This window comes from Cupriavidus taiwanensis (assembly GCF_900249755.1).
Classification (GTDB): domain Bacteria; phylum Pseudomonadota; class Gammaproteobacteria; order Burkholderiales; family Burkholderiaceae; genus Cupriavidus; species Cupriavidus taiwanensis_D.
Window position 1 is genome coordinate 1,814,750 of record NZ_LT976853.1, and the last position, 56,274, is coordinate 1,871,023.

At 70.5% G+C, this 56,274-nt stretch carries 50 protein-coding genes (2 of these 50 only partly in view); 32 read left to right on the forward strand and 18 right to left on the reverse strand.

The window, feature by feature from the left end:
- Together ltnD and CBM2594_RS08320 are read right to left on the reverse strand one after the other, a co-directional pair.
- Positions 1-130: the 5' end (the start) of an L-threonate dehydrogenase gene (gene ltnD / locus CBM2594_RS08315; protein ID WP_116356417.1), read on the reverse strand. It extends 791 nt beyond the left edge of the window; only the first 130 of its 921 coding nucleotides appear in the window; its start codon is at positions 128-130; its stop codon lies beyond the left edge, outside the window.
- 49 nt (positions 131-179) lie between these two features.
- Entirely contained in the window at positions 180-932 is a 753-nt protein-coding gene (locus tag CBM2594_RS08320) for a FadR/GntR family transcriptional regulator (protein ID WP_116356418.1), read from the reverse strand.
- 196 nt (positions 933-1,128) lie between these two features.
- On the opposite strand from CBM2594_RS08320, the gene CBM2594_RS08325 reads away from it, so the two are divergent.
- Positions 1,129-1,554 carry a GNAT family N-acetyltransferase gene (locus CBM2594_RS08325; protein ID WP_116356419.1) on the forward strand — a complete coding sequence of 142 codons (426 nt, stop codon included), beginning with the start codon at positions 1,129-1,131 and terminating at the stop codon, positions 1,552-1,554.
- Positions 1,555-1,567: 13 nt separating this feature from the next.
- Here the strand turns inward: CBM2594_RS08325 and CBM2594_RS08330 are convergent, their stop codons facing one another.
- The 3 genes from CBM2594_RS08330 to ygfZ are packed head-to-tail and all read right to left on the reverse strand — an operon-like array spanning position 1,568 to position 3,790.
- On the reverse strand, positions 1,568-2,395 hold the full coding sequence (locus tag CBM2594_RS08330) for an NRDE family protein (RefSeq protein ID WP_116356420.1): 828 nt from the start codon (positions 2,393-2,395) through the stop codon (positions 1,568-1,570).
- A gap of 60 nt (positions 2,396-2,455) precedes the next feature.
- Positions 2,456-2,746, reverse strand: coding sequence for a DUF4936 family protein (locus CBM2594_RS08335; protein ID WP_042885246.1), 291 nt, complete (start codon positions 2,744-2,746; stop codon positions 2,456-2,458).
- A 27-nt stretch (positions 2,747-2,773) separates the two neighbouring features.
- The gene (ygfZ, locus tag CBM2594_RS08340) at positions 2,774-3,790 is read right to left on the reverse strand and encodes a CAF17-like 4Fe-4S cluster assembly/insertion protein YgfZ (protein WP_116356421.1); all 1,017 of its coding nucleotides are present in this window, start codon (positions 3,788-3,790) and stop codon (positions 2,774-2,776) included.
- 222 nt (positions 3,791-4,012) lie between these two features.
- Here ygfZ and mltG point away from each other — a divergent pair, with 222 nt between their 5' ends.
- From mltG to CBM2594_RS08380, 8 genes are all read left to right on the forward strand, one after another.
- Positions 4,013-5,008 (forward strand): endolytic transglycosylase MltG, encoded by a 996-nt coding sequence (gene mltG, locus CBM2594_RS08345; RefSeq protein WP_116356422.1) that lies wholly within the window; start codon positions 4,013-4,015, stop codon positions 5,006-5,008.
- Positions 5,009-5,015: 7 nt separating this feature from the next.
- On the forward strand, positions 5,016-5,627 hold the full coding sequence (tmk, locus tag CBM2594_RS08350; RefSeq protein ID WP_116356423.1) for a dTMP kinase: 612 nt from the start codon (positions 5,016-5,018) through the stop codon (positions 5,625-5,627).
- 76 nt (positions 5,628-5,703) lie between these two features.
- Positions 5,704-6,711 carry a DNA polymerase III subunit delta' gene (locus tag CBM2594_RS08355; RefSeq protein WP_116356424.1) on the forward strand — a complete coding sequence of 336 codons (1,008 nt, stop codon included), beginning with the start codon at positions 5,704-5,706 and terminating at the stop codon, positions 6,709-6,711.
- Between the two features lie 63 nt (positions 6,712-6,774).
- The gene (locus tag CBM2594_RS08360) at positions 6,775-7,221 is read left to right on the forward strand and encodes a PilZ domain-containing protein (RefSeq protein ID WP_116356425.1); all 447 of its coding nucleotides are present in this window, start codon (positions 6,775-6,777) and stop codon (positions 7,219-7,221) included.
- A 37-nt stretch (positions 7,222-7,258) separates the two neighbouring features.
- Complete coding sequence (locus CBM2594_RS08365; protein WP_116356426.1) at positions 7,259-7,765, forward strand: GNAT family N-acetyltransferase; 507 nt, start codon at positions 7,259-7,261, stop codon at positions 7,763-7,765.
- A 29-nt stretch (positions 7,766-7,794) separates the two neighbouring features.
- Positions 7,795-8,589 (forward strand): TatD family hydrolase, encoded by a 795-nt coding sequence (locus CBM2594_RS08370; protein WP_116356427.1) that lies wholly within the window; start codon positions 7,795-7,797, stop codon positions 8,587-8,589.
- A complete protein-coding gene (locus CBM2594_RS08375; RefSeq protein ID WP_116356428.1) occupies positions 8,582-9,328 on the forward strand; it encodes an ankyrin repeat domain-containing protein in 747 nt (248 codons plus the stop codon). Before CBM2594_RS08370 ends, CBM2594_RS08375 begins: the two co-directional genes overlap by 8 nt.
- Before the next feature lie 15 nt (positions 9,329-9,343).
- Positions 9,344-9,745: a YkvA family protein gene (locus CBM2594_RS08380; RefSeq protein WP_116356429.1), complete on the forward strand. Its 402-nt coding sequence runs from the start codon at positions 9,344-9,346 to the stop codon at positions 9,743-9,745.
- Here CBM2594_RS08380 and egtB read toward each other — a convergent pair.
- Positions 9,742-11,031: an ergothioneine biosynthesis protein EgtB gene (gene egtB / locus CBM2594_RS08385; RefSeq protein WP_116356430.1), complete on the reverse strand. Its 1,290-nt coding sequence runs from the start codon at positions 11,029-11,031 to the stop codon at positions 9,742-9,744. The two genes, CBM2594_RS08380 and egtB, sit on opposite strands and share 4 nt — an antisense overlap.
- A gap of 178 nt (positions 11,032-11,209) precedes the next feature.
- On the reverse strand, positions 11,210-11,830 hold the full coding sequence (locus CBM2594_RS08390; protein ID WP_116356431.1) for an FMN-dependent NADH-azoreductase: 621 nt from the start codon (positions 11,828-11,830) through the stop codon (positions 11,210-11,212).
- Positions 11,831-11,994: 164 nt separating this feature from the next.
- Between CBM2594_RS08390 and CBM2594_RS08395 the strand changes: the two genes are divergently transcribed.
- The 3 genes from CBM2594_RS08395 (at position 11,995) to CBM2594_RS08405 (ending at position 14,155) form a co-directional block, all read left to right on the forward strand.
- A complete protein-coding gene (locus tag CBM2594_RS08395) occupies positions 11,995-12,942 on the forward strand; it encodes a LysR family transcriptional regulator (protein ID WP_116356432.1) in 948 nt (315 codons plus the stop codon).
- 153 nt (positions 12,943-13,095) lie between these two features.
- Positions 13,096-13,515, forward strand: a complete 420-nt coding sequence (locus CBM2594_RS08400) for a DoxX family protein (protein ID WP_116356433.1) — start codon at positions 13,096-13,098, stop codon at positions 13,513-13,515.
- Between the two features lie 52 nt (positions 13,516-13,567).
- Positions 13,568-14,155 (forward strand): DUF4136 domain-containing protein, encoded by a 588-nt coding sequence (locus CBM2594_RS08405; protein ID WP_373457571.1) that lies wholly within the window; start codon positions 13,568-13,570, stop codon positions 14,153-14,155.
- A 15-nt stretch (positions 14,156-14,170) separates the two neighbouring features.
- Here CBM2594_RS08405 and CBM2594_RS08410 read toward each other — a convergent pair whose 3' ends face one another.
- Positions 14,171-15,394, reverse strand: coding sequence for an EAL domain-containing response regulator (locus CBM2594_RS08410; RefSeq protein WP_116356434.1), 1,224 nt, complete (start codon positions 15,392-15,394; stop codon positions 14,171-14,173).
- 253 nt (positions 15,395-15,647) lie between these two features.
- Between CBM2594_RS08410 and CBM2594_RS08415 the strand changes: the two genes are divergently transcribed.
- Positions 15,648-18,878 carry a DNA translocase FtsK 4TM domain-containing protein gene (locus CBM2594_RS08415; RefSeq protein WP_116356435.1) on the forward strand — a complete coding sequence of 1,077 codons (3,231 nt, stop codon included), beginning with the start codon at positions 15,648-15,650 and terminating at the stop codon, positions 18,876-18,878.
- 19 nt (positions 18,879-18,897) lie between these two features.
- Positions 18,898-19,239: a cupin domain-containing protein gene (locus CBM2594_RS08420; protein ID WP_116356436.1), complete on the forward strand. Its 342-nt coding sequence runs from the start codon at positions 18,898-18,900 to the stop codon at positions 19,237-19,239.
- Positions 19,240-19,435: 196 nt separating this feature from the next.
- Here CBM2594_RS08420 and CBM2594_RS08425 read toward each other — a convergent pair whose 3' ends face one another.
- From CBM2594_RS08425 to CBM2594_RS08440, 4 genes are read right to left on the reverse strand one after another with little or no spacing between them, the layout of a single operon-like run.
- Positions 19,436-20,038: a peroxidase-related enzyme gene (locus CBM2594_RS08425; RefSeq protein ID WP_116356438.1), complete on the reverse strand. Its 603-nt coding sequence runs from the start codon at positions 20,036-20,038 to the stop codon at positions 19,436-19,438.
- Entirely contained in the window at positions 20,035-20,568 is a 534-nt protein-coding gene (locus CBM2594_RS08430; protein ID WP_116356439.1) for a CMD domain protein, read from the reverse strand. Before CBM2594_RS08430 ends, CBM2594_RS08425 begins: the two co-directional genes overlap by 4 nt.
- Before the next feature lie 33 nt (positions 20,569-20,601).
- Positions 20,602-22,077: an FAD-dependent oxidoreductase gene (locus tag CBM2594_RS08435; protein WP_116356440.1), complete on the reverse strand. Its 1,476-nt coding sequence runs from the start codon at positions 22,075-22,077 to the stop codon at positions 20,602-20,604.
- Positions 22,070-23,089 (reverse strand): LysR family transcriptional regulator, encoded by a 1,020-nt coding sequence (locus CBM2594_RS08440; protein WP_116356441.1) that lies wholly within the window; start codon positions 23,087-23,089, stop codon positions 22,070-22,072. Before CBM2594_RS08440 ends, CBM2594_RS08435 begins: the two co-directional genes overlap by 8 nt.
- 248 nt (positions 23,090-23,337) lie before the next feature.
- Here CBM2594_RS08440 and CBM2594_RS08445 point away from each other — a divergent pair, with 248 nt between their 5' ends.
- Positions 23,338-24,792, forward strand: a complete 1,455-nt coding sequence (locus CBM2594_RS08445; RefSeq protein WP_232346631.1) for a glycine betaine ABC transporter substrate-binding protein — start codon at positions 23,338-23,340, stop codon at positions 24,790-24,792.
- Positions 24,793-24,878: 86 nt separating this feature from the next.
- Here the strand turns inward: CBM2594_RS08445 and CBM2594_RS08450 are convergent, their stop codons facing one another.
- On the reverse strand, positions 24,879-26,294 hold the full coding sequence (locus tag CBM2594_RS08450; RefSeq protein ID WP_116356442.1) for an aminotransferase-like domain-containing protein: 1,416 nt from the start codon (positions 26,292-26,294) through the stop codon (positions 24,879-24,881).
- Between the two features lie 160 nt (positions 26,295-26,454).
- On the opposite strand from CBM2594_RS08450, the gene CBM2594_RS08455 reads away from it, so the two are divergent.
- Genes CBM2594_RS08455 through CBM2594_RS08465 form a run of 3 tightly spaced genes read left to right on the forward strand, consistent with a single transcriptional unit; the run spans position 26,455 to position 29,849 of the window.
- Positions 26,455-26,640, forward strand: a complete 186-nt coding sequence (locus CBM2594_RS08455) for a DUF2970 domain-containing protein (protein ID WP_116356443.1) — start codon at positions 26,455-26,457, stop codon at positions 26,638-26,640.
- Positions 26,641-26,653: 13 nt separating this feature from the next.
- Positions 26,654-27,994, forward strand: coding sequence for a cytochrome c (locus tag CBM2594_RS08460; protein ID WP_116356444.1), 1,341 nt, complete (start codon positions 26,654-26,656; stop codon positions 27,992-27,994).
- A gap of 7 nt (positions 27,995-28,001) precedes the next feature.
- Positions 28,002-29,849, forward strand: coding sequence for an NAD(P)-binding protein (locus CBM2594_RS08465; RefSeq protein ID WP_116356445.1), 1,848 nt, complete (start codon positions 28,002-28,004; stop codon positions 29,847-29,849).
- A gap of 7 nt (positions 29,850-29,856) precedes the next feature.
- Here CBM2594_RS08465 and CBM2594_RS08470 read toward each other — a convergent pair whose 3' ends face one another.
- Both CBM2594_RS08470 and CBM2594_RS08475 read right to left on the reverse strand, forming a co-directional pair.
- Positions 29,857-30,759 (reverse strand): acyltransferase, encoded by a 903-nt coding sequence (locus CBM2594_RS08470; RefSeq protein WP_116357737.1) that lies wholly within the window; start codon positions 30,757-30,759, stop codon positions 29,857-29,859.
- A 267-nt stretch (positions 30,760-31,026) separates the two neighbouring features.
- Complete coding sequence (locus CBM2594_RS08475; RefSeq protein WP_116357738.1) at positions 31,027-31,983, reverse strand: SphA family protein; 957 nt, start codon at positions 31,981-31,983, stop codon at positions 31,027-31,029.
- A 377-nt stretch (positions 31,984-32,360) separates the two neighbouring features.
- Here CBM2594_RS08475 and CBM2594_RS08480 point away from each other — a divergent pair, with 377 nt between their 5' ends.
- From CBM2594_RS08480 to CBM2594_RS08545, 14 genes are all read left to right on the forward strand, one after another.
- Positions 32,361-33,062 carry a hypothetical protein gene (locus CBM2594_RS08480; RefSeq protein ID WP_232346580.1) on the forward strand — a complete coding sequence of 234 codons (702 nt, stop codon included), beginning with the start codon at positions 32,361-32,363 and terminating at the stop codon, positions 33,060-33,062.
- 38 nt (positions 33,063-33,100) lie between these two features.
- The gene (locus CBM2594_RS08485; RefSeq protein ID WP_232346581.1) at positions 33,101-34,264 is read left to right on the forward strand and encodes a BamA/TamA family outer membrane protein; all 1,164 of its coding nucleotides are present in this window, start codon (positions 33,101-33,103) and stop codon (positions 34,262-34,264) included.
- 134 nt (positions 34,265-34,398) lie between these two features.
- Positions 34,399-35,631: a formylglycine-generating enzyme family protein gene (locus CBM2594_RS08490; RefSeq protein WP_116356447.1), complete on the forward strand. Its 1,233-nt coding sequence runs from the start codon at positions 34,399-34,401 to the stop codon at positions 35,629-35,631.
- A 57-nt stretch (positions 35,632-35,688) separates the two neighbouring features.
- Positions 35,689-36,765, forward strand: coding sequence for an HAD family hydrolase (locus CBM2594_RS08495; RefSeq protein ID WP_116356448.1), 1,077 nt, complete (start codon positions 35,689-35,691; stop codon positions 36,763-36,765).
- A 131-nt stretch (positions 36,766-36,896) separates the two neighbouring features.
- Positions 36,897-38,609, forward strand: a complete 1,713-nt coding sequence (locus CBM2594_RS08500) for an arylsulfatase (protein ID WP_373457585.1) — start codon at positions 36,897-36,899, stop codon at positions 38,607-38,609.
- 92 nt (positions 38,610-38,701) lie between these two features.
- On the forward strand, positions 38,702-41,335 hold the full coding sequence (locus CBM2594_RS08505; RefSeq protein WP_116356450.1) for a fused MFS/spermidine synthase: 2,634 nt from the start codon (positions 38,702-38,704) through the stop codon (positions 41,333-41,335).
- Entirely contained in the window at positions 41,332-42,306 is a 975-nt protein-coding gene (locus CBM2594_RS08510) for an AAA family ATPase (protein WP_116356451.1), read from the forward strand. The genes CBM2594_RS08505 and CBM2594_RS08510 overlap by 4 nt, the downstream gene beginning before the upstream one ends.
- Before the next feature lie 13 nt (positions 42,307-42,319).
- A complete protein-coding gene (locus CBM2594_RS08515; protein ID WP_116356452.1) occupies positions 42,320-43,342 on the forward strand; it encodes a DUF58 domain-containing protein in 1,023 nt (340 codons plus the stop codon).
- Complete coding sequence (locus CBM2594_RS08520) at positions 43,339-43,854, forward strand: DUF4381 domain-containing protein (RefSeq protein WP_116356453.1); 516 nt, start codon at positions 43,339-43,341, stop codon at positions 43,852-43,854. Before CBM2594_RS08515 ends, CBM2594_RS08520 begins: the two co-directional genes overlap by 4 nt.
- Positions 43,841-44,887 carry a vWA domain-containing protein gene (locus tag CBM2594_RS08525; protein ID WP_116356454.1) on the forward strand — a complete coding sequence of 349 codons (1,047 nt, stop codon included), beginning with the start codon at positions 43,841-43,843 and terminating at the stop codon, positions 44,885-44,887. The genes CBM2594_RS08520 and CBM2594_RS08525 overlap by 14 nt, the downstream gene beginning before the upstream one ends.
- Positions 44,887-46,581 (forward strand): VWA domain-containing protein, encoded by a 1,695-nt coding sequence (locus CBM2594_RS08530; protein WP_116356455.1) that lies wholly within the window; start codon positions 44,887-44,889, stop codon positions 46,579-46,581. Before CBM2594_RS08525 ends, CBM2594_RS08530 begins: the two co-directional genes overlap by 1 nt.
- Positions 46,582-46,613: 32 nt before the next feature.
- A complete protein-coding gene (locus tag CBM2594_RS08535) occupies positions 46,614-47,960 on the forward strand; it encodes a BatD family protein (RefSeq protein ID WP_232346582.1) in 1,347 nt (448 codons plus the stop codon).
- A 35-nt stretch (positions 47,961-47,995) separates the two neighbouring features.
- Entirely contained in the window at positions 47,996-49,693 is a 1,698-nt protein-coding gene (gene aspT / locus CBM2594_RS08540; RefSeq protein ID WP_116356457.1) for an aspartate-alanine antiporter, read from the forward strand.
- Positions 49,694-49,835: 142 nt separating this feature from the next.
- Positions 49,836-50,717 carry a class II glutamine amidotransferase gene (locus CBM2594_RS08545; RefSeq protein WP_116356458.1) on the forward strand — a complete coding sequence of 294 codons (882 nt, stop codon included), beginning with the start codon at positions 49,836-49,838 and terminating at the stop codon, positions 50,715-50,717.
- Positions 50,718-50,730: 13 nt separating this feature from the next.
- On the opposite strand, the gene CBM2594_RS08550 is transcribed toward CBM2594_RS08545, so the two are convergent.
- From CBM2594_RS08550 to CBM2594_RS08560, 3 genes are all read right to left on the reverse strand, one after another.
- Positions 50,731-53,148 carry an SAM-dependent methyltransferase gene (locus CBM2594_RS08550; protein ID WP_116357740.1) on the reverse strand — a complete coding sequence of 806 codons (2,418 nt, stop codon included), beginning with the start codon at positions 53,146-53,148 and terminating at the stop codon, positions 50,731-50,733.
- A 34-nt stretch (positions 53,149-53,182) separates the two neighbouring features.
- Entirely contained in the window at positions 53,183-53,935 is a 753-nt protein-coding gene (locus CBM2594_RS08555) for a protein-L-isoaspartate(D-aspartate) O-methyltransferase (protein WP_232346584.1), read from the reverse strand.
- Positions 53,936-54,033: 98 nt separating this feature from the next.
- Positions 54,034-56,274, reverse strand: the 3' portion of a protein-coding gene (locus CBM2594_RS08560) for an Hsp70 family protein (RefSeq protein ID WP_373457572.1). 588 nt of this gene lie beyond the right edge of the window; the window shows 2,241 of its 2,829 coding nt (coding positions 589-2,829); its start codon lies beyond the right edge, outside the window; the stop codon is at positions 54,034-54,036.

Consider the following 56,274-nt stretch of genomic DNA (forward strand, 5'->3'; position numbering starts at 1 on the left):
GCAGCACCTCGGGGCGCAGGTCGCAGGCGTGCACGTTGAAACCGGCCCGCAGCAGCGACTGCGCGACACCAAAGCCCATGGCACCAAGGCCGATGACGCCGATATTGCTGGACCCGATATTGCTGGACATAAGGACTCCCTGAAACAGATACGGATGATTCGATGCTGGCGGCGGCGCGTCAGTTGGCGGCGCCGTGCAGGGCGCCGCCGTCGCTGCCGCTGTCGCTGTCGTCGGCGCCCAGCTGGGCCAGCCGGTGCGCGGCGTTGTACATGTGGTTCTGCGCGGCATTGCGCGCGGCCAGCGGGTCGCCGGCGCGAATCGCGGCGACGATGGCCTGGTGTTCCTCGCGCACCTGGCGCGAAAAATCCGCGCGGCGCGCTTCGTTGGTGCGGGTCACGCGCGTGGCGGCTTCCAGGTACTGGCTCAGGAACGCGAGCGTCTTGAGGAAATAGGGGTTGCCGGTGGCCTCGGCGATGGCGCGGTGGAAGCCCACGTCCTCGGCGACGCCGTCGCCGCCCTGCGCCACCACGTCGTCCAGGCGGGCCAGCGCGGCGTCGATGGCGGCCATCGAGGCATCGGTGCGGCGGCGGGCCGCCTGCGCGGCCACCTCGGCCTCGATCGCGCGGCGCAGCTCGACGATCTGCAGCACCGATTCCAGCGTGCCGGTGTCGGTGTAGTCGATGCGCAGCGGCCGGATGCCGGCCTGCAGCGTCACGAACACGCCGCTGCCCTGGCGCGACTCGACCACGCCTTCGTATTTCAGCCGCGAGATGGCCTCGCGCACCACGGTGCGGCTGACGCCGAATTCCTCGGACAGCACCGCCTCGGTGGGCAGCTTGTCGCCGCGGGCGAAGGCACCGCTCTGGATCTTGTCCAGCAACTGTTCGGCAACGTTGTCGGTCAGGGCGCGGGCAGGGACTTTCTGGAACACGGCGGCTTTCCCGGTTATTCGGTAATCAGGTCATCATACAAATTTGCTGTATGGCTGCCGACCCCAGGTAAACCCTGATATGGTGCAAGTCGCTGGGTGCCGTGCGGACAACGCTCCACATTGGTGCGGCTGCGCAGCGCCCGTGGCTGGCGTATCATTGGCGCCCGCCTGATTTCCACTTGCAGCTTTCACCGCCATGCCTGCCACTGTCCTGATCTGCCCCTGGTCCGAAGCGCGCGAGCGCGCACGCGCCATCCGCTATACCGTCTTTGTCGAAGAGCAGGGCGTGCCGGTGGAGCTGGAATGGGACGAATGGGACGAGCCCAGCTGGCATGCGCTGGCGCTGGCCGAGGACGGCACGCCGCTGGCCACCGGGCGGCTGCTGCCCGACGGCCATATCGGCCGCATGGCCGTGCTGAAGCCGGCGCGCGGCAGCGGCGTCGGCGCGCTGGTGCTCGAGGCGCTGATGCGCAAGGCGGAACAGCTAGGTTATCCGGAACTGGTGCTCAACGCGCAGACACACGCGGCGCCGTTCTATGCGCGCGTGGGCTTTGCGCAGGTGGGACCGGAATTCGAAGAGGCGGGCATCCCGCACGTGGAGATGCGCAAGCGCCTGGCCTGAGGGGCAGTGACCGTCAGCGCGGCGCCTGCACGATGCCGGTGTCGCGCGACAGGTTCAGCGTGCCGTGGAAGGCCACCTCGCCAATGCGGCCGTCGGCGTCGAAGCTGCGTTCGTTAAGGTCGAAGCGCCCGTCGTGGCGCACGCGCAGCACCGTGCTGGCGCGCGTGCCGTACATCGGCGAGCGGATAAAGGCCGACGACAGCAGCTTTTCCCAGTCCGGCGCCACGCCGGTGGCGGGCAGCTCGAAATCCGCGGCCTGGCGTTGGTCGGCCAGCATCTGCAGGTAGGGCTCGGCGCTGGCATGGGCGTGGCCGCTGTCGGCGGCCAGCACTTCGGCGAGCGCGCCGACGCGGCTGCGCACCTTGGGCCAGGGCGTATCGAGCAGCGCGTTGGACAGCCCGTACAGGCCGGGGCGCAGCCGTTGCGGCTGGCGCGACGCCGAGCGGTTGCTGTACCACCACAGCTCGCGCAGGTCGCTCGCCAGCAGGTTGAAGCCGTTGTAGGCGCCGTCTTCGCCGGCGAGGCCGCCGAGGTAGTCGAACGGTGCGGCGTGGCCGCGCAGGAAGCCGGAAACCAGCTCGCCGCGCGAGCGCGCGTCGGTGCGTTTCTCGGACGGGGCGCGGTAGTTGGTCAGCGCGGCGAAGCGGCCGTCGGCATTGACGCCCATCCACGTGCCCGGTTCGCCGATCACCTCGGCCAGGTCGCGGCCGGCCAGCACCTGCGGCGCATCCTGCCACCAGTGCGCGGCCGCCGCGGGGCGGGCATAGAATTCATCGCGGTTGCCGGCCACGACCAGGGCATAGTCCGGGTGGGATTGCCAGGCAACCAGAATCAGACACATCGCTTTGCTTCCTTTGCCGCGAGGCTACCGGACGACCACAGCAGGACGTCCACGAGGCGCCTACAGCACGTCCAGGTCGATAAAGTGTTCGGCGCGCCGCTCGCCGTCGACCCACTGGTCCAGCCCGCTCTGGCGCCACAGCCCTTCCAGCGTGGCATCGAACGCGGGCGGCACGTCGGCGTAGCACTCCATCCAGGTCTGCACGCCGGCGCGGGTTTCCGGCCTGCGCATCAGCGTACCACCAATTCCGGTGGCTTCGGCGACGGTCTCCATCCAGCGGTGCCAGTGCGGCAGCGCCTCGGCGGCGACGGCTTCCGGAACACGGAAATAGACGTAGAGGTGATCGCTCATGGCGGGTCCTGTTGCATCCTGTCGCAATCAGCCGGCGGCCTGGGCGGCCTCGCCGAATGGCACCGCGTAGGGCAGCGTGGCGGTGGCCAGCGCCGCCCCGTCGGCACTGCCCAGGCGCAGCGCGCTGCCGGCGGCGTCGATCTTCAGTTCCGCCAGCCCGGCCCAGCCGCCACCCGGCGCCGGCGCGGCGTTGACGATCATGCCGCAGGGCTGGCCCGGATCCTCTGGACGATAGATCTCGGCCGCGGGTGCCGGCACCTCGCCTTCGCCCTGCACCAGCCACATGCGCCGCTTGAGCGTGCCGCGGTACTGGCTGCGCGCCACCACTTCCTGGCCCGGATAGCAGCCCTTGCGGAAGTTGACGCCGCCGACCAGCTCGAAATTGATCATCTGCGGCACGAACTGCTCCTGCGTGGCAGCGACGATGCGGGGCAGGCCCGACTGCACTTCGAGCCAGTCCCACAACGCCGGCGCGGCGCCTTGCAGCGTGGCGGACAGCGCCGCGCGCACTGCGTCGGCGCGCCCGGTCGGCAGCACAATCTGCCAGCGCGGCTGGCCGGCACCGTCCGGCAGGCGGATCACGCTGATGCCGTCGGCGCTATCCACGGCAAAAGGCGCTTGCGGCGCCGGCAGCCCGGCCGCGGCCAGCGCCTGGGCGGCGCCAGCGCCGGCAACGCCGACGATGGCGTGGGTGGGCGTGATATCGGACAGCTTGGCCTTGGCGCGCAGCACGAACATCGACAGCCGCTTCTGCACCGCGGGCTGGATCTCGGCCGACAGCTGCAGCACGATGCCGTCGGCGTCGCGCCACATCAGGAAGGTGGCCAGCAGCCGGCCCTTGGGCGAGCAGTAGCCGGCCAGGCGCGCCGCGCCCGGCGCCAGGTCTTCGACCGCGTTGGTCAGCTGGGTATGCAGGAAGCTGGCGGCATCGTCGCCCGCCACCCGAACGAGGCCGAGCCCGGCCGGGGTGCAAACCACGCCGCCGGCGTGCAGCGCGTCAAGGTTTGCGGCGAGTTCCTGGGCTTGGGGATTCAAGGCTGGCATTGCGTGGCAATCGTCGAGGGCAAATCGGGAGGAAAGGGATACTGGCCGCACCGATGGCGCGCGCTGCGGGCCGCGCCTGGGGCGGCGCCGGCGCCACGGCTCGCGGTCGGGGCCAGGCTGCCGGTTATTATATGGGGCTACGAGATTTTCGGCCGGCGCCGGTGGTCCGCGGCGGCATGCAAGGCCGCCGGCGTTACCGGCGGCTGGTCCCCATACTGATACATGAAACGTTTATTCCTCAGCCTCGGGCTTGCCGTGCTGGTGTTCGCGCTGGCGGCCGCGGGTGCGTTCGCGTGGTGGGCCAATCACCCGGTGTCGCTGGCCAAGTCGCCGGTGGAAGTGGTGATCAAGCCCAATTCCGGCGTGGCCAGCGTCGGCCGCCAGATCCAGCGGGGCGGCGTGGGCATGGACCCGCGGCTGTTCGTGCTGCTGGCGCGGCTGACCGGCCGTGGCGCCGACCTGAAGGCCGGCGGCTATGCCTTCGAAACCGGCGCCACGCCGCTGTCTATCCTTGGCAAGGTGGCTCGCGGCGAGGTCACGCACTATGTGGTCACGGTGATCGAGGGCTGGGAATTCCGCAAGATGCGCGCCGCGGTCAATGCCAGCCCGGCGCTGCGCCACGACACCCGCGGCATGTCCGACGCTGAGCTGATGCAAGCCATCGGCGCGGCCGAGACTTCGCCCGAAGGGCTGTTCTTTCCCGATACCTACCTGTTCGCGCGCGGCAGCAGCGATATCGAGCTGTACAGGCACGCCTACCGCGCCATGCAGCGCCGCCTGAACGAAGCCTGGAACGCGCGCTCGCCCGGCCTGCCGTACAAGACCCCGTACGAGGCGCTGGTGATGGCGTCGATCGTCGAGAAGGAAACCGGCCAGGCCGCCGAGCGCCCGATGATCGCCGCGGTGTTCATCAACCGGCTGAAGAAGAACATGCTGCTGCAGACCGACCCGACCGTGATCTACGGCCTGGGCGAGGCCTTCGACGGCGACCTGCGCAAGCGCGACCTGCAGGCCGACACCCCGTACAATACCTACACCCGCACCGGCCTGCCGCCCACGCCCATCGCGCTGCCGGGGCTGGCCTCGCTGGCGGCGGCGACCACGCCGGCGCCGTCCGACGCGCTGTACTTCGTCGCCCGCGGCGACGGCAGCAGCCATTTCTCCAACTCGCTACCCGAACACAACCGCGCGGTCGACAAGTACCAGCGCGGCAAATAGGCATTCCATGCGCGGAAAATTCATTACCTTCGAGGGCATCGACGGCGCCGGCAAGAGCACCCATATCGACTGGGTGGCCGACCGCCTGCGCGCGCGCGCCGACATCGCCGGTGTCGTCACCACGCGCGAGCCCGGCGGCACGTCGCTGGGCGAAGACCTGCGCCAGATCCTGCTGCACCGCAAGATGCACCTGGAAACCGAGGCGCTGCTGATGTTCGCGGCGCGGCGCGAGCATATCGCCGAAGTCATCGCGCCGGCGCTGGAGCGCGGCAAGTGGGTCATTTCCGACCGCTTTACCGATGCCACCTTCGCCTACCAGGGCGGCGGCAGGGGGCTGGCCACCGGCCGGCTGGAAGTGCTGGAAAGCTGGGTCCAAGGCGGCCTGCAGCCGGACCTGACGCTGTTGTTCGACGTGCCGCTGGAAACCGCCAGCGCGCGCCTGGCGAATGCGCGCACGCCCGACAAGTTCGAGGCCGAGTCACGCGCCTTCTTCCAGCGCACCCGCGACGAATACCTGCGCCGCGCGGCGCAGTCGCCGCAGCGCTTCCGCGTCATCGACGCCACGCGCAGCATTGCCGATATTCGCGACGAACTTGAGAAGATCCTCACAACTATTTGATTTCCCGGCGCTTTATCCGGTGTGACGGCAATCTTCAGCCAGCACTCGAAGTTGGACCGCTAACCTACTGATTTCCATGCTATATCCCTGGCAGAACGAAGACTGGCAACGGCTTGGCGCGCTGCGCGGGCGGCTGCCGCATGCCTTGCTGATCCACGGACAGCAGGGCATCGGCAAGCGCGACCTGGCGCTGCATTTCGCCCAGGGGCTGCTGTGCGAGGCGCCGCTGGCGGACGGCCAGCCCTGCGGCCAGTGCGCCGCCTGCCACTGGTTCAGCCAGGGCAACCACCCGGACTTCACCGTGGTGCGGCCCGAGGCCCTCGACGCCTCGGCCGAGGCGGAAACCGACGAAGGCGGCAAGAAGAAGGCGCCCAGCAAGATCATCCGCATGGAGCAGGTGCGCGCGCTGATCGAGGCCGTGGGCGTGGGCACGCACCGGGCCGGGCTGCGCGTGGTGGTGGTGTATCCGCTCGATGCGCTGCAGACCGAGGGCGCCAATGCCTTGCTGAAGACGCTGGAAGAACCGCCACCTTCCACCGTGTTCCTGCTGGTCACCGACCGGCTGGACCGCATCCTGCCCACCATCCTGTCGCGCTGCCGCCAGTTTTCGGCGCAGCGCCCGACGCCCGAGGCCGCGCTGGCGTGGCTGCGCGGGCAGGGCGTGGCCGATGCCGAGGCCCAGCTGGCGCTGGCCGGCGGCTCGCCGCTGACCGCGCTGCATGCCGCCGAGGCCGAGGAGCAGCCGCTGCAGCGCTGGCTGGTCGGCCAGCTCGGCGCCGCGGCCGCCTTCGACGCCGCCGCGGCGGCCGAGCAACTGCAGAAGCTGCCGGTGCCCGCCGTGCTTGGCATCCTGCAGCGCTGGACGTACGATCTGCTGGCGCTGCGCCTGGACGGCGGCGCCGCGCCGCGCTACTTCCCCAGGGAACGCGCCGCGCTGGCGCGCTGCGCCGGCGCCACCGATGCGCACGGCCTGCAGGCGTTTGCCGCGCGCCTGAATGCACACCGCCGCAGCGAGAACCATCCGCTGGCGGCCAGGCTGGTGATGGAAGCCGTATTTCTGGAGTACCGGCAGCTGTTCCGCTAGCGCGGCAGCGGCCGGACCCGAACCATAACAACAAGCAGCAACGTCATTGTCAGGGGGTCAACCATGAACACGGCAGTCGCCGGCCCTGCGCCGGCCGAGGCGGGGGGATTTGGCAACGGATCGGGCAACGCAGCGGGCAGCGGATCGGGCAGCGGATCGGGCAGCGGCGCCGCATCGCGCCCCAATGTGCTGTCGCTGTCGATCAAGGACCAGGCCGGGCTGTACGCGGCCTATATGCCGTTCCTGGCGCGCGGCGGCATCTTCGTGCCGTCGAACCGCCCGTTCCGGCTGGGCGAGCAGGTGTTCCTGGTCTTGTCGCTGCTGGACCGGCCGCAGAAGTACCAGATCGCCGGCCACGTGGCCTGGATTACCCCCGCGGGCACGCCGATGAAGACCCCCGGCATCGGCGTGCACCTGCCCGACGACGATAACGGACGCAACCTGCGCCGCGCGGTGGAGGAAATCCTGGGCAAGACGCTGGAGTCGGGGCGCCCCACCCAAACCTTATGAACGCTGTGAGAGATCGCTCGCAGCCTTTTGATTTTCAATGAATTTCTCGCTACGTATTGCCGAGCCCCGCGACCTGCCGGGCATCGTCGCCATCTACAACAGCACCGTGCCGTCGCGCATGGTCACGGCCGACACCGAGCCGGTCACCGTGGCCTCGCGCCAGGCCTGGTTCGACGCCCACCAGCCCGGGCGCCGTCCGCTGTGGGTGTGCGAGGACGCCGACGGCAGCATGGCCGGCTGGATGAGCTTTTCTGATTTTTACGGGCGTCCGGCCTATGGCGCCACCGCCGAGGTATCGATCTACCTGGACCAACGCAGCCGCGGCCAGGGGCTGGGGCGCTACCTGCTGCAGCAGGCCATCGAGCACGCGCCCCGGGTCGGCGTGAACACGCTGCTCGGCTTTATCTTCGGCCACAACGCGCCCAGCCTGGGCCTGTTCGCGGCGCTGGGCTTCACGCGCTGGGGCGACCTGCCGCGCGTCGCCGTGCTCGATGGCGTCGAGCGCGACCTGATCATCGTCGGCCGCCGCGTCGACCCCGCTTGAGCGCAACCCGAGCCGCACCAGAGATTCCCATGTTTGTCGATTCCCACTGCCATATCGATTTCCCCGAACTGGCCGCGCGCCTGCCGGAGCTGCTGGACAATATGCGCGCCAACCAGGTCACGCATGCGCTGTGCATCTCGGTCACGCTGGAAGACTTCCCGCGCGTGCTGGCGCTGGCCGAGCAGCATCCCAACCTGTACGCGTCGGTCGGCGTTCATCCTGACTACGAAGAGGGCGAAGACCCGACGCTGGAGCGGCTGGTGGCGCTGTCCGCGCACCCGCGCGTGGTCGGCACCGGCGAGACCGGGCTGGACTACTACCGGCTCAACGGCCGCAGCATCGCCGACATGGAGTGGCAGCGCGAACGCTTCCGCACCCATATCCGCTCCGCGCGCCAGACCGGCAAGCCGCTGATCATCCATACCCGCTCGTCCGCCGATGACACGCTGCGCCTGATGCGCGAGGAAAACGCCGGCGAAGCCGGCGGCGTGATGCACTGCTTCACCGAAACCTGGGACGTCGCCCGCCAGGCGCTGGACCAGGGCTTCCATATCTCGTTTTCCGGCATCGTCACCTTCAAGAGCGCGGCGGACCTGCAGGAAACCGCGCGCAAGGTGCCGCTGGAGCGCATGCTGATCGAGACCGATTCGCCCTACCTGGCGCCGGTGCCGTACCGCGGCAAGACCAACGAGCCGGCCTGGGTGCGCCATGTGGGCGAGTTCATCGCGCAGTTGCGCGGCGTGCCGGTGGAACAGGTCGCGGAACAGACGACGGAAAATTTCTTCAACCTATTCAAGCACATTGACAGGAAATCTCATGTTTGACATGAAGTTTGTCCGCCGTGCCGCCGGCGCTGTCGCGCTGGCCGCCGCCGCCCTCGCGCAGGCCGCCCCGGCCGACGACATGCGCAAGGCGGTGGAATTCGACGACGCCAATACCGTCAAGAAGCTGCTGGCCAGGGGCGTCGACCCCAACGTGGTCGACAGCCGCGGCAACCCGGCGCTGGTGCTGGCGCTGCGCGAGAAATCGCTGAAGGCAGCCACGGTGCTGATCCGCGCAAAGGACATCGATTTCGACAAGGCCAACCCGGCCGGCGAAACCCCGCTGATGATGGCCGCGCTGCAGGGCCAGCTCGACATGGTCAAGCTGATGGTCGACGACATGGAGGCCGAGATCAACAAGACCGGCTGGACTCCGCTGCACTATGCCGCCACCAACGGCCACAACGACGTGGTCAAGTACCTGGTCGACCATGCCGCGTATATCGACGCCGAAAGCCCCAACGGCACCACGCCGCTGATGATGGCCGCGCGCGGCGGCCATATCGAGACCGTCAAGCTGCTGCTCGACGAAGGCGCCGACATGCGCCTGAAGAACCAGCAGGGCATGACCGCGATCGACTTTGCCGAGCGCTACAACCAGGCCGAGATCGCCAGCGGGCTCAAGTCGCGCTGGCAGAAGCTGTATCCGCAGGCCCCGATCGTGCCGGCGCCGCCGCTGAAGCCGCCCGTCGCCGAGCCCGGCGGCCAGCGCCCCGCGGCGCCGCAGGGCAAGGGCTGGTAAGCCGGCCCGGCGCCGATGGCGATTGGCTCGCGCCTGCGCCAGTGGGCGCGCGCGCTCAAGGGCAGCCTGCTGACGCTGTGGTTCTGCAGCCGCCATCCCGCCACGCCGTGGGCGGCGCGGCTGCTGGGCGCGCTGGTGGTGGCCTACGCCTTCAGTCCGATCGACCTGATCCCGGATTTCGTTCCGGTGCTGGGCTATCTCGATGACGTGCTGCTGGTGCCGGCGGGCATCTGGCTGACGCTGCGGATGATTCCCGCCGCGGTGAAGGACGAATGCCGCGGCCGCGCCGAGGCCTGGCAGGCTGCCCATGCGCAGCGGCCGCGCCATCGCGCGGCCGCCGTGGTCATCGTGCTGGTGTGGGTGGTGCTGGCCTGGCTGGCGTGGCGCTGGCTGGCGCCGTACTGGGCCAGGCGCTAGGCGTCGTCGGCCAGCCGCACGCCGGTGAACTGCCAGCGCTGGTGCGGATAGAAAAAGTTGCGGTAGGTCGCGCGGATATGCGATTCGGGGGTGACGCACGACCCGCCGCGCAGCACCATCTGGCCGCTCATGAACTTGCCGTTGTACTCGCCCACCGCGCCCGCGTTGGGGCGGAAGCCCGGATAGGGCAGGAAGGCACTGGCGGTCCATTCCCACACGTCGCCGAACATCTGGCGCAGCACGCCGGCGGTGCTCTGCCGGTCCGGCAGCGGCCGCAGCGCGCGCCCTTCGACAAAATTCCCGGTGGCGGGCAGGCGGCTGGCCGCATGCTCCCATTCCGCCTCGGTCGGCAGCCGGCGCTCGGCCCAGCGCGCGAACGCGTCGGCCTCGTAGAAGCTGACGTGGGTCACCGGGCTGTCCGGGTCCACCGGATGCATGCCGCGCAGCGTCATCTGCCACCAGGTGCCGTCGCGCTCTTCCCAGTAGAGCGGCGCCTGGATGCCTTGCTCGCCCACCCAGCGCCAGCCGTCGGACAGCCACAGCCCGGTGCTCTGGTAGCCGCCGTCCTCGATGAACTCGAACCATTGGCGGTTGGTTACCGGGTGCGAGCACAGCGTGAACGGCGCCAGGTAGACCTTGTGGCGCGGCCCTTCGCAGTCAAAGGCAAAGGCGTCGCCGCGGTGGCCGATCTCGACCAGCCCGCCGTCGAAGCCGATCCAGTCCGGCGCCGGGCGCGGGTCGGCAATCACGGGGGTGTTCAGTTCCGGGGCGAAGGCGGGGCGCAGCGGGTTCTGCGCGAACAGGTGCAGCACGTCGGTCAGCAGCAGTTCCTGGTGCTGCTGTTCATGCTGCAGGCCGAGCGTGATCAGCGCGGCCTCGTCATCGGTCTGCGCGCTGCCCAGCAGCGCCAGCATGGCTTCGTCGACGGCCTCGCGGTAGGCCAGCACTTCGTCCAGCGACGGGCGCGTCAGCAGCCCGCGCTGCGGCCGCGGATGGCGTGCGCCGACGGCTTCATAGTAGGAGTTGAAGAGGTAGCGGTAGGCCGGGTCCACCGGCTCGTAGTCCGGCAGGCGCGCGGCCAGCACGAATTCCTCGAAGAACCACGTGGTGTGCGCCAGGTGCCATTTTGCCGGGCTGGCGTCGTCCATCGACTGCACGGTGGCATCGGCATCGGACAGGTCGGCCACCAGGGTCTCGGTGGCGGCGCGTACATGCCGGTACTGCGAAAGCAGGGCGGGTTCGTGCGACGGATGGAGGGCGGCTCCTGGCAACAGGGCTGAAGTCATGCGGGCTCCCGGGTTGGATCGGTCGATGACTGCAGGCGGTGCGCCGCCACGGGCAAGCGCCCGCGCCGCGCGCCGCCCATGGCACGCGGGGCGCCGTAGCGCCCCGAACCATCATAGACCCGATCCGGCGCCGGGGCGAGCCGGCGCCGTCCTACAGCGCCGGCCCGGCGCCGACGCTTCAGGCCGCCAGGCGGCTGGCGTCGTTCAGCGCCGCGATCTCGGTGCGGGCGCTGGCCAGCGCGGCTTCGCGGAACTGCGGGCCCATCGCCACGCCGTGGGCGCGCACGTAGGTGATGTCGGTGATGCCCAGGAAGCGGAACACCACGTCGACGGTCTTTTCGTGCAGGTCCAGCTCATTGGCGTCCTGGCGCACCCCGCCGCGCGACGACACCACGATCACGCGCTTGCCGCCGGCCAGGCCCACCGGGCCGTTCTCGGTGTACTTGAAGGTGCGGCCGGCCTGCGCGATGCGGTCGATCCAGGCCTTGAGCTGGCTGGGGATGCTGAAGTTGTACTGCGGCACGCCCACCACCAGCACGTCGGCGGCCAGGAATTCGGCCAGCCACTGCTCGGTGCGCTGCAGCTCGGCTTGCTGCACGGCGTTGAGGCCGTCCTTGGGGCCGCCCAGCACCGGCAGCAGGTTGCCGGACAGGTGCGCCGGCGCATCCTGGTCCAGGTCGCGCACGGTCACGGTGGCGGCGGGGTTGGCGGCGACCAGGTCGGCCACCACGCTGGCGGTCAGGCTGCGCGAAACGGAGTTGTCGCCGAGGACGCTGGAATCGATCTGCAGGATGTTCATGTCTTTCTCCACAAGGGTGTGCGGTTGCGATGGAGGAAAGATAGCGGCTGGCCATTGGTATCGGTAGTGAGGCAAAATGCAAATGATTGTTCTACCGATGCAACGCCCTGCCGGACGGCATCCCCATTGGGTTGCGCGCCGTCCGGGTGCCTCCGGAGCCATCCATGCAAGACCTCAACGATTTGTCGCTGTTTGCCCAAGTGGTCGAGCACGGCAGTTTTTCCGCGGCCAGCCGTGCCACCGGCGTGCCCAAGTCGCGCCTGAGCCGGCGCATCGCCCAGCTCGAGCGCGACCTGGGCGTGCAGCTGCTGCGCCGGACCACGCGCCAGGTGCGCGTGACCCCGCTGGGCGAATCGTTCTACGAACGCTGCCGCGCCATGCTCAACGAGGCCGAGGCGGCGCGCGAGGTCATCGAGCAGGCCCGCGAGCAGCCCGGCGGCACGCTGCGGGTAAGCTGCCCGATCGCCATCGCCCAGATCCTGCTGGCGCCGGCGATCGGCCATTTCATGCGCGCCAATCCGGCGGTGCGCATCGAGCTGGAAACCACCAACCGGCGCGTCGACGTGATCGGCGAGGGCTTCGACCTGGCGCTGCGCGTGCGCGAGGTGATGGAAGACTCCAGCCTGGCGGTGCGCACCTTCGGCGAAAGCGAGCTGATGCTGGTGGCGAGCCCCTCGCTGCTCGACAGCATCGGCCGGCCGCGCACGCCGCAGGCGCTGGACGGCATGCCGGGCGTGGGCCAGCAGCCGCACGACGGCAAGCACGCCTGGACCTTGCGCTGCAAGACCGGCGATTCGATCCAGATCGCCTACGACCCGCGCCTGGTCACCGACGAATTTGCCCTGCTGCGCGAGGCCGCCATCGCCGGGGTCGGCGTGGCCATGCTGCCGCGCATGTTCTGCCGCGACGCGCTGGAGAACGGCGAGCTGGAGCTGGCGCTGCCGCAGTACGACATGCCGGTCGGCACGCTGCACGCGGTATTTCCGTCGCGCAAGGGCGTGACCCCGGCGACCCGGCGCTTCCTGGACTTCCTGGGCGAGGTGCTGCCCGAATGCGCGCACAAGGCCGGCATGCAGGAGCCGCGGCCGCCGTCGATGCACCGCGTGGTGTAGCGCTTGCCGGGCCGCACCGGCGCCGCCGTGCGCGCGCATTTGCGGCTTTACGTTCACGCCGCCTCGCACTAAGGTACAGGGGCGAACCGTGCGCGTGAGGGCAAAGGCGCATGGTTCGATAATCTTTCACAGACAACGGCAAGGAGAATGGCCATGGGTGGCTCTCAGGGTTCCCAGGACTTGGGCAAGGCGCTGCTGCGCATCGTGCTTGGCGTGTTGATCCTGATGCATGGCATCGCCAAGGTGACGGGGGCATCCGGCATCGGTTTCGTGTCGAAGGTGGTCGCCGACGCCGGCTTGCCGGCCTGGGTGGCCTACGGGGTCTATCTTGGAGAGATCGTCGCGCCGATCCTGCTGATCATCGGGCTGTGGAGCCGGCTGGCGGCGCTGGTGGTTGCCATCAACATGCTGTTCGCGCTGGGGCTGGTGCATACCAAGGAGCTCGGCATGCTGTCCAATACCGGCGGCTGGGCCCTGGAGCTGCAGGGCATGTACCTGGGCGCGGCGCTGGCGGTGGCGCTGCTGGGGGCGGGCCGGCTCAGCGTGGGCGGCATCAACGGCAAGCTCAACTAGCGCCCACGGCGGCGCGGTAGCGCGCGCCGCCATCCCTTCCTGGAGATGTATCGTGAATGCGTTCCGGCAACTCTTCCCGGCGATCCGGGGGACGATCCCCGCTGCGGTCGCGGCGCTGCTGCTGGCGGGCTGCGCCAGCGTGCCCGACATCAAGACCGACTACAACCCGGCCACCGACTTCAGTGCCTACCGCACCTTCGGCTTTGTCGAGCGTCCCGGCACCGACCGCGCCGGCTATGAAAGCCTGACCACCCAGTACTTCAAGAGCGCGGTCCAGCGCGAACTGGGCGCGCGCGGCTACCGCTACGCGGCGCAGTCGCCGGACCTGCTGGTCAACTTCAATGCGAAGCTGCAGGAAAAGGTGGAAGTCAGCCCGGCACCCGCGCCGATGATGGGCTACTACGGCTATCGCGGCGGGCTGTATGCGCCGTGGCCGGGCTACGGCTTCTATAACGACGTCTACCGCTACACCGAGGGCACCGTGAATATCGACCTGGTCGACCGGCGCCAGATGAAGCTGGTGTGGGAAGGCGTGGCGGTCGGCAGTGTCGACACCGGCGACAAGGCCAGCGCCCAGCAGCGCATCGACAAGACCGTGGCGCAGATCTTCGCCAAGTATCCGTTCCGGGCCGGGCAGTAGCGCCGGCGGCGGCGCTCAGGTTGGAGCACTGGCTGCCGCCCGCTCGATCGCGTCCGCGACGAAGGCCTCGGCCGGCCTGGGCGCCGACCACAGGTAGCCCTGGCCGAGCGGACAGCGCAAGGCCAGCAGCGCGGCGCGCTGGGCGTCGGTCTCGATGCCCTCGGCCACGCATTCCAGCCCCAGTTCGCGCGCCAGCCCGATCATGTTGCGGCAGATCGTCGCGCGCTGGCCTTGCCCGTCGACCGCGGCGACGAAGGACCGGTCCACTTTCAGCTGCGTGAACGGCAGGTCCGCCAGCAGCTTGAGCGTGGCGATGCCGACGCCGAAATCGTCGATCGCCACCCCGTAGCCGAGCAGCCGCAGCCGGTTCATCGCGACCGACAGCGCCAGCGTATCGGGCACCGGGTAGCCCTCGGTCAGCTCCACCGTAAGCGCGTGCCGCGGCACGCCGCTGGCGGCCACCAGCGCATCGAATGCTTCCAGCACGCCCGGCCGGCACAGCGTTTGCGCTGACGCGTTGAGGCCGATCGCAAACTCGACCCCGGCGGCGCGCAGGCGCTGCTGCGCCGCCACGCACTGGCGCGCGACCAGGAAGAACACCGGGTCGGCCGCATCCAGCGCCTCGAGCTGCGGGATGAAATAATCGGGCGGCACCAGGCCATGTTCGGGATGGCGCCAGCGCACCAGCGCTTCGGCCCCGGCCAGGCGGCCGCTGGCGATGTCGTGCTGGGGCTGCAGCATGACCAGCAGGTCGGTGCCGGCCCGGGTCGCGGCCAGCAATTCCTCGGTATCGGGCAGCCAGGCGGCTACGCCGGCCTCGGCATCCTGGCGCACCAGCGCATCGGCCAGGATCACTTCGAGCGCATCGTGCGACAACGGCTTGCGCAGCGCGTGCACGCGCCGGATGCCGGCGGCATGCGCCAGGCCGCGATTGGAGTCGAGGATGTCTTCGGCCAGCGCCGTGACCCAGACCCACACCGGCGGCGCGCCGGCGAACGCGCGCGGGCCGCGCCGGTGCAGCTCGGCGATCAGCTCGGGGCCGTTGCAGCCGGGCATTTCGATATCGCACAGCACTACGTCGAACGGCTCGCGCGCCAGCAGCTCGGCCGCCTGCGTGCCGTCCTGCGCGCAGGCCAGCGTCGGCACGCCGACATGGCGCAGCAGGCCCTCGGCGGCGGCGCGCTGGAACGGGTGGTCTTCAACGACGAGGATGCGCAGCCTGGCGTAACGGATTGGCATGGGAAGGGAAGGGCGGCGGAGCGCCGGTAGGCAATGCGGTCGGCAATGCGGTCGGCAATGCGGTCGGGTTTGCAGAATGGTAGCGCGGCGCGGCTGCGCCAATGGCGCGGCGGCGTCAGGGCGTGGCCGGGAATTTTCGCAGGATCGCGCCGGAAACGCATGGCGTTACGAATATTTGCGCTTTCCGATTCAATCGCTGGCTGCCATACCCGCTACAATCGCTGCCCGTAGTTTTGAACATGGCATGTCGATAATGGGTTTGGGCTGGTTCGGGTTTTCGACTTTCTGGATAGTACCGCTGCTGTGGCGGCTGGTGACGCGCTGGCTGGCCGGCGAGCGGCGCCTGGCCGGACCCGGCTCGCTGCGCGTGTGGCTGGGCACGCTGGCGGTGCTGTGCGCGAGCGCGTGCCTGGAAGCGCTGACCAGCGGCGACGATCCCGAATCGAGCGCCGGCGGCGCCGCCGGCCGCGCGCTGGCCGGCGCCTTCGGCAACCTGTTCGGCTGGACCGGCGCCTTGCTGCTGATGCTGGGCGTGCTGGCGCTGGCCGCGCCGATGGTGTTCGGCGAAACCTGGCGCAGCCTGTTCGCACGCAAGCCGCGCCGTGCCGCCGCGCCCGCTGCGGCGCCGGAAGAGCCTCCGGTGTCCTTCGCCGCCACCCAGCCGCAGCGCGAGGCCGAGCGCCGCGAAGCGCCGGCCGCCGGCAACGCCGGCTGGAGCGCGCCCGCGCCGCGCCATCGCAGTTTCGAAGCCGTCTCCGCGCGCCGCCAGCCCGCCTGGCAGCCGCCGCGCCGCACCCGTGAATCGCCGCCGCAGCCGGGCGAGATCTGGCTGCATCATGCCGATGCGCCGGGCGCGGCCAAGCCTGTCCGTGCGCCGCAGCCAGCGCCGGCTGCCGCCGCGCCGGCACCGCGTCCGGCCCCGCCGGCGGCACGCAAGCCGGCTCCCGCCGCGCCCGCACCGGCCCCGGCCCCGCGGCCGGCACAGCCGCTGCGTGGCACCGTGGTCAGCAGCCCGTTCCGCCAGCCGCAGCCGCTGGTCCGCGCGGCGATCACGACATTGCCGGAAGCGTCCGCAAAGCCTGTCGCCGACGCCGCAATGCCGGGCGCTGCGGCAGTCGCTGCCCCGGCCGGGGTTGCCGTCGCTACACAGGCGCCTGCCGGTGCCGGGCCGGAGGCCATCGCAGCGGTACAGGCCGTTGCTGAGCCCGTGCCCCAGCCAGAGCCAGAGCAAGAGCCGGATGTCGTGATCGCGGCGCCGGACAGCGCTTGCGTCCCGGTGGAAACCGCCGCGGCCACCGTCCCCGCCGAACCGCCGGCGCTGGATGACGATGCCGCATCGCTCGCCGCGATCCGGCAGGAGGCGCTGGACCTCCTGGCCGAGTTGCAGGCGCTGGCGGGCAAGTCCGCGACAGCGCCGTCGGCTGTCCCGGTATTGGACCCGCTGCCTGCGGCCATGCCGGAAGCGGCCGCGGATCCGGCCATCGATGCGGAAGACGTTGCGGCGGAAACTTGCGTCCAAGCTGAAGTCGAAGAAGTCCAGGCCGAACCGGCAGCCTTGTCGGTCTACGTGCCGGAAAGCACGCCGGAATCGGAACCGGAAGGCGAAGCAAGCGAGCCTGACGCCGGCGCCGTAGCCCATGCCGTCGCAAATTCCGCGATGGAAGAGGACAACGAGCCCGAGACCGCGCCGCTGGGCCAGGGCGAAGACACCGGCACGGAAAGCGCCCTGATGGATGGCAACGGCCTGGTCGGCGAAACCGCCGCGCCCGAGGCTTTGCCGCCCGTCGACGCAGCCGATGCAGTGGGAGCCGCCGAGGCCGCCGAGGCCATCGAGGCCATCGAGCCTGACGCCTCCGCCGCAGCCAGCGTGCCGGCGCCGCCCGCCAAGCCCCGCATCGTGCTGCCCGCCGTGGTCGGCCGCACCGTGCCGCTGGCAGCCGCCACGCCGCCCGCCCCCGCCCCCGCCCCCGCGCCCGCTGCCCCGCCGCCGCGCCCGGTGGTCGACTACCGCCTGCCGCCGGCGGAATTGCTGGAGCGCGAAGTCGACAGCGCCGAGCAGGTGTCGGAAGAACGCCTGCGTGAAACCGGCGAACTGATCGCGCAGCGGCTGGCCGAGTTCAAGGTCCCGGTCGCCGTGGTCGGCGCCGGCGCCGGCCCGGTGATCACCCGCTTCGAGGTCGAGCCCGCCATGGGCGTGCGCGGCGCGCAGGTGGTCGGGCTGATGAAGGACCTGGCGCGCGCGCTGGGCGTGACGTCGATCCGCGTGGTCGAGACCATTCCCGGCAAGACCTGCATGGGGCTGGAGCTGCCCAATGCGCGGCGGCAGATGATCCGGCTGTCCGAGATCGTCAACGCGGCCTCGTTCCAGGCCCACCATTCGCGGCTGGTGCTGGCGATGGGCAAGGACATCACCGGCAACCCGGTGGTGACCGACCTGGCGCGCGCGCCGCACCTGCTGGTGGCCGGCACCACCGGCTCGGGCAAGTCGGTGGCGGTCAACGCGATGATCCTGTCGATGCTGTACAAGGCGACGCCCGAAGACGTGCGCATGATCATGATCGACCCCAAGATGCTGGAACTGTCGGTCTACGAGGGCATTCCGCACCTGCTGGCGCCGGTGGTCACCGACATGAAGCAGGCCGCGCACGCGCTCAACTGGTGCGTCGGCGAAATGGAAAAGCGCTACAAGCTGATGTCGGCGCTGGGCGTGCGCAACCTGGCCGGCTACAACCAGAAGATCCGCGCCGCCGAGGCCGCGGGGCAGAAGGTGCCGAACCCGTTCTCGCTGACCCCGGACGCGCCCGAGCCGCTGTCGCGGCTGCCGATGATCGTGGTGGTGATCGACGAACTGGCCGACCTGATGATGGTCGCCGGCAAGAAGATCGAGGAACTGATCGCGCGGCTGGCGCAGAAGGCGCGCGCCGCCGGCATCCACCTGATCCTGGCCACGCAGCGCCCGTCGGTGGACGTGATCACCGGCCTGATCAAGGCCAATATCCCCACGCGCGTGGCGTTCCAGGTCTCGTCCAAGATCGATTCGCGCACCATCCTCGACCAGATGGGCGCAGAGAGTCTGCTGGGGCAGGGCGACATGCTGTTCCTGCCGCCGGGCACCGGCTATCCGCAGCGCGTGCATGGCGCCTTTGTCGCCGACGACGAAGTGCATCGCGTGGTCGAGCACTGGAAGCAGTTCGGCGAGCCGGACTACGATGAAGCCATCCTCGCCGGCGACCCGGCCGAAGCCGGCGGCGCCGACCTGTTCGGCGACGGCGGCGGCGACGGCGAGGCCGACCCGCTCTACGACGAAGCCGCCAGCTTCGTGCTGACCAGCCGGCGCGCCTCGATCTCGGCGGTGCAGCGGCAGCTGCGCATCGGCTATAACCGCGCGGCGCGGCTGATCGAGCAGATGGAAGTGGCCGGCCTGGTCTCGCCGATGGGCCGCAACGGCGCGCGCGACGTGCTGGCGCCCGGGCCGGGCGACTGACGCTTTACCGGGAGGCTGGATGAAGCCCGAGCATGGAAACCTGCTGGCCGGCGTGCCGGCCGGCGCGGCCGACGAGATCTTCCAGCCGCTGCTGCAGCGCCCGGGCCTGAAGATCGAGCGCATTGTCTCCAACGGCCAGGCCAGCGCGCCGGGCTTCTGGTACGACAGCGCGGAGGCGGAATGGGTGCTGCTGCTCAGCGGCAGCGCCGCGCTCGAGATCGAGGGGCAGGCCGGAGAGCATCGCATGGCGCCAGGCGACTGGCTGCACCTGCCGGCGCATTGCCGGCATCGGGTGGCGTGGACGGATGCCACGCAGCCGACGGTCTGGCTGGCGGTGCATTACGGGAGGGGCGGGAGTTAGGAACGGTGGGGGCGCGCGCATCGGGCTTCCGATGCGCGGCTGTTTGCTCCCCTCTCCCGCATGCGGGAGAGGGGCCGGGGGTGAGGGCAGGCGCAGGCATACCGACGCCCTTGACTTCGTTGACGCTCCGGCCCTCACCCCCACCCCTCTCCCGCACGAGGGAGAGGGGAGCGTATGCGAGGGTTCGTGGTCTTGTTCAAACGACCGCCGCCTGCTCCTGCGCAAACACCGGCTCCCCCAAATTCAACATCAACCGGTTGGCCCAGGCAAAAATCGCCACCGAGTGAATCAGATCCAGAATCTCCGCATCCGAAAGCCCCGCCTCGCGCAGCGGCTTTAACTGCTGCGCCGTCACCTGCGCCGGCCGCTCGGTCAGTTCGATCGAGAACTTCGCGATCGCCTGCTCGCGCGCCGTGGTGCCCGCGGTGCGCGGGTCCTCGAACACTTGCCGGATCACGTCGTCGCGCTTGGCCAGCTGCTCGAAGCGTTGCGCATGGACGGAGGCGCAGTAGACGCAGCCGTTGATGCGCGACACCACCGTGGTCGACAGTTCGCGCTCCGCGCGCGGCATGCCGCCCGGCGCATACATGATGGCGTTGAAGGCGGTGGAGCGCTGGCGCAGGATCTCGGGCTGGTGCACCAGGAAGCGGTAGTAGTCCTGCACCTTGGCCTTGGGGTGGCTTTCTTCCAGCACGGCGATCTGCTCCGGCGTGGCCTGGTCGAGGTCGACCACGTCGAGCCAGGCCTTCCAGTCGAGCACTTCATTGGTGAAGCCGTGCGATCTGATGATTTCGCTCATGCCTGTGCTCCTGCGGCGTCGTTCAGGGATTTCAATGCGTCGATGCCGGCCACCAGTCGCACCTGGTACGACACGAAGGCAATCAGCTGCGCCAGCGTGACCACGTCGGGCGTGCTCAGTCCCGCGGCCGGCAGCGTCTGCAGCGCGGCCCGGTCGCCCTCGACCGGTTTGTCGATCAGCTTGCGGGTAAAGGCCAGCATCGCGCGCAGCCGAGCATCGCCCAGCTCTGCGGGCTCGCCTTCGGCAGCGATGCGCACCTGGCCGGCATCGGCGCCGGCCTGTTCGAGCCGGGCGCGGTAGTGCGCCGCCAGCTTCGGCGAGGGCGTCAGGCGTGCCGCGTACAGCGCGACCAGCAGGCGCTCTGGCAGCGACAGGCCGGGCAGGGCGGGGTCGAACAGCGCGTCATAACTGCCTTGCGTGGCGGCCACGACCTTGTCGCGCTGGTGGCGCAGCGCACGCGTGGCGCTGCCCGGCGCCAGGCCGGTGAGCTGGTCGATCAGGTCGACCGCGGGGGTTGGGGGCTGGGTCATGGGACTCCCTGGGTTCAGGTCGGTGGGTCAGGTTCAAACTTGGGCGGTGCGCAGCGCCGGCGGCGGCGCCGGCACCCATTCGTCGCCGAACACTTCGGGCTCGGCATAGGCCTGCAGCGCGGCGTAGTGCAGCTCGATGTCTTCCTGGTACAGCCGCGCGGCAATGCCCTGGCCCAGCCGGCGCGCGCCGTCGCTGATCGCCGGGATGTCGCCGGACACGGTGCCGTGCGACAGCGCCGCCGGATAGCAGAAGCAGTGGATGCGCGTCAGGCCCGGGCAGGCGCCGGGTGTCTTTTCCTGGAATTCGAAGGCCTCGCCGAGGTCGGGCGAGTCGGACAGTTCGCGGTCTGCCTGCCCGTGCGGCGGCGTGTAGCGGTCGCGCCAGTAGCGGACATGCGGCGCGAACGCGGCGAACTCGGGCCGCGTTTCCAGTGCGATGCGAAAGCCGGTCGAAAAAATCAGGAAGTCCAGCTCGAACGCGCCCTGCGGCGTGCGCACCCGCAGCCCGTCGCCGTGCGCCTCGATCGCTTCCAGCGCCGCGCCCAGGTTGAAGTACGCATTGGCATGGCGCGACACGCGCAGCGTGCTGCCGCGCGGCGGCGGCACCTGCTGGCTGTTGATGTAATGGCGCAGGCGCCATTTCCAGGCGTCGGGCAGGCCGTAGTGGCCGAAGGTCAGGCCGGGGTTGCCGGCGCCCTTGCTCTTGTTGACGCGCGGAATGTCGGCGCGGCGGATCAGCATCTCCACGCTGGCGGCACCGGCCTCCAGCGCGGTTGCGGCGCTGTCCATGGCCGAGGCGCCGGCCCCGACCACGCCCACGCGCTTGCCGCGCAGCGCGGCGTAGTCCATCTCGTCGGACGAATGCGCCCACAGGTGGCGCGGCAGCGCCGCCGCCACCGGCGGCACGTAGGCGCCGCCCAGGCCGTCGCGGCCGGTGGCGAGCACAACGCGGCGCGCCAGCACGGTCTGTGGTCCGTCGGGCGAATGCATCGACAGCGCCACCAGCCCGTCGGCGCGCGGCACGATCTGGTCGACCCGGTGCTCGTTGCGGATATCCAGCCCCAGCACCTGCCGGTACCAGCGCAGGTAGTCCATCCATTGCAGGCGCGGAATCTTGTCCAGCGCCTGCCACGCGGCCTCGCCGAACTGCGCCTCGAACCAGGCGCGGAAGGTCAGCGCCGGCAGGCCCAGCGCGGGGCCGGTCAGCTGCTTGGGCGAGCGCAGCGTCTCCATGCGCGCGGTGGTGGCCCACGGGCCTTCATAGCCGGCCGGCGCGCGGTCGAAGGCGCGCACGCGCACGCCCAGGTGGGTCAGCGTGGCGCTCGCCGCCAGCCCGGCCATGCCGCCGCCGATCACGGCGACGTCCAGCACTTCCTGGCCGTCGACGGTGCGCGGCATGGTCCAGCGCTTGGCGGGCAGCTCCAGCCAGGACAGGTCCTGGCGCAGCCGGGCTTCGAGAGCGGCCAGGCCCGGGGGCGGCGGAGCGGTCGCAACGGTGGGGTCAGTCATGGCTTGTCAGTCCGGTAGCTTGGGGGGAGGGGGCCGCGGCATCGCCAGCATCGCCGGCGTCGCCATAGAGCGATTGCAGCAGCGCGCCGTGCTCGGCCGGCTCGCGCCGCACCAGGTCGGGCAGCAGCCCGGCGGCCGCGTCGGCCACCGCCTGCACCAGCCCCAGCACGGCGGTGCTGGCCGGGCGCGCCTGCGGCGTGATCACGCCGAAGAAGAAAGGAATATCGGCGTCGATAGGCCGCACCGCGATATCGGTCAGCGGCAGTCCGCGCGCCGTCACGGGTTCCAGCAGGGCGATGCCCAGCCCCGCGCGCACCAGCGTCAGCGCGCTGATCGAAGTGTTGGTGTCGATCACGCCCGCCGCCGGCACGCCGGCGCCGGCCAGCGCACGGTCGACACGGCGGCGCAGCCGGTAGGGGTTGTGCATGGTGATGAGACGGCGGCCGCGGCAGTCCTGCAGCGCGATGGCGGGTTGCGCCGCGAGCGGATCGTCGGCGCGCAGCGCGGCCACGCAGGCGGACTGGCCGATCCAGTGCACGGTCACGCCGCGGTGTTCCAGCGGCAGGCTGTTCAGGCCGATGTCGGCGGCGCCGGTCAGCACCGCGTGCACCACCTGTTCCGGCGACTGGCTCTGCACCGCCACGCGCTCCGGCGCGCACAGCCCGCGCGCGAACGCCAGCGCCAGCGCCGGCGGCAGCAGGCCCGTGGCCAGCGCCGGGGTCGCCGCAATGCGCAGCGGCCGGCCGTCGCCGCGCGCCAGCGCCGCCGCGCGGGTGCGGATCTGCTGCATGCCGGCCAGGGTCTGCTCGACTTCGTCGTAGAGCAGGAAGCCCTGCTCGGTCGGGCTGACCCGCGGGCCGCTGCGGGTAAACAGGGCGAAGCCGAGTTCCGCCTCCAGTTCCTGGATCAGCCGCGTGATGGCCGGCTGCGAGCGGCCAAGCAGCCGCCCGGCGGCGGTGACGCTGCCGGTGGTGACGACTGCGGCGAAGGCTTCGAGTTGCCGGATTTCCATGGCGCGCGGGGGTCGCGTGGCGGTTGTATGTGTTATCCGGATTCTGGCGCCTCTACCATGCAGTTTGCAAATACTATTTCGGGATATGTTCATGCGGGGCCTATGATGTAGCGATGCCGGACGCACATCGGCACCCTATCGGGACGGACGCTTTGGCCGGGATTCATGACAGCCGGAAGATCGGGAAGGTGCGGCACGGGCTGGGGCTTGCCGTGGCATGGGTGCTGGCCGCGGCACTCGCCGCCGCCATGCCGGCCCGCGCGGCGGACCCGTTGCGCGTCGGTTCCAAGCGCTTCACCGAGTCGTACATCCTCGGCGAACTGCTGGCCCAGGCGGCCGGGCCGCCCGGCACCGCGCAGCACCAGCGCGGCCTGGGCAATACCGCGATCGTGTTCGAGGCGCTGAAGGCCGGCAGCATCGATCTCTACCCCGACTACACCGGCACGCTTGCCGCCGAGATCCTCAAGCTGCCGCCCGGCGCCGGGCTGAACCAGATCCGCCAGGCGCTGGCGCCGATGGGGCTGGGCGCGGCGATTCCGCTGGGCTTCGAGAACACCTATGCACTGGCCGTGGCCGATGCCCGCGCGGGACCGTTGCGGCGCTTGAGCGATCTGGCGGCACAGCCGCGGCTGCGGCTCGGGCTGTCGCATGAGTTCCTGGGCCGCGCCGATGGCTGGCCCGGGCTGGCCAGCCGCTATGGCTTGCCGCAACGGCCGCTCGGGCTCGATCACGGCGTCGCCTACGAAGCGCTGGCCGCGGGGCAGGTCGATGCCATCGACATCTATTCCACCGATGCCAAGATCCGCAAGTACCAGCTGCGCGTGCTCGAGGACGACCGCCATTACTTTCCGCGCTACGACGCGCTGGTGGTGTACCGGCTCGACGTGCCGCAGCGCTTCCCGCAGGCATGGCAGGCGCTGCAGCAGCTGGCGGGCCGCATCGATGCCGACGACATGATCGCGATGAACGCGGCCGCGGAGATCGACGGCCAGCCGTTCGATGCGATTGCGCGGGCATTCCTGGCAGGAAGCGGGGGACAGGCGCACGCCGCCGGCAACCCCGTGCCGCGCGGCACGCTGGCCTCCGCACTGTTCGGCCCGGATACCACGCGGCTGGCGCGGCGCCATGTCGGCCTGGTGGCGGGGGCGGTCGGGGCGGCCACGCTGGTCGGGGTGCCGCTCGGCATCCTGGCCGCGCGCCGGCGCCGCACCGGGCAGCTCGTGCTGGGCGCGGTCAGCGTGCTGCAGACCGTGCCCTCGCTGGCGCTGCTGGCCATGCTGATTCCGCTGCTGGGCCGCATCGGGGTGTGGCCGGCGATGGTGGCGCTGTTTCTCTACGCCTTGCTGCCGATCGTGCGCAATACCGCCACCGGGCTGGAGCAGGTGCCGCCGGGCATGCGCGACGCGGCGCGCGCGCTCGGCCTGCGCCGTGCGCAGGTGCTGCGCTACGTGGAGCTGCCGCTGGCGCTGCCGGTGCTGCTGGCCGGCGTCAAGACCGCGGCGATCATCAGCGTGGGCACGGCGACGATCGCGGCCTTTGTCGGCGCGGGCGGCTTTGGCGAGCGCATCGCCACCGGGCTCGCGCTCAACGATGCCACGCTGCTGCTAGCGGGCGCGATCCCTGCGGCGGTGCTGGCGCTGGTGGTGCAGGCTGCGTTCGAGGCGCTGGAGTGGGCGCTGCGCAGGCGTAGAGACGCGCGCTAGGGTGGATGAATCACCAATTGGGTACTGGGGAGCAAACCGGCGGCATGCATTGGCATTGGCCTGTCGCTACGCCCCGCTAGTCCGCCTCAACTTTCCGACGCCGCAATCAGCCGCCCCAGCGTAGCGACCGCTGCCTCTGCCTCCTGATCCCACAAATGCCCATAGTTGAGCCGGATGCAGTTGCGATACCCCTGCCGCGCCGAAAAAATCGGCCCCGGCGCAATGCCGATCCCCGCTTCCAGCGCCGCCTGATGCAGCGCCAGCGCATCGAATCCCGCCGCAAACTCCACCCACAGGAAATACCCGCCCTCCGGCCGCGACACGCGCACGTGCTCCGGGAAATGCTGCCCGATGGCATCGATCATCCGCCCCTGCTGCATCTCGAGCACGTGGCGCAGCTTGCGCAGGTGCTTGTCGTAGCCGCCGTGCTGAAGGTACTCGGCCAGCGCCACCTGCGCGGGCACGCCGGCCGACAGCGTGGTCATCAGCTTGAGCCGCTGGATCGCCTCGCCAAAGCGGCCCGGGGCGACCCAGCCGATGCGGAAGCCCGGTGCCAGGGTCTTGGAGAACGAGCTGCAATGCATCACCAGCCCCTGCGTGTCGAAGGCCTTGGCCGGCAGCGGGCAGCGGTTGCCGAAGTAGAGCTCGCCATAGACGTCGTCCTCGATCAGCGGCACCTGGTGGCGCGCCAGCAAGGCCACCAGCGCCTTCTTCTTGTCCTCGGACATGCTGGCGCCGAGCGGATTCTGGAACTGCGTCATGAACCAGCACGCCTTGACCGGGTGGCGCGACAGCGCCGTGTCGAGCGCGCCCAGGTCGATGCCTTCGGCGGGATCGACCGGGATTTCGACGGCCTTGAGCCGCAGCCGCTCCAGCGCCTGCAGCGAGGCGTAGAAGCCGGGCGATTCGATCGCGACCACGTCGCCCGGCTGCGTCACCGCCATCAGGCACAGGTTCAGCGCCTCGAGCGCGCCGTTGGTGATCACCAGGTCTTCGGCCGGCTGCGGCGCGCCCGCGCCCAGGTAGCGCAGCGCGATCTGGCGGCGCAGGGCGGCATTGCCCGGCGGCAGGTCGTTGACCGAATGCCACGGGTCGAGCGCGCGGCCGGCGCGCGCCAGCGACTTGCCCAGCCGCTCCCACGGGAACAGCTCGGGCGACGGAAAGGCCGAGCCGAACTGCACCAGGTCGCGGTCGCGCGCGCCTTCGAGCACGGCGAAGACCAGCTTGGAGATGTCCACCTGCGTCGACACCTGCCGCGACGGGCGCGCCTGCGGCTGCGGCAGCTCGCGCCGCGCCGGCCCCGCCACGTAGTAGCCGGAGCGCTCGCGCGCCCGCACCAGTCCGCGCTCTTCCAGCCGGTAATAGGCCTGGAACGCGGTCGACGGGCTGACGCCGTACTGGGCCACGGTCTTGCGGATCGACGGCAGGCGCGTGCCGGGCGGCAGGCTGCCGTTGCGGATATCGGCGGCCAGGGTTTCGGCCAGGGCTTCGTACCGTTTCATCGGGGAGGCAGTGGGGGCAGTGGGGGCAGCGGTGCAGGGATTATCGCCCGGGCGCATCCAACTGATATGGTTTTTTTCCAGCGATCTGATGCTGGTATGGCTGCGCGGGCCGGACCATAATCGGCATCTCGTCCATACCGGCGTTGTGCCAGGAGATGCCATGAACCCGTTGAGGCTGTTGCGGACCGTGCTGTGGGGCTTCCTTGGCCTGCGCCAGGGCCGGGAACACCAGCGCGACCTGGACCAGCTGCGCCCGGTGCCGCTGATCGTGACCGGCGTGGCCGTCGCCGCCGCGCTGGTGGCCGGCCTGGTGCTGGCGGCCAACTGGGCCGTGTCGGCGGCCTGACCTGACTGCCTCCATGCGCTTTCCTTGCCAAGGGCTTGGCCCTGCCCCTGCAGTCTCCCGCGTTTCCCGCGCCTTGCGCAAGCTGGCCAGCGTGGCGCTGGCGGTGCTGCTGCCCGCGGGCCTGGCGCTGGCCGCCGGCGACGCGCAGCAAGTCGAGCGCGGCCGCTACCTGGCGCGCATCGCCAATTGCGCCGCCTGCCATACCAGCGCGGGCGGCAAGCCATTTGCCGGCGGGCTGCCGATCCGCACCGCGGTCGGCACGCTGTATTCGACCAATATCACGCCCGATGCCGGCAGCGGCATCGGCGCCTACACGCTGGCCGAGTTCGACCGCGCCGTGCGCCACGGCGTGGCGCGCGACGGCAAGCGCCTGTATCCGGCGATGCCGTACCCGTCGTACGCGCGCCTGCACAGCGACGACGTGGCGGCCCTGTACGCCTACCTGCGCGCCGAGGTGGCGCCGGTGGCGCAGCGCCATCCCGCGCCGCAGATGCGTTTTCCGTTCGGCATGCGCGGCCTGCTGGCGGTGTGGAACCTGCTGTTTCTCGATGACGACCCGGTGCGCACCGACCCCGCGCGCGACGCGGCCTGGAACCGCGGCGCCTACCTGGTGCAGGCGGTGGCGCACTGCGGCGCCTGCCACACGCCGCGCGGCACGCTGTTCGCCGAGAAGGGACTGGATGAGCGCAGCCGGCATTTCCTGTCCGGTGCCAGCGTCGAGGGCTGGTCCGCCACCAACCTGACCGGCGACCAGCTGACCGGGCTGGGCGCGTGGTCGCGCGCGGATATCGCCGAGTTCCTGCGCACCGGGCGCAATGCGCACGCGACCTCGTTCGGCCCGATGTCCACGGTCGTCTCCACCGCCACGCAGTACATGACCCCGGCCGACCTCGACGCGGTCGCCGCCTACCTCAAGTCCCTGCCCGGCGCGCGCGGCGAAGACAAGCCGTTCCGGCACGATCCGGCCACCGCGCAGCAGCTGCGGCAGGGCCGCTTCGACCTGCCCGGCGCGCGCCAGTACGCGGTGTTCTGCATGCCGTGCCACGGCGCCGACGGCAAGGGCTTCGCCCGGGTATTCCCGCCGCTGGCCGGCAACCCGACCGTGGCCGATCCGGATCCGGCCTCGCTGGTCAACCTGCTGCTCGACGGCGCCGTGACCGCACGCGTTGGCACCGCGCCGTCGGACTACCACATGCCCGGCTATGGCTGGACCCTGGACGACCAGGAGCTGGCCAACGTGCTGACCTTTATCCGCGGCAGCTGGGGCAACCGCGCGGCGCCGGTGGCGGAAGCCGCCGTGGCCTCGCGCCGCCAGGCCCTGGCCGCGCAGCGCAAGGCCGACGCCCAACGATGAACCGCCGATGACGATCACCCGAAGAGACTTCCTCAATGGCACCGCGCTGGCGATTGCCGCGGGACTGGCGCCGGCGCAGCTGCTGCGCGCGCAGCCACGCGCGCCCTCTGCGTCGTACCCGCCGGCGCTGACCGGGCTGCGCGGCAACCATCCCGGCACCTACACGCTGGCGCACAGCCTGGCGCGCGAAGGCGCGAAGTATCCCGCGGTGCTGGCGCGCGAAGCCTTCGACCTGGTGGTGGTCGGCGGCGGCCTCAGCGGCCTGGCGGCGGCGTGGTTCTACCGCCGCCGCTTCGGCGCCAAGCGCCGCATCCTGATCCTCGACAACCACGACGATTTCGGCGGCCACGCCAAGCGCAACGAGTTCACGGTGCGCGGCAAGCGGCTGGTGACCTATGGCGGCAGCGCCGAGATGCCGGCCGGCGCGGCCGGCGACGCCGCGGTGCGCGAGCTGCTGGCCGGGCTCGGGCTCGATGCCGCGCATGCGCCGGCGGGCGCAGCCGCCGCGGACCCGTTTGCCGCGCTCGGCATGGGCCGCGCCGTGTTCTTCGATGCCGAGCACTTCGGGCGCGACCAATGGGTCGCGGGCGACCCGTTCGGCGAATGGATCGACGCGCGCAGCTCTGGGCGCGCGGACGGCCCCGATGCGGCGGCGTTGTCGCGCTTCCTCGACAGCGCGCCCTTGCCGGCGGCGGACCGCGCCGCGCTGGCGCGGCTGGCGGCCGGCACCACCGATTACCTGCCGGCGCTGTCCGGCGCAGAACGCACCGCAGCGCTGCGCGCGATGCGCTACGCCAGTTTCCTGCGCGACAAGGCCGGCATCGGCCTGGCCGGCCAGCGCTTCCTGCGCAGCCGCAGCCATGACGCCTATGCGCTCGATGCCGACGGCATCTCGGTGGCCGACGCCATCGCCATCGGCCTGCCCGCCGGCGCCAATATGCCGGCACCGGCGGGCAATGCGCGGCTGGGCAAGTCGCCCGCTTCGCGGTTGTGGTTTGCCGACGGCAATGCGTCGCTGGCGCGGCTGCTGGTGCAGGGCCTGATCCCGGCCGTGGCCCGGATCGGCAGGCCGGAGGAAGTGGTGTCGGCCGCGTTCGACTACAGCCGTCTCGACCGCGAAGGCGATCCGGTGCGGCTGCGGCTGAACAGCACCGCGATCGCGGTCGAGCCCGATGGCCCGATCACGCGCGTCACCTATGGCTTCAGCGGCAACCTGCACCGGGTCGAGGCGCGCCACGTGGTGCTGGCGGGCTACAACATGATGATCCCGTACCTGCTGCCGTCGCTGCCGGCGCAGCAGAAGGCCATCCTGCACAACGAGGCCAAGGCGCCGCTGGTCTACACCAAGGTGGCGCTGGACCACTGGCAGGCCTTTGCCGCGCTGCGCACGCGCCGCATCCATGCGCCGGCCATGGCCTACACCGATCTGTGGCTGGAGCCGCCCGCGGGCAGGGCGCCTTCCGACCCGGCGGTGCTGCACATGCTCTATGTGCCCACCGTGCCCGACAGCGGCATGCCCGCGCGCGACCGCTTCCGCGCCGGCCGCGCCTTGCTGCTGGGCACGCCGTTCGACGCGATGGAGCGCGACATCCGCGCGCAGCTCGACCGCATGCTGGGGCACCAGGGCTTTGTCTCGCAGGAAGTGATTCGCGGCATCACCATCAACCGCTGGGCGCACGGCTACAGCTACATGCCCGACAGCCTGGCGGGAGAGAACGTGCCGCCCGGCGCGGCGTGGCCCGGGCTGGCCGGGGTCGGCAACATCAGCATCGCCAACAGCGACAACGCCGGCAGCCCGTCGCTGACGGCGGCGGTCGCACAGGGCAAGCGCGCCATCGAGCGGCTGCCCGGCTAGCGGCGAGTCAGCCCTGGCGCGGCGGCGTCAGCGCATCGATCTCCGCATCCTTGGCCTCCCACTGGCGTGTCAGCCAGTGGTGGAATTCGGTGCGGAAGGCCTTGTCGCTGCCGTAGTCGGCCTCGCAGAAGGAAGGGGGCACCGGCAGCTGGCGCATGCGTACCAGCACCGGACCCGCGCGCCCGCAGGCCAGGTCCCAGAAGCCCGGCGCGCCTTCCGGGTAGACGATGGTGACATCGATCAGCGAGCGGAACTTGCTGCCCATCGCGTTCAGCGCCACCGCCAGCCCGCCGGCCTTGGGCTTGAGCAGGTGGCGGTAAGGGGAATCCTGCGCGGCGCGCTTGGCCTCGGAAAAGCGCGTGCCTTCGGCGAACACCATCACGCTGGTCGGCACCAGCGAAAACTTCGCGCAGGCGCGTTTGGCCGTTTCCTGGTCCTGGCGCCGCAATGCCGGATTGCGCCGCAGCTGGGCCTTGCCGTGGCGCTTCATGAACGGAAAGTCCAGCGCCCACCAGGCCAGCCCGATCACCGGCACATAGATCAGCTGCTGCTTCAGGAAGAACTTCAGCAGCGGGATGCGCCGGTTCAGCGACCGCTGCAACACGAAGATATCGGCCCACGACTGGTGGTTGCAGTTGACCAGATACCAGTCGGCATAGCGCAGCCCGTCGTTGCCGCGGATGTCCCACGGCTCGCGCTGGATCCACGAGAACCAGCCGGTGTTGCCGGAGATCCAGGCGGTGGCAATGCCGTTGAGCAGCGGATCGATGCGCCGCCTGACCGCGGCGAACGGCAGCACCAGCTTCAGCAGCGCCAGCGGAAACAGCAGCGCGCACCAGAACAGCGTGCTGGCGATCAGCAGGGTCCAGCTGACGATGCCGGTGACAAAGGCGAAGCGCCCGCGCGGCACCAGCGCGCGGCGGCGTGGCGGCACGGAAGGTGCCGCGGCCTCGGGCTGCCCTGCATCGGCGGCAACGGAAGAAGAAGTAACGCGAGAGGAAGAAGGCAAAGTCGTCATGTCGGCCAGTTTGCAGGCAGGTAATGGATTTGGGCTTGCGCTCGATCAATGCGGACGCTGGCGCGCGGTATCTCAGGTTGACGATGCTGACCCGTTCGGGTCACCCGGCGGCCCCCGGTAGCAGGGCGCTGGTGCCGACCGGGCCCCTGGCCGGGATCGTCAGAACACCAGCGTCGCCGTGCCCATGAAGGTATTGGTGCTCTTCAGCCGGTTCTTGCTCGCCACCGATGGCACCCAGCGCAGGCCCAGCGACAGCAGGCTTTTGGCGCCGACCTTGGTGTCGTAGGTGACGATCGGGCCCACCGCCCAGTCGTGCCCGCGGAAGCCGTTCAGGCGGTCGGCCAGCGGGCCGCTGTCGTCGCCCAGCTGCTGCGTGGTGCCGGCGATCAGGCCGACGCCGGCGCCGTTGGCAAAGCGCTTGAGCAGCATGGTATCGAGCGTGAACAGCGGCGCGTTCTGGTAGTCGGTGGCGTGGTTGCGGGTGTAGAACTGGATGCCGGCGACGGCGTCGAACTCGAGCCCGTGTTCGGGGAACAGTTTGGTGTAGGCCACCTGCGGAATGAAGGTCCAGTTGTTCAGGCTGGGGTTGGCCAGCGCGTTGGGGTCGTACTTGCCGGTCGGTGCCCACACGTTCAGGCTCAGGGCCACGTGTTCCGTCTTGGAAAAATGGTAGCCCGCGATGATCGGCGCAAAGGTGATGTCGAACAGGTTCGAGGCGGTGTCCTGGGTGCTGGCGCCGCGCCCGCCGACGGCAAGGTTGGCCGTGACCTTGGTCCACACATAAGGCAGCGTAAAGCTGGAGGCGAAGTTCCATGCGCCGGTGTCGGTGTCCCACACTTTCATGACGGTCGCGAGGGTAAAGGCAATCTTGGCCTCCACGCCGGCCGAGGCCTTGCCCGCGACCGGCACGGTGCGGCTGCCGCCGATCGAACCGTCCAGGTAGATCTCGCCGACGTTGACGATCAGCGCCGGCTCCGGCGACACGACGCCCGCGTTGGCGACCACGCTGGTGCCCGTCACGGGGCGCCCCAGCGCGCCTTCGGTGGCGTGCGCGCCGGCGCAGGCAAGCAGCAGGGGGGCAGTCATGGCAAGCCGGTGTGCGAAGGTCTTTGGCATGGGCATCAGCATGAAGGGGCAGGGCAGGCAGGGCAGCGCACGCGGGCTGCCGCAATGGGATGCTGCAGTGAAGCAAGGCTCAACTGCCTGTTTCCCGACTTTGCATACTAGCAGCAAACCCCCGCGTCACTGTTGCGGGTAAATACGCAAAACTTTCATCACGGGCTTCGCAAAGATTGACTTCACAAGGCCGAAGACGCTCTGCCATGATGTTCACGCCATATTTGGACGGCGATGGTACGGATTTCACTGAGCGCGGCGTCCGGGGAGTGAATCGATTCATGCATAGACTTTTCATGCATAGGTCCTGGCGATTGGCCGGATGCGTGGCGCTGGCGCCGGCCTTAGCCGTTGCCGCCGGCCCGTCGACGGATGACATGAACGCGTCGAACAATCCGCTGAGCCCGACCGTTACGCTGAACCTGCAGGACCAGTACGTGGGGCGCTATTACGGGCTGGGCGACGAGGACGGCAACAGCGTGTTGCTGCGCGGCACCGTTCCCCACAAACTGTTCGGGTTGCCGCAGATCCTCCGCTTCACGCTGCCGGTGGTCACCACGCCCAATGTCGCGCCGGATGGCAGCAAGACCGGGCTGGGCGACCTGAACCTGTTCAACCTGGTGCTGATGAAGGGGCTGGGCATGGAATGGGGCATCGGGCCCCAGCTGACCCTTCCCACCGCCTCGCGCGACCAGACCGGCACCGGCAAGTGGCAGGCCGGCCTGGCGGCGGTCGGCATCGCGCCGCAGAAATGGGGCATGCTGGGCGGTCTGGTGACGTGGCAGCATTCCTTTGCCGGTGAAAGCGACCGGCCCACGCAAGACAACCTCACCGCGCAGCCGTTCGTGATCTACAACCTGCCGCAGGGCTGGTACCTGCGCAGCACCGCCACCTGGAATTTCGACCTCAAGCGCGGCAGCTATTACGTCCCGATCGGCATCGGCGCCGGCAAGATCTGGAAAATCGGCAAGGACACCTACAACCTGTTTGCCGAACCCCAATGGACGGTCAGCCACGATGGCACCGGCGTGCCCAAGTTCCAGGTCTTCATGGGCCTGAACATCCAGTTTCCGCTTTAGCGGCGAGCCGGGGCCAACGCAAGCCGCCGCGCCTGCAGATGATCCGTCCCGCCTTCATGACACGCATTGCCGCGCTGTGCAGCGCACTGGCGCTGTGCTGGGGCGGCGCCGCATGGGCGCAGCCCGGGCCTGCCGGCGAAAAACAGCCGCTGTCGTTCTTCGATCCGGAAGACGGCGCGCTGGACATGAGCGACTTCCTGCTCAACCACAAGGGCGCGCTGCCGGTGCCGACCATCATCACCGAGCCGGCGGTCGGCTACGGCGGGGGGCTGGGGCTGATGTTCTTCTCGCAATCGATGGCCGACGCCGCCGCCAGCGCCAGGGCCAGCGGCAAGGGGCCGGCGCCGCCCAACATCACCGGCGTCGGCGGCGCCTATACCGAGAATGGCACCTGGGGCGCCGGCGTCGCGCATTTCCACACCTGGGATGGCGACCGCTACCGCTATCTCGGCGCGCTGGCCAAGGTCGATGCCAACCTGGACTACTACGGCCTGCGCAACCAGGCGCGTGCCTATGAGCTGCGCGGGGTGTTCCTGGTGCAGCAGCTGCTGGTGCGCATCGCCGATACGCGCTGGTACATCGGGCCGCGCTATGTTTACTTCGATTCGACCGCGACCTTCAAATTTGGCGATGCCGGCGAGCTTGGCAGCTTCGACCGGACCCAGCGCATCGGCAAGGCCGGGCTGGTGATCGACTACGACTCGCGCGACAACATCTTCTACCCCAGCCGCGGCAGCTATGCCGAACTGGAAGCGCAGTTCGCGCGCGGCGGCTTTGGCAGTACCCAGTCGTTCAACATGTACAACGCGCGCGGCTTTACCTGGCTGCCGCTGGCGCGCACCGTGATCCTGGGCCTGCGCGCCGACACGCGCTTTTCCAGCGGCGACGTGCCGTTCTATGCCCAGCCGTACGTCGACCTGCGCGGCGTGCAGAAGGGGCGCTACCAGGACCGCAATGCGCTGGCGGCGGAAATGGAATTGCGCTGGGACGTGACCCCGCGCTGGTCGCTGCTGGGCTTCACCGGGGTCGGCAAGGCCTACGGGCGCTGGCATGATTTTTCCGGCGCCTCCAACATCTACAGCGTCGGCGCGGGCTTTCGCTACATGATCGCGCGCAAGCTCGGGGTGTCGATCGGCCTGGACGTGGCCCACAGCAAGGGCCAGAACGCGTTCTACATCCAGGTGGGCAGCGCCTGGCGCTGACGCGGCCAAGTGCGAAAAAGAATTTAATTCACTGCCCGCCGAAATCATAAAAAGCTGACTTCTGATTGCCGAATCCATCTGAGATCATTGTTTTCGCTGAATTGGCGTGATGTTTTGCATACAGAGACAAAGGAATGAGCGGACCACGTGAAAGCGGACATCCCGGTGCAGGCCCGGCGGCACTGGCTGCCGGGCCGCGCAGCGGCAGGCGGACGTGGCTGCTGGCGGGGCTGCTCGGCGTTGCCCTCGCGGCCGGCCTGGGCGGCAGCTACTGGTATCTGAAGGGTCGGACCCCGGCCGCGCCCGCGATCGTCGTCGGCGACGGCAAGAACGGTCCGGCCGGCATGGTGCGCGTGCCCGGCGGCGAGTTCCTGATGGGCAGCGACAGCAAGATGGCGCAGCCCAATGAAAAGCCGGCGCACAAGGTGCGCGTGCATGCGTTCTGGATGGACCAGCACCACGTCACCAACGCCGAATTCCGCAAGTTCGTCGAAGCCACCGGCTATGTCACCACCGCCGAGCGCGCGCCCGACTGGGAAACGCTGCGCGTGCAGCTGCCGCCTGGCACGCCGCGCCCGCCCGACAGCGCCATGGTCGCGGGCGGCATGGTCTTCGTCGGCACGCCGCGCCCGGTGCCGCTGCAGGACTATTCGCGCTGGTGGCGCTATGTGCCCGGCGCCGACTGGCGCCATCCGACCGGCCCCGGCAGCTCGATCGACGGCAAGGACAACCATCCGGTGGTGCAGGTCTCGTACGAAGACGCACAGGCCTACGCCAAATGGGCCGGCAAGCGGCTGCCCACCGAGGCCGAATGGGAGTTCGCCGCGCGCGGCGGGCTGGAGCAGGCGACCTATGCCTGGGGCGAGCAGTTTGCCCCCGACGGCAAGCAGATGGCCAATGTCTGGCAGGGCCAGCAGAACCAGCCGTTCCCGGTGGTCAGCCCCAAGGCGGGCGGGGCGCTGGGCACCAGCCCGGTCGGCACCTTCCCGCCCAACGGCTATGGCCTCGCCGACATGACCGGCAATGCCTGGCAGTGGGTCGCGGACTGGTACCGGGCCGACCAGTTCCGGCGCGAAGCCGGCAAGGCGCAGCCGATCGAGAACCCGATGGGCCCGCTGGCGTCATGGGACCCGTCCGAACCCGGCGTGCCGGTCAACGCGCCCAAGCGCGTCACGCGCGGCGGCTCGTTCCTGTGCAACGAGGACTTCTGCCTGAGCTACCGCCCCAGCGCGCGGCGCGGCACCGATCCGTTCAACAGCATGTCGCATCTCGGCTTCCGCCTGGTGATGGACGAGAGCCGCTGGGCCGAACTGCAGCGGCGGCCTGCCGTAGCAATGGCCGGCCAGGCCGGCCCGGCAGCGCGCTGATGCCGTACCGAACCCGTTGATCTTCAGCCCGGCCAACCCGCGACAGGAGCGAGCAACATGACCATGGCAGCGCCCCCGACAATCTTTGCCGGACCCACCCGCAAGGCCATCGCCGCGCTGGCGCTGGCCGCCCTGGCGCTCGCTGGCTGCTCGACCACCGCCACCGCGCCCGCTTCGCAGGATAGCGCCGCGCCGGCGGTGCAGCCGGCGGCGACGGCGCTGCCGTCATGGCGCGACGGCGCCGCCCGGCAGGCGCTGCTGAAATTCGTCGCCGATGTGACGCGGCCCGGCTCGCCCGCGTTCGTGCCGCCCGAAGAGCGCGTGGCCGTGTTCGACAACGACGGCACGCTGTGGAGCGAGCAGCCGCTGTACTTCCAGTTCTTCTTCCTGCTCGACCAGATCCGCGCCGCGGCGCCGCAGCACCCGGAATGGCGCAGCAACCCGGCGTTCAAGGCGCTGATGGCCAACGACATGCAGGGCCTGATGCGCAACGAGAAGCAGCTGGCCGCGCTGGTCGTCCAGGCCAACAGCGGCATGACCGTCGACGAGTACGACCGCACCATCCGCGACTGGCTGGCGAAGGCGCGGCATCCCAGGTTCAACCGTCCCTACACCGAACTGGTGTACCAGCCGCAGCTGGAACTGCTGTCCTACCTGCGCGCCAACGGCTTCAAGACCTACATCGTCTCGGGCGGCACCATCGATTTCATGCGGCCGTGGAGCCAGGCGATCTACGGCATCCCGCCCGAGCAGGTGATCGGCTCCTCGCAGGCGGTGCGCTACCAGGTGCGCGACGGCAAGCCGGTGCTGGTGCGCGACCCCAAGCTCGATTTCATCGACGACGGCCCGGGCAAGCCGGTCGGCATCTACCGCCATATCGGCCGCCGGCCGATCCTGGCCGTCGGCAACTCCGACGGCGACCTGCAGATGCTGGAGTACACCACCGGCGGCGACGGCCCGCGCCTGGCCGTGCTGGTGCATCACGACGATGCCGAGCGCGAGTTCGCCTATGACCGCCAGTCCAAGGTGGGCAAGCTCGACAAGGCCCTCGACGCCGCCCGCGCCAGGGGCTGGACGGTGGTCAGCATGAAGCGGGACTGGCAGCAGGTCTATCCCGCGGCGGGCGCGAAGTAGGCAGGAAAAGGGAGCCGGCATGCCACGCGTGCCAGCGGCAGGTTGAAGCAGTTCGACTACCGGGAGCAGGAATGCAACACGTGACAGAGACCTCTCAGGCAAGACGCGGCACGCGCCTTGCCCTGGCCGCGATGGCGCTTGCCGTGGCGGCGATCGCCGGCTGCAAGAAGGCAGACGAGCCCAGGCAGCAGGCACCCGCGGCCCAGCAGCCCGCCACGCCCGCTCCGGCGGCAGCACCGGGCGCAACGGCCACGCCGGACACGTCCACGCCGGCCCAGCCTCCGGCGCAGTCCAACCTGCCGGTGGCGCCGGAAGCCGCTTCGGCGCCGGCGGCGGTCAACACGTCGGGCAAGAAGCCCAACATCCTGGTGATTTTCGGCGATGACATCGGCCAGACCAACATCAGTGCTTACAGCATGGGCTTGATGGGCTACCGCACGCCGAACATCGACCGCATCGCCCGTGAGGGGATGATGTTCACCGACTACTATGCCGAGAACAGCTGCACCGCGGGCCGTTCGTCATTCATCACCGGACAGTCGCCGCTGCGCACGGGGCTGTCGAAGGTGGGCGTCCCGGGCGCTAACGTCGGCCTGCAGGCGCGCGACGTGACCATTGCCGAAGCGCTCAAGCCGCTGGGCTATGCCACCGGCCAGTTCGGCAAGAACCACCTGGGCGACCGCGACGAGTACCTGCCGACCAAGCACGGCTTCGACGAGTTCTACGGCAACCTTTATCACCTGAATGCCGAGGAAGAGCCGCAGCGCCCGTACTGGCCCAAGGACAAGAATGACCCGTTCGTGAAGGGCTTCTCGCCGCGCGGCGTGCTGCATTCGACTGCGGATGGCAAGATCGAGGACACCGGGGCGCTGACCACCAAGCGCATGGAGACCATCGACGACGAGACCACCGAGGCGGCGCAGAAGTTCATCACCCGCCAGGTCGAGGCCGACAAGCCGTTCTTCGTCTGGATGAACACCACCCGCATGCACGCCTACACCCACGTGCGGCCGTCGATGCAGGGCCAGAGCGGCATGCCCGGCAACGAATACGCCGACGGCATGATCGAGCACGACGGCGACGTCGGCAAGCTGCTCAAGACGCTCGACGACCTCAAGGTGGCCGATAACACCATCGTCATCTACACCACCGACAACGGCCCCAACCAGTGGTCGTGGCCGGACGCGGCCAGCACGCCGTTCCGCAGCGAAAAGGACACCAACTGGGAAGGCGCGTTCCGGGTGCCGGCGATGATCCGCTGGCCGGGCAAGATCAAGCCGGGCACCGTCAGCAACGAGATGTTCTCGGGCCTGGACTGGTTCCCGACGCTGCTGGCCGCGGTGGGTGACGGCGATATCAAGGACCGTCTGCTGAAGGGCACTTCGATAGGCAGCAAGAATGCCAAGGTCCACCTCGACGGCTACAACCAGTTGCCGTACCTGACCGGCCAGACCAACAAGGGTGCGCGCAACGACTTCTACTACTTCAATGACGACGGCGCGCTGGTGGCCATGCGCTACGACAACTGGAAGATTGTCTTCTGCGAGCAGACCACGCCGGGCGGGTTCCAGGTCTGGCAGGATCCGTTCAAATGCCTGCGGGTGCCGAAGGTGTTCAACCTGCGCATGGATCCGTATGAACGCGCCGACATCGTGTCTGACCAGTACAACGACTGGCTGGCCAAGAACGCGTACCTGACCGAAATCGGCACGATGAAGGCCGCGGCGTTCCTGCAGACCTTCGTCAACTATCCGCCGAGCCAGCGTCCGGCCAGCTTCAGCATCGACCAGGTGCGCGAAGAGGTCGACAAGAAGATCGAAGAAGCGATGAAGAAGAAGCCGTAACGCAGCCAGACCTCAGCGCCGTTGCCCTTGACGGCAGTTGAAACCAGCGAAGGCCCGCATGCACGCGGGCCTTCGCGCCAACCATCCCGTTCATGATCGAATCGCATGCCGCTGCGGGCGGCAAAGGCGGTAAAGGCCGGCGCGGCACGCGCCCGGCAACGGATGCGAGCTCCGCATCCACCGTGGTGCAGCGGGGCAACGCTGCCGAGCAGGCCTGGCTCTGGGCCGCCGTGTTGCTGCTTGTGTCCGGCACCGCCGGACTGGTTTACCAGATTGTCTGGATCCGCCAGCTGTCGCTGGTGGTGGGCGTGGACGTGCACGCGGTCACCACCGCGGTCAGCGCGTTCTTTGCCGGACTGGCGCTGGGCGGCTGGTGGTTCGGCCGCGTGGCCGACCGCCACGGCAATGCGCTGCGGCTGTACGCGTGGCTCGAGATCGCGGTGCTGGTGCTCGGCGTGGGCGCCACCGTGGCACTGGCGCATGCCGCTGCGCCATTTGCCTGGCTGGAGCAGCGCGCCGGCTGGCTGGCGTGGACCTTGCCGTTTGCGTTGGTGATTCTGCCGGCCGTGGCAATGGGCGGCACGCTGCCGGCGCTGATGCGCGTGCTGAGGCCGATGGCGGGCCGTGTGGGGGTGCAGGGCGGGCGCCTCTATGCCGCCAATACGGCTGGCGCGATCGCCGGCACGCTGCTGGCGGGCTTCGTGCTCGTGCCGCTGCTGGGCCTGCGCGGCAGTGCCATCGCGGCGGGCGTGCTCAATGGCGCCGCCGCGCTCGCCGCCTGGCTGCTGGCCCGGCGTATCCGGGCTGGCAGCGGGCCGGCCGAAGCGCCCGCCACGCCGGCCGACGCCCGCGCCGGCGACGTCGCCAACGGCCGCCTGGCGCTGGTGCTGTACGCCGCCGCCGGCGGCATCGCGCTGGGCTACGAGGTGGTCTGGTCGCAGGCCATCGTGCAGTTCCTCAGCACCCGAACCTTCGCCTTCACCGTGGTGCTGGCCACCTACCTGGCGGGCCTGGCCATCGGCAGCGCGCTGGCGGCGCGCCATGCCGACCGTGTGCGCGACCCCTGGGGCGCCTTCGGCCTGCTGGTGGCCGCGGCCGGGCTGGTGGCGTTGCTGGAATTCGTGCTGCTGGGCGAATGGCTGCTGCGCGCGCAAGGCAGTTTGTCGGCCTGGGTGCAGGGCCTGACCGCCAGCCCGCTGCTGGCCGCCTGCGCCCGCTTTGCGCTGGCGGCGCTGACGGTGGTGTTCGTGCCGACGCTGCTGCTGGGCGCGGCGTTCCCGTTCGTGCTGCGCGTCAGTGTCGACAGCCGGCGCATCGGCGCGGGCGTGGGCAGCGTGGTGGCGCTCAATACGCTGGGCGGCATCGCCGGCACGGCGCTGGCCGGCTTTGTGCTGGTGCCCTACCTGGGGCTGGTGCGCACGCTGTCGCTGCTGGCGATTGCGGCGGCGGTGGTCGGCGTGGTCGCGGTAGCGCTGGGCAGCGGCGTGCGGCCCGCGGCGCGCTGGGCCGTGCCGATGCTGGGCGTGCTGGCGGTGATCGCCGCGGCGATGGCGCCGCCGGATCGTTTGGCCACGCTGCTGGCGAAGGCGCGCGGCGGCGAACTGGTGTTCTACGAGGAAGGGCGCGGCGCCACCGTGGCGGTGGTGGAGCAGACCTCGGCCACCAATCGCTTCCGGCGGCTCTATATCCAGGGCGTGTCCAATTCCGGCGACGCCATGACCTCGCAGCGCTATATGCGGCTGCAGGCGCTGCTGCCGTTGATCGTGCATAACGGCGCGCCGAAGTCGGCGCTGGTGATCGGGCTGGGCACCGGCATCACCGCCGGCGCCACGCTGGCGTGGCCGGGGCTGGAGCGGCGCGTGGTGGCAGAACTGCTGCCGCCGGTCGCGCGGGCGGTGCCCAGCTTCGCCGGCAATTTCGGCGTCGCCACCGACCCGCGCGTGGAGATCCGCCTGCGCGACGGCCGGCGCGAGCTGCTGCAAAGCCCGCAGCAGTACGACCTGGTCACGCTGGAGCCGCCGCCGCCGTCGGCCGCCGGCGTCGCCAACCTGTACTCGACGGACTTCTACCGCCTGGCGGCGGCGCGGCTGCAACCCGGCGGGCTGGTGGCGCAATGGCTGCCGCTGCCGACGCAGAACGACGAAGACACGCGCATGCTGGTGCGCAGCTTCCTGGCGGTGTTCCCGCACGCGACGCTGTGGACCACGGAGCTGCACGAGATGCTGCTGGTCGGTTCGATGTCGCCGCTGGCGCTGGATGTCGCGCAGGTCCGCGCGCGCTTTGCGCAGCCCGAGGTCGCGGCGGCGCTGCAGGCGGTGGGCGTGCGCTCGGCGGCGGCGCTGCTGGCCACCTGGGTCACCGACCGGGCCGGACTGGACTGGTATGCGGCCGACGCGCCGGCCGTGACCGACGACCGTCCGCGCATCGAGTACGCCGGCTGGGTCCGCCCCGACGCCTTCCCGGAATCGTTGTCCAGGCTGCTGTCGCTGCAGAGCGAGCCGCCGCTGGCGGGCGCCGACGATGCCTTCTGGCGCGAGCTGCGCCACGAGCGCGAAATCCTGCACACGTTCTACCGCGCCGGCCTCGATGCCTACCGCGGCGACCGCGAAGCCTGGGCCACGCATATCACGCAGGCCATGCGCGCCGATCCCGACAATCCCTACTTTGCATGGTTCGTCGGCGGCCAGGGCCGCCGCGCCCCCGCCGCACCAAGGAACACCCCATGAGCACACGCGACGAGGTCCTGGCCCTGCAGCAACGCATGGGCGAATCGATCGTGGGCCAGCAGCGCATGATCGAGCGCCTGCTGCTGGGCCTGCTGGCGGACGGCCACCTGCTGGTCGAAGGGCTGCCCGGGCTGGCCAAGACCCGCGCCATCAAGATGCTGGCGCGCAACCTCGATGCGCGGCTGTCGCGGATCCAGTTCACCCCGGACCTGCTGCCCGCCGATATCACCGGCTCGGAGATCTACTTCACCGAAGGCGGCAAGGGCGAGTTCCGCTTCCAGCCCGGCCCCGTGTTCGCCAACCTGGTGCTGGCCGACGAGGTCAACCGCTCGCCGGCCAAGGTCCAGGCGGCGCTGCTGGAGGCGATGGAAGAGCGCCAGGTCACCGTCGGCGGCACCACGCACAAGCTCGAGCCGCTGTTCCTGGTGATGGCCACGCAGAACCCGATCGAGCAGGAGGGCACCTACCCGCTGCCCGAGGCGCAGATGGACCGCTTCCTGATGCATGTCAGCGTGGGCTACCCGGAAGCGGATGCCGAGGCCGACATCGTCAGGCTGGCGCGCACGGAAGAGGCGGGCGGCGCGGCCGGGGGCGGGACCGCCGCGGTGCGGCTCGCGCCCGAGGCGATCTTCACCGCGCGCGCGGAAATCCATGGCATCCACGTCAGCGAGGCGGTGGAGCGCTACATCGTCACGCTGGTGCAGGCCACGCGCACGCCCAAGACTGTCGACGATGAGCTCGACAAGTGGATTCAGATCGGCGTGAGCCCGCGCGGCTCGATCGGGCTGGACAAGGTGTCGCGCGCGCATGCGTGGCTGCACGGGCGCGACTTCGTCACGCCCGAGGATGTGCAGGCCGTGGTGGCCGATGTGTTCCGGCACCGGCTGATCCTGTCGTACGAAGCGCATGCCGCCGGCATCGGCGCCGATGCCGTGATCGAGCGGCTGGTGCAGCAGGTGGCGGTGGCCTGAGGGCAGGAACGCCATGCGGCTGCCCTTTCGCGCCATCGCCCGCGCCGCCCCGGCGGCGGCGCACGCGCCGTCTTCGCAGGCGGCGGCCGGCGTCAGCGTGGATGCGGCGGCGCTGGCCCGGCTGGAGGTGGCCGCGCGCGACTTCCATTTCCTGCCGCGCCAGCCGGTGCACAGCGTGCTGGCCGGGCGCCATGCCTCGCGCGTGCGCGGGCGCGGGCTGAGCTTCGAGGAACTGCGGCTCTATTTGCCCGGCGACGATATCCGCAGCATGGACTGGCGCGTGACCGCGCGTACGGGCCAACCCCATGTGCGCGTCTACACCGAGGAAAAGGACCGGCCCGTTCTGCTGGTGGTGGACCAGCGCATCAACATGTTCTTCGGCAGCCGCCGCGCGATGAAATCGGTCAGCGCGGCCGAGGCGGCGGCGCTGGCCGCGTGGCGCGTGCTCGCCGAAGGCGACCGCGTCGGCGGCGTGGTGCTGGGCGATGACCGCATCGAGGCGTTTGCACCCCGCCGCAGCCGCGACGCCGTGCAGCAGTTGCTGGGCGGCATCGCGCGCTTCAATCAGGCCCTGCGCGCCGATGCGCCGGCGCGCCGCGCCGCGGGGCAACTGAACGCGGCGCTGGAGCGCACCGCACGCATGGCGCGTCACGATTGCCTGGTGATCGTGATCAGCGACTTCGACGGCCATGACACCCGCACCCGCGACCTGATGCTGGCGCTGGCGACGCACAACGACGTGCTGACCATCCTGGTCCACGACCCGTTCCTGGGCCAGCTGCCGGGCTCGGGGCAACTGGTGGTCAGCGACGGCGAGCTGCAGGTCGAGCTGGGCCTGGGCCATGCCGCCACGCGGCGCAATATCGCCGAGTTTGCCGATGCCCGCGCCAGGTCGCTGCTGGACTGGCACCGTGCCATGGGCGTGCCGCTGCTGCCGCTGTCGGCGGCCGAAGAGACCGCGCCGCAATTGCGGCGCCTGCTGGGCCGGCCGCTGCAGCAGGCGCCGGTGCGGCAACGCGCGGGGGCGGGGCGATGAGCCTGACCCACAGCGACGCCCCGGCGACGCTGGCAACGCTGGCCGACCTCGCCATGCCGCCGCCGCCGTCGTGGATGCCGCAGACCATCGGCTGGGCGATCGCCGCGGGCGTGCTGGTGGTGGCGCTGGCGTGGGCGGGCTGGCGCGCCTGGCGACGCTACCGCGCCAACCGCTACCGGCGCGAGGCGCTGGCCGCGCTGGCGGCGCTGCCGCTGGACCCGGATCCCGCGCGCCGGGCCGCGGCGCTGCGCGAAATGGCGGCGCTGCTCAAGCGCACCGCGCTGGCGGCGTGGCCGCGGGCGCAGGTCGCCAGCCTGGCCGGCGGCGGCTGGGCCGAATTCCTGCGGGCGCATGCGGGGCGGGCGCAGGAGGTCGCGCCGCAGCTTGCCGCCTTGGTACAGGACGCCGAATACCGCGACGACGCCGCGCTGGCGCAATGGCCGGACACCCGCGTGCAGGCCGTCGCCGCGGCGTGCCGGCGCTGGATCGCTGAGCACCATGTACCAGTTTGAATATCCCTGGCTCTTCGTGCTGCTGCCGCTGCCCCTGCTGCTGTGGTGGTGGCTGCCGCCGTACCGCGAGGAAAGCCCGTCGGTGCGCCTGCCGTTCTTCGGCGAGGTGGCCAGCGCCGCCGGGCTGACGCCGGCCGCCGGTGCCGTGGTGCCGCGCCGCAACCGGCTGCAATGGGTGCTGGCGCCGCTGGCGTGGGCACTGGTGGTGACGGCGCTGGCGCGGCCGCAGTTCCTGGAAGCGCCGGTGCAGAAGGTGCAGCCCGCGCGCGACCTGCTGCTGGCGCTGGACTTGTCGCAGTCGATGGACACGCGCGACTTCCGCGATCCGTCCGGCGCGCTGATCCCGCGCGTGCAGGCGGTGCGGCAGGTGGTGAGCAGCTTCGTGGCCAGGCGCACGGGCGACCGCATCGGCCTGATTGTGTTCGGCGACGCGCCATATCCGCTGGCGCCCTTTACGCTGGACCACCAGCTGGTGCAGACGCTGATCGACGGCCTGCTGCCCGGCATGGCGGGACCGAGCACGGCGCTGGGCGATGCCATCGGCCTTGGCATCAAGATGTTCGAGCACAGCGAGGCGCCGGAGCGGGTGATGATCGTGCTGACCGACGGCAACGACACCGCCAGCCGGATGCCGCCCGAGCGCGCCGGCGGCATCGCCCGCGAGCGCAAGGTGGTGGTGCATACCGTCGGCATCGGCGACCCTAACGCGGCGGGCGAAGAGAAGGTCGACCTCGACGTGCTGCAGCGCCTGGCGGCGCAGACCGGCGGGCGCTATTTCTTCGGCGCCGACCAGGCGGAGCTGGAAACCATCTACGCGACGCTGGACCAGATCACGCCGCACAACCAGAAGACGCTGTCGTGGCGGCCGCGGCGCGAGTTGTTCATGTGGCCGCTGGGCGCGGCGCTGGCGCTGGTGCTGGCGTACCAGCTGCTGATGTTCGGCTATTCGGCGTGGCTGGCGCGGCGGCGTTCGCCGGCTGAAGCAGCCGGGCCGCCAGGCGCCATCGCCAATTCCGCCGGGGATGCGCGCTGATGCCGGCCTGGCTCGATACGCTCTCGCACTTCCACTTCCTGCGCCCGTGGTGGCTGCTGGGGCTGCTGCCGGCCGCGCTGCTGGTATGGGCGGTGCAACGCCGCGGCGACGTGCGGCGGCGCTGGCGCGAAAGCATCGCGCCGCACCTGCTCGACGCGCTGATGCTTGGCGAACACCGTCGCCTGGCGCTGCGCCCGGTGCACCTGACCGCGCTGCTGCTGGCGCTGGGCGCGGTCGCGCTGGCCGGCCCCAGCTGGCGCCAGGAGCGCCCGCCGTTCCTCGACGACAAGGCGCCGCTGGCGATCGCCGTCGACCTGTCGCCGAGCATGGACGCGGTCGACGTCACGCCGACGCGGCTGGAGCGCGCCAAGCTCAAGATCAAGGCGCTGCTGGCGCGCCGCGACGGCGGCCGCACCGCCATCTATGCCTATGCCGGCTCGACCCACCTGGTGCTGCCGCTGACCGACGACGCCAGCCTGCTGCAGACCTTCGCCGATGCGCTGCAGACCCGCATCATGCCGGTGCCGGGCCGCGACATGGCGCAGGCGCTGCGCATGATCGACGCCGACCTGCAGCATGAGCCGGTGCCCGGCACCATCCTGTTCCTGACCGACGGCGTCGACCCGGCCGCCGCGGCAGCGTTCCGCGCCCAGGCGGACAGCGGCCGCAGCCAGCCGGTGGTGCTGGCGCTGGGCACCGCGCAGGGCGGGCCGCTGCGCAATGCCGCCGGCGGCTTTGTCGAGCAGGACGGCGCGCGCGTGTTTGCGCGGCTGGACGAGGCGGCGCTCGAGCGCTTCGGCGATGACAGCGGCGTGCCGGTGGCAACGTTTACGCCGGACAGCGACGACGTGGCCTGGGTGCAGCGCCACGTGCAGTCGCATCTCGAACAGATGCAGGCGGGCGACCGCACGCGCTGGAAGGATGAAGGCTGGTGGCTGATGCCGCCGATCGCGCTGCTGGCGATGCTGTGGTTCCGCAAGGGCTGGACCGTGCGCTGGAGCGCCGGCGTGCTGCTGGCCCTGGCCATGGCCCTTGCCGCGCCGCCCGAGGCGCGCGCGCAGGCGTCCACGCCAACCGCCGCGCAGACCGATGCGGCGCGGCCATGGCGCTTTGCCGACCTGTGGCTGACGCATGACCAGCAAGGAAGGCGCGCCTTCGAGCAGGGCGACTATGCCCGCGCCGCCACGCTGTTCGACGATCCGATGTGGCGCGGCATTGCGCAGTATCGCGCCGGCCAGTACGCGCAGGCGGTGCAGAGCTTCGCCCGCGTCGATTCCGCGCAGGCCGACTACAACCTGGGCAATGCGCTGGCGCGGCAGGGCCAGTACCAGCAGGCTGCCGCGCGCTACCGCCAGGCGCTCAGGCGCCAGCCGCAATGGCCGGCGGCACGCGCCAACCTGGCGCTGATGGAAAAGCTGCTGGCGCAGCAGAAACCCAAGCAGAAGCCAGACCCCGACGACGGTGAAGAGCCGCCCGACCTGCCGCCCGATGACATCAAGTACGACGCCGCCAGGCCGCCGGAGGGGGGCGGCAAGTCGCTGCAGGTGGTGCTGACCCAGGACGCCGAGATGTGGATGCGCGCGATCCAGACCACGCCGACCGACCTGCTGCAGCGCAAGTTCGCGCTGCAGCGCGGGCAGGCCGCGCCGGCAGCGCCGGCCGCAGCGGCCGCACAGGGTCAGGGGGCGCGATGAGGGGCGACGCGGTGCTGCGCCGGGTTGCGCCCGTGCTCCTGCTGCTGGCGGCGTGGCTGTGGCCGTGGCTGGCGCGCGCGGCCGCGGAGCCCATCGTGCGCGTCGAGGTGGGCGCGCGCCAGCCGGTGCAGGTGGGGCAGCAGGTTGGCATCGACGTCACCATCCTGGCGCCCAACTATTTCCTGTCGGCGCCGGCGTTCCCGGCGCTCGAGGTACCGGGCGCGGTGGTCACGCTGCCCGACGCGCGCGCCGTGAACTCCACGGAGACCATGGGCGGCGTGCTCTATGCGGGCATACGCAAGACCTACGCCTTCACCGCCGAGCAGGATGGCGATTTCCGGCTGCCGGCCGCGACCATCCGCTTCACCTACGCCGGCGATGACGGCGCCCCGCGCGAGGGCAGCGTCACCTTGCCCGTCACCACCATCCGCGCCGGCGCCGGGGGCGCGGGCAGCACGGCGGCTGGCGGCAGCGCGGGGCGGCGCTTGCTGCCGGTGGCGCGGCTCACCATCACGCAAACGCTGGACCACGACCCCGACCACGGCGTGGTGCGGCTGCATGCGGGCGATGCGCTGGTGCGCACCGTCACCACCTTTGCGCCGCAGACCCAGGCGATGATGATCGCTCCGCCGCATGCCGCGGCGCCGCGCGGCGTGCGCATGTTCCGCGCCGATGCGCGCCTGTCCGACCAGGCCCGCGACGCGCCGGGCCCGGGCGGCACGCGCGTGGATACGCTGACCTATGTGTTCGAGCGGCCCGGCACCTATACGCTGCCCGCCGTCACGGTGGATTGGCGGGATCCCGCCACGCGGCAGCCGGCGACGTCCGAAGCGCCGCTGGTCAAGGTCGAGGTGGCCGCCGCACGCACCGCCGGGGCGCTGGCACCGGGCGGGTCGGCCGGTGCGCTGCCGGGCGAGGGCGGCCTGCCGTGGCGCACGCTGTGGGGCGCGGGCGCGCTGCTCGCCGCCACGCTGTTGGCCGCACTGCTGGCCGCGCTGTGGCGGCGGCTGCGGCCGCGGCTGGCGCGCCTGCGGCAACGCCGGGCCGAGCGCCGGCGCGCGCGCGCCGAGAGCGCCGACGCGCGCCTGGCGGCCACGCTGCAGGCGTGCCGCGCGGGTGATGCCGCCGCCGCGAGCCAGGCGCTGGGCCGCTGGACCCGCACCGCCCACGGCACCACGCCCGCGGCCTGGGCCGAAGCCGTCGGCGATGCCGGGCTGTCCGCCGCCGTGGCCAGCCTGCAGCGCCATCTTTATGGCCCGACGCCGCCTTCGGCCGCCTGGGACGGCAACCCGCTCGCCCAGGCCCTTGCCCGGCACGCCAGGGCCGCCCCGCAGCGTCGGCGGCCTGCCGAGCCGGCGCTGCCACCGCTCAATCCCTGACCCTGTCCGCTCTCAACGAACCCACCCGCGCCCCCATGACCTGTACCGTTGATCTTTTTGCCGCCAACCCGCTGATGGTGCTGTTCATCACGGTCGGCCTCGGCTATTTCGTCGGCAAGGCGCGGGTCGGGCCGATCCAGCTTGGCGGCGTGTGCGGCACGCTGATCGTCGCATTGTTCATGGGCCAGACCGGCTGCCAGATGCATGGCGAACTGAAGGACATGGCCTTTGCGCTGTTTATCTTCGCCATGGGCTATTCCGGCGGGCCGCAGTTCTTCGCCAACCTGAATCGATCGACCCTGCGCTACATGGTCTTGCCGCTGGTCGAGGCCGTGGTGGTGCTGGCGATTGCGCTGGCCGCGGCGGCGTACCTGGGCTTTGACCCCGGCACCGCCGCCGGGCTGGCGGCCGGCGCCGCGACCGAATCGGCGGTGGTGGGCACCGCCGCCGAAGCGCTCAAGCACCTGGGCCTGGATGCCGCCACCGTGGGCCGCTACGAGGCCAATATCGCCACCGCGTACACGCTGACCTACCTGGTCGGGCTGATCAGCATCGTCTTCTTCACCAGCCAGATCGCGCCGGCACTGCTGGGCATCGACCTGCGCAAGGCCTCGCGCGAGGTCGCGGCCCGCATGGAGGCAGCGTCCGACGAAGACGTTGCCACCCAGCCGGCGCTGCCGCGGCTGACCGGGCGCGCCTTTTCGGTCCAACAGGCGGCGGGCATGACTGTCAGCCAGTTGCAGCACCAGGTGGGCGGGCGCGCGTCGGTGGTCAAGGTGTTGCGGGGTGGCGCCAGCATCGAACTCGGCGATGACGACACCGTGCAGGCCGGCGATATCGTGGCCATGGTCGGCATCCGCAGCAACCTGCTCAAGGCCGCCACGCTGATCGGGCCCGAAGTGCTGCTGCCCGAGGCGCATACCGATGCGATCCAGCTGGTGGAAAAGCGGGTGGTGGTCAACAAGCCCAAAGTCAACGGCAAGACCCTCGGCGAACTGGCGCGCCTGGCCGGGCCGCGGCGGCTGCGCGAGGTCTGGATCCTGGAAGTGCGGCGCTCTGGCCTGTCGCTGCCGATCACGCGCTCGACGCCGCTGCAGCTGGGCGACGTGATCACCGTCGTCGGCCTGGAGCCCTCGCTGACCGAGGCCATCGGCGGCATCGGCGTCGAGGCCAGGGTTTCCGATGTGACCGACCTGGTGTTCCTGTGCGCGGGCATCCTGGCGGGCCTGCTGGTGGGCACGCTGAGCGTGCAGCTGGGGGGCATGCACATTTCGCTGGGCAGCGGCGGCGGGGCGCTGCTGAGCGGCCTCGTCTTCGGCTGGCTCCAGTCCAGGAAGCCGTCGCTGGGCAGTTTTCCGGGATCCGCGGTGCAGATCCTGAAGGACCTCGGCCTGGCGGTGTTCGTCGCCTGCGTCGGGCTGTCCGCCGGGCCGGATGCGATCGCGCTGATCCGCGAGCATGGCGCGGTGCTGCCGCTGGTCGGGCTGGCGGTATCGCTGGGACCGGCGTGCCTGTCGTTGTGGATCGGGCACAAGCTGCTCAAGATCGAGGGCCCGCTGCTGGTCGGCGCGATTGCCGGGCAGCATGTCAGCACCCCGGCGATCAGCGCGATCCTGGCGGCCAGCCAGAGTTCGGTGCCGCTGCTGGGCTACACCATCACCTATGCCATCGCCAACGTGCTGCTGCCGGTGCTGGGGCCGATCATCATCTCGCTGGCCTACCGCTTCGCCTGAGGACCCGAGCGCCACCCGATGGCCGGGGCGCCGGCAGGTGCCTCGCGGACCATTTCTTTGCCGTTCGCGCCGCCCCGTCCTACAACTGAAGTGTGGGGCGGAGGGCACCGCGCCGCACCCGCAAACGACAAGGAGGAGCAATATGTGCCGCTGGCTGGCTTACTCGGGCAGATCCGTCGCATTGGAGACGGTGCTGTTCCAGCCGGAACACTCGCTGATCGACCAGAGCCTGAATTCGCGGCTCGGCCATACCACCACCAACGGCGACGGCTTCGGCGTCGGCTGGTACGGGCGCCACGCCGAGGTGCCGTTCCGCTACCGCTGCCTGCACCCGGCGTGGAGCGACACCAACCTGCGCGAGACCGCCAGGGCGGTGCGCGCGCCGCTGTTCGTCGCGCATGTGCGCGCGGCCACCGGCACGCCGACGCAGGAAACCAACTGCCATCCGTTCCGCTTCGGCCGCTGGCTGTTCGTCCACAATGGCCTGATCCGCGAGTATCCGCTGGTGCGGCGCGACCTGATGCTGGCGGTCGCGCCGCACCTGTTCCGCTGGATCGAGGGCTCGACCGATTCCGAGGTGATGTTCTTCCTGGCGCTGACCTTCGGCCTGGAGCGCGACCCGGTCGGCGCGCTGGAGCAGATGGCCGGGCTGATCGAGGAGGTCGGCCAGCGCCACGACGTGCAGTTTCCGCTCAACATGACGGTCTGCGTGACCGACGGCCGGCAGGTCGTGTCGGTGCGCTATTCGAGCGAAAACAACTCGCGTTCGCTGTTCCACAGCACCTCGTTCCGGCAGTTGCGCGAGCTCTATCCGGACGACCCGCGCATCGCCGCCGCGGGCGACGACGCCTTCCTGGTGTTGTCCGAGCCGCTGATCGACGTGCAGGGCGTGTGGGAAGAGATTCCCGAGGGCACCATCGTGGTGGCGCGCGGCGGCGAGATCGACCGCCACCGCTTCGTGCCGCGCCGGCCGAGCCAGCCGGCCTTGCATGCGGCGCCGGGCAATGCGACGGCCGGGGAGTGATGCCGCGGGTGTCTCACGGCCATGCCAGTGCCGCGGCAGCGTACAGCAGCAGCGCCACCAGCACCACCACGGTAAAGCCGGCGTGGATCGCCAGCAGCGTGGCCAGCACCGCCGCCACCACCGAGGCGCAGGCATTGATGCCCCAGGCCCACGGCACCAGCGTGGCGTCGCGCGCGGCGACGCTGGCCAGGCCGAGCGGGAACGGCATGCCCATCACGAAGGCCAGCGGCGCGATCAGCGCCACCGCAATGCCGATCCGGGCGGGGTCCGGCAAGGCGATCAGCAGCCTGAACACCGGCGGCAGCGCCGCCAGGTAGACCAGCGACGCGGCACAGATGCCGCCGATCGCCAGCGCCGCCTGGCGCCGGCCGCGCCCGGGCAGGCGCGGGGCATAGCGGCTGCCCAGCCCGGCAAAGCACAGGAACGCGCACAGCACCACCGCGACGGCATAGAGCGGGTGGCTCAGGAACAGGATGAATTTCTGGATAAAGGCGATCTCGACGAACATGAAGCCCAGCCCGACCGCGGCGAAGTAGCAGCCGGTGCGCCATGCCGGCAGCGTGGGCGCGGCTGCGGGCGGGCCCACGCGCGCCGCGCGCCGGCGCAGCACCCGCAGCGGCACCCCGATCAGCAGCAGCGCAGCGACCGTGGCCTGCAGCAGCGTCGCCACCAGCACCGGATAGCCCCAGTCCAGCAACGGCAGCCCGCCCTGCGCCTTCAGCGCGACAAGCTCCGGCAGCGTGCGCCACTTGAAGAAGTGGAAGAAGTAGGGCCGGTCGTCGGTAGCGGGCCGCACGTCGAACTTGTAGCGGGACAGGAAGCGTTCGCGCTCGGGGCCGAGCAGGGCCTGCGCGGCATTGTAGAAGTCGGGCTGGTCGAGCACGTTGTAGCGGTTGGCCGTGCCGGGCCGGATGCCGGGATGGTATTCGACGTCGAACGAACGGGTGCGGCTGAAGCGGAGCAGCGCGTCGATGTCGGCGGCAGTGAAGTCGCCGTTCTTCACCAGCAGCGTGGCGGTCTTCCAGCCGCGCACCAGCACCAGCCGGCGCGAGGCGTCGGGCACCCCCGCGCGCGCCATCGCCGCCACCGCGGTGGCGAACAGTTTCGGGATGTCGCGCGGCGGCAGCGACACCCAGCGCGTGATCGCCAGCACGCCGCCGGGCTGCAGGTGGAGCAGGTATTCCGCGAACGCTTCCACGGTGTAGAGGTAGCTTTCCGAGAGCGCATACAGGCCCGCCGACGAGGTGCTGAAGGAATCCAGCAGCGCCACCTGGATCAGGTCGTAGCGCCGGTGGCTGGCCGCCAGGAATCCGCGCGCCTCGCCGACATGCACCTGCACGCCGGTCGCGCTGTACGGCTGGCCCGAGAACGCGCCGAAGCGGTCCTGCACCAGCCCGATCACCTGCGCGTTCAACTCCACCGCATCGACCGTGCTGGCGCCGTGGTAAAGCGCCTGCAGCACGTCGGCGCCGGCACCGCTGCCCAGCACCAGCACGCGCGGCGCCAGCAGCAGGTGATACGGCAGCGCCGAGGTCAGGTCGCCGAGGTAGCCCAGCGCCTCGCGCCGGCCGTCGTAGCGGTTGAGCGCGCTGAGGCCGTCGCCGTCGGTCAGCACGGCGAGTTGCGGCGGCGGTTCGGCGGTGGCATTCAGGCTCAGTCCGGGCGCGTGGCGCAGCGGGATCGACGGGCTCTCGACCACCGTGACCAGGCCGAGCGGGCTGGAGCGCTGCGCCACCACGCGCGCGCCGCCGATGCGCAGCAGCTGGCTCAGCTCCTTGTACTCCGACGGCCGCAGCGCCATCCAGCCGCCGGGCATGACGGCCGGCAGCGCGGCCGCCGCGAGCAGCAGCGCTGGCAGCCAGCGCCGGTGCCAGCGGCATTCGATGCAGGCCAGCGCCGCGGCGGCCATGCCGGCCATGCTGACCAGGCGCAGCGCATCGACCGGGTCGAGCACGAACAGCGCGGCGATGATGCCCAGGCAGCCCAGCCCGGCACCGAGGATATCGAAGCTGTAGAGGCGGGGCACCTGCAGGGGGAAGCGGGCGAAACTCAGGCAGATACTGGTCGCCGCGCACAGGAAGGGCACGAACAGCAGCAGGTAGATCGCCACCAGGCGCAGCGGCTGCGACGGCTCCCACAGGATTTCCAGCGGGTTGAAGCCGACCCGCTGGGCCAGCCCGAAACAGGCCATGGCGCTGACGCCGAACAGCAGCGCGCCGCCGGCAAAGACCGGCACGAAATGCCGCAGCAGCGCGGGCTGCGCCAGCGCCACCAGCGCCCCCGCCGCGCCGTAGCCGAGCAGCGCGACGCTGATCATCATGTAGGCGAAGTGATGCCACAGGATGATCGAAAGCAGCCGCATCAGCAGGATTTCATAGCCGAGCGCGGCGGCGGAGAGCAGGGCCAAGGCAAACAGCGGCGGGCGTGGCATCGCGTTCATCGCGCAGGCCGGCCAGCGCCGCGCCTCAGTGCTTGCCAACCAGCGGCACGAAGCGGACCGGCAGGATCTGCCGGGTGCTGACCGCGCCGTCCGCGGCTTTTTCGACCAGCAGCAGGTATTGCGTCAGGAACTGCGCGCCCACCGGGATCACCATGCGCCCGCCGGGCTTGAGCTGGCGGATCAGCGGCGGCGGCACGTGGCTGGCCGCCGCGGTGACGATGATGGCGTCATAGGGGGCATGCTCGTCCCAGCCGTAGTAGCCGTCGCCGACCTTGCACGCCACCTGCCGGTAGGCCAGCCGCTGCAGGCGCTCGCAGGCCTGGCGCCCGAGCGGTTCGATGATCTCGATGGTGTAGACCGCGCGCGCCAGCTTGCTCAGCACCGCGGCCTGGTAGCCGGAGCCGGTGCCGATCTCGAGCACGGTGTCGCCCGGCTGGACCCGCAGCAGGTCGGTCATCAGCGCAACGATATACGGCTGCGAAATGGTCTGGCCATGGCCGATCGGCAGCGGCCGGTTCTCGTAGGCGTGCGGTTTCTGCGGGTCCGGCACGAACTCATGCCGCGGCACCTGGCCCATCACGGCCATGACGCCCGGGGCGATGCCGTGGCTGCGGTTCGGCACGCCGGCGCCCGCGTCGATCGCCGCGATCTCGCTGACCATCTCCGCGCGCTGCTTCAGCCGGTCGTCGTCGGCCGCGCGGCACAGCCCGGCCGCTGCCATGGCGGCAACGGCAATGGCGAGAAAGGCGATCGGGGGATGGCTGGCGGACGGCTGCACGATGGGACTCCAGGGAGCCTACCGTCATCGTAGGTCATCGGCTGCGCCGGCGCCGGCAAGTGGCAATCCAGGCGCTTGCCGCTGCCCGGCCTGCGTGGCTATCCTGCGATCAGCTTGAGGCCGGCCGGCAGCGCCTCGCCGAACACCCGTCCTTCGTCCGCGGCATCCAGTTCCACCACCTCGCGCACCATGGCAATCCAGCCCGGCGGCGCGTTGGCGGCTTCCAGCCGGCGCACCACGCTCGCGCGCAGCTCGTCCGGCAGGTCGCGGGTGCGGTCGCCGGTCATGCGCGCGATCTGCACCGCGGCGAATGCGGCCGGCTCGACCTTTTTCCAGTCGAGCGCCAGGATGGCGTCCAGCCACTGGCTGGCGGTCTCGGCCGGCACCACGCTGTGCGCGCTGCCATAGAAGGGCATGCGCGCGCCGATGCGGCCCACCGCCCACCAGCCCTGGTTGTTCTCGGACGGCTTGCGCAGCCGGGTCAGCAGCCAGTCGGCCAGTTCGATCTTGGCGTCGGCGGGCAGGCGCTCGAGCGAGCCGGCCAGCCGCACCATGTCGGCATAGCCGCCGCGGGTGGGCCCGGCGGGCTTCTTGAAGCGGCCGCTGCCGGGCGGCTGCAGGTAGAAGGCCATGTCTTCCAGCAGGCGCAGCTGCGCGCTTTCATCCAGCCCGCCGGCGGCGCGCCGCCACAGCGTCCACCATTCCGACCAGTTCTGGCTTTCGTTCACATACTGGATGCCCTGGTCATACTGCGACCACAGTTGCGCGACGCGCCATTCGTCGAGCGGGTAGCCGAAGCCGGGGCGCACGCAATAGCCGGCCAGGTTCAGCCACAGGCGTTCATGGTCGGCCGTGCGGCGCCGGCGCCTGGCGCGCTCCCACAAGGCGCCGAACAGCTCGCGCAGCAGCGCGCTGTCCCATTGCTCGCGCGCACCCAGGATCTGCTCCAACTGCGCGCGCAGGCGCTTGACTTCCTTCGGCCCGACTTCCTGCGAGCGCGCGCCGAAGGTGCGGTCGATCAGTTCCAGGGCCTGCGGCAGCGACGGGTGAGCCGTTGGCGCGGGGGACGGCTGCGCCGTGTCGTTGCCGCGCAGCTGGAACTCCAGGCGCCAGCGCTGAGCGGCGTCCCCGGTGTCGATGCAGTGGACCTCGAGCGTGCCGACCTCGGTCAGCGCGGTGGTGATCTGCACCGGTGTTTCGCGCGGGCCGCCGGTGCCGCGCGTCGGCACCACGGTGGCGATCGGCGGCAGGCGCACGAAGTCGCCGCCGGACAGGTCGGTCAGCGCGCCAGGCTGGTAGGGCGTCTCGGCCACCGAAGACACCAGGTGGAACTGCACCGGATGGCCCAGCCGCAGCGCGAAGGTGCGGTCGCTGAGATGGATCTCGTGGCCTTCCTCGGTGCCGCGCGGCAGCAGGCAGATCCCTTGCTGGCCCGCGGCGCCATCGTCCAGCACCAGGAAATAGCTGCGCGCCGAGCCGCCGCCGATGCGCGGCGCCTGGCCGGCGCGGGCGCGCGCATACGCGACCGCGCCGCGCGCCACGGCAATGTCGGGATCGGCGTTGTGCAGCACCTGCAGCGGCGCGCCGCGCCAGCCGCCCAGCGTCTGGGCGATGCGGTCGGCCAGTGCCTGCGCGCGGAACACGCCGCCGTTGAGCAGCAGGGTGTCGGGCACCGGCAGCGCATCGTCCGGTGCGTCCTCCATCTCGAGCGCGGCGCGTGCCTGCGCGGCATGCTGGCCGAGGAAGGCGGCGACATGGCGGGTCACGGCGGGATCGGCCGCATAGGGCAGGCCGAACTCGACGATGGCGCCGCGCGCGCGCCGCGGCCGTTCGCTGGCGGGCACGTTGGGGAAGAAGCCGTCGACCACCAGCTGTTCGACTTCCTGCCGCGTCACCTGCACCGAGCGCGCACCGCCGACCAGCCGGGCGCCCGCGCCCAGCAGCGTCACGGTGACGGCATCGGGCGCATCCGCGCCCAGCAGCTGTTCCTTGGCGGCGCGGCAGCGCGCCACCAGCTGCGACAGGCTCGCGGCCGACAGTCGTGGCTGCGCCGGCTCGCCGTGGCCCAGGCGCGCTTCGACCTGGTGCGCCAGCCCCAGGTCCATGTTGTCGCCGCCGAGCATCAGGTGGTTGCCCACGCCAATACGGGTCAGCCGCGGCTGCCCGTCCTGCATCGACACGCGGATCAGCGTAAGGTCGGTGGTGCCGCCGCCGACGTCGCAGATCAGCACCAGCCGGGTTTGCGCAAGGTCCTGCTCCAGCGTGTGGCGATGGTGGAACAGCCAGTCGTAGAGCGCGGCCTGCGGCTCTTCCAGCAGGCGCAGCGCGGGCAGCCCGGC

Coding starts and splice junctions, on each gene's coding strand:
- CBM2594_RS08325 (WP_116356419.1), top strand. CDS start 1,129: ATGCCTGCCACTGTCCTGATCTGCCCCTGGTCCGAAGCGCGCGAGCGC.
- CBM2594_RS08330 (WP_116356420.1), bottom strand. CDS start 2,395: ATGTGTCTGATTCTGGTTGCCTGGCAATCCCACCCGGACTATGCCCTG.
- CBM2594_RS08335 (WP_042885246.1), bottom strand. CDS start 2,746: ATGAGCGATCACCTCTACGTCTATTTCCGTGTTCCGGAAGCCGTCGCC.
- ygfZ (WP_116356421.1), bottom strand. CDS start 3,790: ATGCCAGCCTTGAATCCCCAAGCCCAGGAACTCGCCGCAAACCTTGAC.
- mltG (WP_116356422.1), top strand. CDS start 4,013: ATGAAACGTTTATTCCTCAGCCTCGGGCTTGCCGTGCTGGTGTTCGCG.
- tmk (WP_116356423.1), top strand. CDS start 5,016: ATGCGCGGAAAATTCATTACCTTCGAGGGCATCGACGGCGCCGGCAAG.
- CBM2594_RS08355 (WP_116356424.1), top strand. CDS start 5,704: ATGCTATATCCCTGGCAGAACGAAGACTGGCAACGGCTTGGCGCGCTG.
- CBM2594_RS08360 (WP_116356425.1), top strand. CDS start 6,775: ATGAACACGGCAGTCGCCGGCCCTGCGCCGGCCGAGGCGGGGGGATTT.
- CBM2594_RS08365 (WP_116356426.1), top strand. CDS start 7,259: ATGAATTTCTCGCTACGTATTGCCGAGCCCCGCGACCTGCCGGGCATC.
- CBM2594_RS08370 (WP_116356427.1), top strand. CDS start 7,795: ATGTTTGTCGATTCCCACTGCCATATCGATTTCCCCGAACTGGCCGCG.
- CBM2594_RS08375 (WP_116356428.1), top strand. CDS start 8,582: ATGTTTGACATGAAGTTTGTCCGCCGTGCCGCCGGCGCTGTCGCGCTG.
- CBM2594_RS08380 (WP_116356429.1), top strand. CDS start 9,344: ATGGCGATTGGCTCGCGCCTGCGCCAGTGGGCGCGCGCGCTCAAGGGC.
- egtB (WP_116356430.1), bottom strand. CDS start 11,031: ATGACTTCAGCCCTGTTGCCAGGAGCCGCCCTCCATCCGTCGCACGAA.
- CBM2594_RS08390 (WP_116356431.1), bottom strand. CDS start 11,830: ATGAACATCCTGCAGATCGATTCCAGCGTCCTCGGCGACAACTCCGTT.
- CBM2594_RS08395 (WP_116356432.1), top strand. CDS start 11,995: ATGCAAGACCTCAACGATTTGTCGCTGTTTGCCCAAGTGGTCGAGCAC.
- CBM2594_RS08400 (WP_116356433.1), top strand. CDS start 13,096: ATGGGTGGCTCTCAGGGTTCCCAGGACTTGGGCAAGGCGCTGCTGCGC.
- CBM2594_RS08410 (WP_116356434.1), bottom strand. CDS start 15,394: ATGCCAATCCGTTACGCCAGGCTGCGCATCCTCGTCGTTGAAGACCAC.
- CBM2594_RS08415 (WP_116356435.1), top strand. CDS start 15,648: ATGGGTTTGGGCTGGTTCGGGTTTTCGACTTTCTGGATAGTACCGCTG.
- CBM2594_RS08420 (WP_116356436.1), top strand. CDS start 18,898: ATGAAGCCCGAGCATGGAAACCTGCTGGCCGGCGTGCCGGCCGGCGCG.
- CBM2594_RS08425 (WP_116356438.1), bottom strand. CDS start 20,038: ATGAGCGAAATCATCAGATCGCACGGCTTCACCAATGAAGTGCTCGAC.
- CBM2594_RS08430 (WP_116356439.1), bottom strand. CDS start 20,568: ATGACCCAGCCCCCAACCCCCGCGGTCGACCTGATCGACCAGCTCACC.
- CBM2594_RS08435 (WP_116356440.1), bottom strand. CDS start 22,077: ATGACTGACCCCACCGTTGCGACCGCTCCGCCGCCCCCGGGCCTGGCC.
- CBM2594_RS08440 (WP_116356441.1), bottom strand. CDS start 23,089: ATGGAAATCCGGCAACTCGAAGCCTTCGCCGCAGTCGTCACCACCGGC.
- CBM2594_RS08445 (WP_232346631.1), top strand. CDS start 23,338: ATGCCGGCCCGCGCGGCGGACCCGTTGCGCGTCGGTTCCAAGCGCTTC.
- CBM2594_RS08450 (WP_116356442.1), bottom strand. CDS start 26,294: ATGAAACGGTACGAAGCCCTGGCCGAAACCCTGGCCGCCGATATCCGC.
- CBM2594_RS08455 (WP_116356443.1), top strand. CDS start 26,455: ATGAACCCGTTGAGGCTGTTGCGGACCGTGCTGTGGGGCTTCCTTGGC.
- CBM2594_RS08460 (WP_116356444.1), top strand. CDS start 26,654: ATGCGCTTTCCTTGCCAAGGGCTTGGCCCTGCCCCTGCAGTCTCCCGC.
- CBM2594_RS08465 (WP_116356445.1), top strand. CDS start 28,002: ATGACGATCACCCGAAGAGACTTCCTCAATGGCACCGCGCTGGCGATT.
- CBM2594_RS08475 (WP_116357738.1), bottom strand. CDS start 31,983: ATGCCAAAGACCTTCGCACACCGGCTTGCCATGACTGCCCCCCTGCTG.
- CBM2594_RS08480 (WP_232346580.1), top strand. CDS start 32,361: ATGAACGCGTCGAACAATCCGCTGAGCCCGACCGTTACGCTGAACCTG.
- CBM2594_RS08485 (WP_232346581.1), top strand. CDS start 33,101: ATGATCCGTCCCGCCTTCATGACACGCATTGCCGCGCTGTGCAGCGCA.
- CBM2594_RS08490 (WP_116356447.1), top strand. CDS start 34,399: ATGAGCGGACCACGTGAAAGCGGACATCCCGGTGCAGGCCCGGCGGCA.
- CBM2594_RS08495 (WP_116356448.1), top strand. CDS start 35,689: ATGACCATGGCAGCGCCCCCGACAATCTTTGCCGGACCCACCCGCAAG.
- CBM2594_RS08500 (WP_373457585.1), top strand. CDS start 36,897: ATGGCGCTTGCCGTGGCGGCGATCGCCGGCTGCAAGAAGGCAGACGAG.
- CBM2594_RS08505 (WP_116356450.1), top strand. CDS start 38,702: ATGATCGAATCGCATGCCGCTGCGGGCGGCAAAGGCGGTAAAGGCCGG.
- CBM2594_RS08510 (WP_116356451.1), top strand. CDS start 41,332: ATGAGCACACGCGACGAGGTCCTGGCCCTGCAGCAACGCATGGGCGAA.
- CBM2594_RS08515 (WP_116356452.1), top strand. CDS start 42,320: ATGCGGCTGCCCTTTCGCGCCATCGCCCGCGCCGCCCCGGCGGCGGCG.
- CBM2594_RS08520 (WP_116356453.1), top strand. CDS start 43,339: ATGAGCCTGACCCACAGCGACGCCCCGGCGACGCTGGCAACGCTGGCC.
- CBM2594_RS08525 (WP_116356454.1), top strand. CDS start 43,841: ATGTACCAGTTTGAATATCCCTGGCTCTTCGTGCTGCTGCCGCTGCCC.
- CBM2594_RS08530 (WP_116356455.1), top strand. CDS start 44,887: ATGCCGGCCTGGCTCGATACGCTCTCGCACTTCCACTTCCTGCGCCCG.
- aspT (WP_116356457.1), top strand. CDS start 47,996: ATGACCTGTACCGTTGATCTTTTTGCCGCCAACCCGCTGATGGTGCTG.
- CBM2594_RS08545 (WP_116356458.1), top strand. CDS start 49,836: ATGTGCCGCTGGCTGGCTTACTCGGGCAGATCCGTCGCATTGGAGACG.
- CBM2594_RS08550 (WP_116357740.1), bottom strand. CDS start 53,148: ATGCCACGCCCGCCGCTGTTTGCCTTGGCCCTGCTCTCCGCCGCCGCG.